This is a genomic window from Sulfuritalea sp. (assembly GCF_017302275.1).
Taxonomy (GTDB): Bacteria; Pseudomonadota; Gammaproteobacteria; order Burkholderiales; family Rhodocyclaceae; genus Sulfuritalea.
This window is the reverse complement of the sequence record NZ_JAFLDR010000014.1, coordinates 1-55,218: the sequence shown is the minus strand read 5'-3', so window position 1 is coordinate 55,218 and position 55,218 is coordinate 1. Positions and strand designations below refer to the sequence as shown.

53 protein-coding genes, 1 other RNA gene and 2 pseudogenes (1 of these 56 only partly in view) are annotated in these 55,218 nt (G+C 65.3%); 36 read left to right on the top strand and 20 right to left on the bottom strand.

Annotated features, from left to right (window positions below; all coding sequences use genetic code 11):
- The 6 genes from hyi (J0M27_RS09740) to J0M27_RS09715 all read left to right on the top strand — a co-directional run.
- On the top strand, positions 1–157 hold the final stretch of the coding sequence (gene hyi, locus J0M27_RS09740) for a hydroxypyruvate isomerase (RefSeq protein ID WP_294990546.1). The gene continues 620 nt to the left of window position 1, outside the view; only the last 157 of its 777 coding nucleotides appear in the window; the start codon falls outside the window, past its left edge; the stop codon is at positions 155–157.
- A gap of 22 nt (positions 158–179) precedes the next feature.
- Positions 180–1,472 (top strand): glycerate kinase, encoded by a 1,293-nt coding sequence (locus tag J0M27_RS09735; RefSeq protein ID WP_294990543.1) that lies wholly within the window; start codon positions 180–182, stop codon positions 1,470–1,472.
- Complete coding sequence (locus tag J0M27_RS09730) at positions 1,469–2,971, top strand: FAD-linked oxidase C-terminal domain-containing protein (protein ID WP_294990540.1); 1,503 nt, start codon at positions 1,469–1,471, stop codon at positions 2,969–2,971. Before J0M27_RS09735 ends, J0M27_RS09730 begins: the two co-directional genes overlap by 4 nt.
- Positions 2,971–4,023, top strand: a complete 1,053-nt coding sequence (glcE, locus tag J0M27_RS09725; protein ID WP_294990537.1) for a glycolate oxidase subunit GlcE — start codon at positions 2,971–2,973, stop codon at positions 4,021–4,023. Before J0M27_RS09730 ends, glcE begins: the two co-directional genes overlap by 1 nt.
- 82 nt (positions 4,024–4,105) lie before the next feature.
- A complete protein-coding gene (gene glcF, locus J0M27_RS09720) occupies positions 4,106–5,347 on the top strand; it encodes a glycolate oxidase subunit GlcF (RefSeq protein WP_294990534.1) in 1,242 nt (413 codons plus the stop codon).
- The gene (locus tag J0M27_RS09715) at positions 5,344–7,014 is read left to right on the top strand and encodes an AMP-binding protein (RefSeq protein ID WP_294990531.1); all 1,671 of its coding nucleotides are present in this window, start codon (positions 5,344–5,346) and stop codon (positions 7,012–7,014) included. The genes glcF and J0M27_RS09715 overlap by 4 nt, the downstream gene beginning before the upstream one ends.
- 378 nt (positions 7,015–7,392) lie before the next feature.
- Here J0M27_RS09715 and corA read toward each other — a convergent pair whose 3' ends face one another.
- Positions 7,393–8,493: a magnesium/cobalt transporter CorA gene (gene corA / locus J0M27_RS09710; protein ID WP_294990529.1), complete on the bottom strand. Its 1,101-nt coding sequence runs from the start codon at positions 8,491–8,493 to the stop codon at positions 7,393–7,395.
- 209 nt (positions 8,494–8,702) lie between these two features.
- Here corA and J0M27_RS09705 point away from each other — a divergent pair, with 209 nt between their 5' ends.
- The 3 genes from J0M27_RS09705 (at position 8,703) to J0M27_RS09695 (ending at position 12,651) form a co-directional block, all read left to right on the top strand.
- The gene (locus J0M27_RS09705; protein WP_294990527.1) at positions 8,703–10,295 is read left to right on the top strand and encodes a Re/Si-specific NAD(P)(+) transhydrogenase subunit alpha; all 1,593 of its coding nucleotides are present in this window, start codon (positions 8,703–8,705) and stop codon (positions 10,293–10,295) included.
- 13 nt (positions 10,296–10,308) lie between these two features.
- Positions 10,309–11,721, top strand: coding sequence for a Re/Si-specific NAD(P)(+) transhydrogenase subunit beta (pntB, locus tag J0M27_RS09700; RefSeq protein WP_294990524.1), 1,413 nt, complete (start codon positions 10,309–10,311; stop codon positions 11,719–11,721).
- Positions 11,722–12,240: 519 nt separating this feature from the next.
- Positions 12,241–12,651 carry a type II toxin-antitoxin system VapC family toxin gene (locus tag J0M27_RS09695; RefSeq protein WP_294990520.1) on the top strand — a complete coding sequence of 137 codons (411 nt, stop codon included), beginning with the start codon at positions 12,241–12,243 and terminating at the stop codon, positions 12,649–12,651.
- Between the two features lie 300 nt (positions 12,652–12,951).
- On the opposite strand, the gene J0M27_RS09690 is transcribed toward J0M27_RS09695, so the two are convergent.
- Positions 12,952–13,224, bottom strand: a complete 273-nt coding sequence (locus J0M27_RS09690) for a hypothetical protein (protein WP_294990517.1) — start codon at positions 13,222–13,224, stop codon at positions 12,952–12,954.
- A 161-nt stretch (positions 13,225–13,385) separates the two neighbouring features.
- Here J0M27_RS09690 and J0M27_RS09685 point away from each other — a divergent pair, with 161 nt between their 5' ends.
- Both J0M27_RS09685 and J0M27_RS09680 read left to right on the top strand, forming a co-directional pair.
- Positions 13,386–14,021 carry a class I SAM-dependent methyltransferase gene (locus J0M27_RS09685; protein ID WP_294990514.1) on the top strand — a complete coding sequence of 212 codons (636 nt, stop codon included), beginning with the start codon at positions 13,386–13,388 and terminating at the stop codon, positions 14,019–14,021.
- Positions 14,018–14,671 carry an NAD(P)H-binding protein gene (locus J0M27_RS09680; protein ID WP_294990512.1) on the top strand — a complete coding sequence of 218 codons (654 nt, stop codon included), beginning with the start codon at positions 14,018–14,020 and terminating at the stop codon, positions 14,669–14,671. The genes J0M27_RS09685 and J0M27_RS09680 overlap by 4 nt, the downstream gene beginning before the upstream one ends.
- Before the next feature lie 114 nt (positions 14,672–14,785).
- Here the strand turns inward: J0M27_RS09680 and J0M27_RS09675 are convergent, their stop codons facing one another.
- Positions 14,786–15,070, bottom strand: a complete 285-nt coding sequence (locus J0M27_RS09675) for a hypothetical protein (protein WP_294990509.1) — start codon at positions 15,068–15,070, stop codon at positions 14,786–14,788.
- Between the two features lie 186 nt (positions 15,071–15,256).
- Here J0M27_RS09675 and J0M27_RS09670 point away from each other — a divergent pair, with 186 nt between their 5' ends.
- Both J0M27_RS09670 and J0M27_RS09665 read left to right on the top strand, forming a co-directional pair.
- Positions 15,257–16,336, top strand: a complete 1,080-nt coding sequence (locus tag J0M27_RS09670) for a hypothetical protein (RefSeq protein ID WP_294990505.1) — start codon at positions 15,257–15,259, stop codon at positions 16,334–16,336.
- Positions 16,333–17,457: a HupE/UreJ family protein gene (locus tag J0M27_RS09665; RefSeq protein WP_294990502.1), complete on the top strand. Its 1,125-nt coding sequence runs from the start codon at positions 16,333–16,335 to the stop codon at positions 17,455–17,457. The genes J0M27_RS09670 and J0M27_RS09665 overlap by 4 nt, the downstream gene beginning before the upstream one ends.
- A 6-nt stretch (positions 17,458–17,463) precedes the next feature.
- On the opposite strand, the gene J0M27_RS09660 is transcribed toward J0M27_RS09665, so the two are convergent.
- The 3 genes from J0M27_RS09660 to J0M27_RS09650 all read right to left on the bottom strand — a co-directional run bounded on the left by J0M27_RS09660 (position 17,464) and on the right by J0M27_RS09650 (position 21,155).
- Positions 17,464–17,796, bottom strand: a complete 333-nt coding sequence (locus tag J0M27_RS09660; protein ID WP_294990499.1) for a hypothetical protein — start codon at positions 17,794–17,796, stop codon at positions 17,464–17,466.
- On the bottom strand, positions 17,793–20,669 hold the full coding sequence (gene uvrA, locus J0M27_RS09655; RefSeq protein WP_294990497.1) for an excinuclease ABC subunit UvrA: 2,877 nt from the start codon (positions 20,667–20,669) through the stop codon (positions 17,793–17,795). The genes J0M27_RS09660 and uvrA overlap by 4 nt, the downstream gene beginning before the upstream one ends.
- 144 nt (positions 20,670–20,813) lie before the next feature.
- A complete protein-coding gene (locus J0M27_RS09650) occupies positions 20,814–21,155 on the bottom strand; it encodes a hypothetical protein (protein WP_294990494.1) in 342 nt (113 codons plus the stop codon).
- Here J0M27_RS09650 and J0M27_RS09645 point away from each other — a divergent pair.
- The 4 genes from J0M27_RS09645 (at position 21,115) to J0M27_RS09630 (ending at position 24,691) form a co-directional block, all read left to right on the top strand.
- The gene (locus J0M27_RS09645; protein ID WP_294990491.1) at positions 21,115–21,378 is read left to right on the top strand and encodes a hypothetical protein; all 264 of its coding nucleotides are present in this window, start codon (positions 21,115–21,117) and stop codon (positions 21,376–21,378) included. The genes J0M27_RS09650 and J0M27_RS09645 overlap by 41 nt on opposite strands.
- A gap of 220 nt (positions 21,379–21,598) precedes the next feature.
- The gene (locus J0M27_RS09640; RefSeq protein WP_294990488.1) at positions 21,599–22,810 is read left to right on the top strand and encodes an MFS transporter; all 1,212 of its coding nucleotides are present in this window, start codon (positions 21,599–21,601) and stop codon (positions 22,808–22,810) included.
- Positions 22,811–22,822: 12 nt separating this feature from the next.
- Entirely contained in the window at positions 22,823–23,281 is a 459-nt protein-coding gene (gene ssb, locus J0M27_RS09635; RefSeq protein ID WP_294990485.1) for a single-stranded DNA-binding protein, read from the top strand.
- Between the two features lie 96 nt (positions 23,282–23,377).
- Positions 23,378–24,691: a TAXI family TRAP transporter solute-binding subunit gene (locus J0M27_RS09630; RefSeq protein WP_294990482.1), complete on the top strand. Its 1,314-nt coding sequence runs from the start codon at positions 23,378–23,380 to the stop codon at positions 24,689–24,691.
- 68 nt (positions 24,692–24,759) lie between these two features.
- Here the strand turns inward: J0M27_RS09630 and rfaE2 are convergent, their stop codons facing one another.
- The 5 genes from rfaE2 to J0M27_RS09605 all read right to left on the bottom strand — a co-directional run bounded on the left by rfaE2 (position 24,760) and on the right by J0M27_RS09605 (position 27,449).
- Complete coding sequence (gene rfaE2 / locus J0M27_RS09625) at positions 24,760–25,269, bottom strand: D-glycero-beta-D-manno-heptose 1-phosphate adenylyltransferase (RefSeq protein WP_294990478.1); 510 nt, start codon at positions 25,267–25,269, stop codon at positions 24,760–24,762.
- A 140-nt stretch (positions 25,270–25,409) separates the two neighbouring features.
- Positions 25,410–26,066, bottom strand: a complete 657-nt coding sequence (locus tag J0M27_RS09620; RefSeq protein WP_294990475.1) for a BON domain-containing protein — start codon at positions 26,064–26,066, stop codon at positions 25,410–25,412.
- The gene (locus J0M27_RS09615; RefSeq protein ID WP_294990472.1) at positions 26,063–26,656 is read right to left on the bottom strand and encodes a phosphoheptose isomerase; all 594 of its coding nucleotides are present in this window, start codon (positions 26,654–26,656) and stop codon (positions 26,063–26,065) included. The genes J0M27_RS09620 and J0M27_RS09615 overlap by 4 nt, the downstream gene beginning before the upstream one ends.
- A 72-nt stretch (positions 26,657–26,728) precedes the next feature.
- A complete protein-coding gene (locus J0M27_RS09610) occupies positions 26,729–27,106 on the bottom strand; it encodes an HIRAN domain-containing protein (protein WP_294990469.1) in 378 nt (125 codons plus the stop codon).
- Positions 27,087–27,449 carry a YraN family protein gene (locus J0M27_RS09605; protein WP_294990467.1) on the bottom strand — a complete coding sequence of 121 codons (363 nt, stop codon included), beginning with the start codon at positions 27,447–27,449 and terminating at the stop codon, positions 27,087–27,089. The genes J0M27_RS09610 and J0M27_RS09605 overlap by 20 nt, the downstream gene beginning before the upstream one ends.
- Between J0M27_RS09605 and rsmI the strand changes: the two genes are divergently transcribed.
- The 4 genes and pseudogenes from rsmI to rnpB all read left to right on the top strand — a co-directional run bounded on the left by rsmI (position 27,448) and on the right by rnpB (position 30,614).
- Complete coding sequence (gene rsmI / locus J0M27_RS09600; protein ID WP_294990464.1) at positions 27,448–28,281, top strand: 16S rRNA (cytidine(1402)-2'-O)-methyltransferase; 834 nt, start codon at positions 27,448–27,450, stop codon at positions 28,279–28,281. The genes J0M27_RS09605 and rsmI overlap by 2 nt on opposite strands.
- A gap of 44 nt (positions 28,282–28,325) precedes the next feature.
- Complete coding sequence (gene pyrC / locus J0M27_RS09595) at positions 28,326–29,360, top strand: dihydroorotase (RefSeq protein ID WP_294990461.1); 1,035 nt, start codon at positions 28,326–28,328, stop codon at positions 29,358–29,360.
- Between the two features lie 10 nt (positions 29,361–29,370).
- Positions 29,371–30,075 (top strand): annotated as a pseudogene (locus J0M27_RS21370) (DUF3025 domain-containing protein); the annotation flags it as partial.
- 73 nt (positions 30,076–30,148) lie between these two features.
- Positions 30,149–30,614, top strand: an RNA gene (gene rnpB / locus J0M27_RS09585) — RNase P RNA component class A.
- Positions 30,615–30,789: 175 nt separating this feature from the next.
- Here the strand turns inward: rnpB and J0M27_RS09580 are convergent.
- Genes J0M27_RS09580 through J0M27_RS09570 form a run of 3 tightly spaced genes read right to left on the bottom strand, consistent with a single transcriptional unit; the run spans position 30,790 to position 32,768 of the window.
- A complete protein-coding gene (locus J0M27_RS09580) occupies positions 30,790–31,218 on the bottom strand; it encodes a universal stress protein (RefSeq protein WP_294990455.1) in 429 nt (142 codons plus the stop codon).
- A 2-nt stretch (positions 31,219–31,220) separates the two neighbouring features.
- Positions 31,221–31,934, bottom strand: a complete 714-nt coding sequence (locus tag J0M27_RS09575; RefSeq protein ID WP_294990451.1) for a TerC family protein — start codon at positions 31,932–31,934, stop codon at positions 31,221–31,223.
- A 30-nt stretch (positions 31,935–31,964) separates the two neighbouring features.
- On the bottom strand, positions 31,965–32,768 hold the full coding sequence (locus J0M27_RS09570; protein WP_294990448.1) for a FadR/GntR family transcriptional regulator: 804 nt from the start codon (positions 32,766–32,768) through the stop codon (positions 31,965–31,967).
- A gap of 159 nt (positions 32,769–32,927) precedes the next feature.
- Between J0M27_RS09570 and J0M27_RS09565 the strand changes: the two genes are divergently transcribed.
- The 9 genes from J0M27_RS09565 to J0M27_RS09525 all read left to right on the top strand — a co-directional run bounded on the left by J0M27_RS09565 (position 32,928) and on the right by J0M27_RS09525 (position 41,679).
- Positions 32,928–34,100 carry a ubiquinol-cytochrome c reductase iron-sulfur subunit N-terminal domain-containing protein gene (locus J0M27_RS09565; protein WP_294990447.1) on the top strand — a complete coding sequence of 391 codons (1,173 nt, stop codon included), beginning with the start codon at positions 32,928–32,930 and terminating at the stop codon, positions 34,098–34,100.
- Between the two features lie 76 nt (positions 34,101–34,176).
- Entirely contained in the window at positions 34,177–34,830 is a 654-nt protein-coding gene (locus tag J0M27_RS09560) for a TRAP transporter small permease subunit (RefSeq protein ID WP_294990445.1), read from the top strand.
- On the top strand, positions 34,827–36,842 hold the full coding sequence (locus J0M27_RS09555) for a TRAP transporter large permease subunit (RefSeq protein ID WP_294990442.1): 2,016 nt from the start codon (positions 34,827–34,829) through the stop codon (positions 36,840–36,842). The genes J0M27_RS09560 and J0M27_RS09555 overlap by 4 nt, the downstream gene beginning before the upstream one ends.
- 161 nt (positions 36,843–37,003) lie before the next feature.
- Positions 37,004–37,798: a hydroxypyruvate isomerase gene (hyi, locus tag J0M27_RS09550; protein ID WP_294990440.1), complete on the top strand. Its 795-nt coding sequence runs from the start codon at positions 37,004–37,006 to the stop codon at positions 37,796–37,798.
- A gap of 12 nt (positions 37,799–37,810) precedes the next feature.
- A complete protein-coding gene (gene glxR / locus J0M27_RS09545; protein ID WP_294990436.1) occupies positions 37,811–38,707 on the top strand; it encodes a 2-hydroxy-3-oxopropionate reductase in 897 nt (298 codons plus the stop codon).
- Positions 38,701–39,093, top strand: a complete 393-nt coding sequence (locus J0M27_RS09540; RefSeq protein ID WP_294990433.1) for a heme-binding protein — start codon at positions 38,701–38,703, stop codon at positions 39,091–39,093. The genes glxR and J0M27_RS09540 overlap by 7 nt, the downstream gene beginning before the upstream one ends.
- A complete protein-coding gene (locus J0M27_RS09535) occupies positions 39,090–40,064 on the top strand; it encodes a D-glycerate dehydrogenase (protein WP_294990431.1) in 975 nt (324 codons plus the stop codon). The genes J0M27_RS09540 and J0M27_RS09535 overlap by 4 nt, the downstream gene beginning before the upstream one ends.
- Positions 40,061–41,311 (top strand): MFS transporter, encoded by a 1,251-nt coding sequence (locus J0M27_RS09530; protein WP_294990429.1) that lies wholly within the window; start codon positions 40,061–40,063, stop codon positions 41,309–41,311. Before J0M27_RS09535 ends, J0M27_RS09530 begins: the two co-directional genes overlap by 4 nt.
- Positions 41,308–41,679: a CbiX/SirB N-terminal domain-containing protein gene (locus J0M27_RS09525; RefSeq protein WP_294990425.1), complete on the top strand. Its 372-nt coding sequence runs from the start codon at positions 41,308–41,310 to the stop codon at positions 41,677–41,679. Before J0M27_RS09530 ends, J0M27_RS09525 begins: the two co-directional genes overlap by 4 nt.
- A 15-nt stretch (positions 41,680–41,694) precedes the next feature.
- Here the strand turns inward: J0M27_RS09525 and J0M27_RS09520 are convergent, their stop codons facing one another.
- Both J0M27_RS09520 and J0M27_RS09515 read right to left on the bottom strand, forming a co-directional pair.
- Entirely contained in the window at positions 41,695–43,251 is a 1,557-nt protein-coding gene (locus J0M27_RS09520) for a type IV pili methyl-accepting chemotaxis transducer N-terminal domain-containing protein (protein ID WP_294990422.1), read from the bottom strand.
- Positions 43,252–43,326: 75 nt separating this feature from the next.
- Positions 43,327–45,066 carry a nitrite reductase gene (locus J0M27_RS09515; protein WP_294990420.1) on the bottom strand — a complete coding sequence of 580 codons (1,740 nt, stop codon included), beginning with the start codon at positions 45,064–45,066 and terminating at the stop codon, positions 43,327–43,329.
- 208 nt (positions 45,067–45,274) lie between these two features.
- Between J0M27_RS09515 and J0M27_RS09510 the strand changes: the two genes are divergently transcribed.
- The 5 genes from J0M27_RS09510 to J0M27_RS09490 all read left to right on the top strand — a co-directional run bounded on the left by J0M27_RS09510 (position 45,275) and on the right by J0M27_RS09490 (position 50,456).
- Complete coding sequence (locus J0M27_RS09510) at positions 45,275–46,324, top strand: efflux RND transporter periplasmic adaptor subunit (protein ID WP_294990417.1); 1,050 nt, start codon at positions 45,275–45,277, stop codon at positions 46,322–46,324.
- Positions 46,325–46,337: 13 nt separating this feature from the next.
- Positions 46,338–49,541, top strand: coding sequence for an efflux RND transporter permease subunit (locus J0M27_RS09505; protein ID WP_294990414.1), 3,204 nt, complete (start codon positions 46,338–46,340; stop codon positions 49,539–49,541).
- An 11-nt stretch (positions 49,542–49,552) separates the two neighbouring features.
- A complete protein-coding gene (locus tag J0M27_RS09500) occupies positions 49,553–49,780 on the top strand; it encodes a DUF2892 domain-containing protein (RefSeq protein WP_294990412.1) in 228 nt (75 codons plus the stop codon).
- 95 nt (positions 49,781–49,875) lie between these two features.
- Entirely contained in the window at positions 49,876–50,106 is a 231-nt protein-coding gene (locus J0M27_RS09495) for a DUF433 domain-containing protein (protein ID WP_294990410.1), read from the top strand.
- On the top strand, positions 50,103–50,456 hold the full coding sequence (locus tag J0M27_RS09490; protein ID WP_294990407.1) for a DUF5615 family PIN-like protein: 354 nt from the start codon (positions 50,103–50,105) through the stop codon (positions 50,454–50,456). The genes J0M27_RS09495 and J0M27_RS09490 overlap by 4 nt, the downstream gene beginning before the upstream one ends.
- Positions 50,457–50,500: 44 nt before the next feature.
- Here J0M27_RS09490 and trpC read toward each other — a convergent pair whose 3' ends face one another.
- The 4 genes and pseudogenes from trpC to J0M27_RS09470 all read right to left on the bottom strand — a co-directional run.
- Complete coding sequence (gene trpC, locus J0M27_RS09485; protein ID WP_294990404.1) at positions 50,501–51,304, bottom strand: indole-3-glycerol phosphate synthase TrpC; 804 nt, start codon at positions 51,302–51,304, stop codon at positions 50,501–50,503.
- Positions 51,304–52,329 carry an anthranilate phosphoribosyltransferase gene (gene trpD / locus J0M27_RS09480; RefSeq protein WP_294990401.1) on the bottom strand — a complete coding sequence of 342 codons (1,026 nt, stop codon included), beginning with the start codon at positions 52,327–52,329 and terminating at the stop codon, positions 51,304–51,306. The genes trpC and trpD overlap by 1 nt, the downstream gene beginning before the upstream one ends.
- A complete protein-coding gene (locus J0M27_RS09475) occupies positions 52,326–52,898 on the bottom strand; it encodes an aminodeoxychorismate/anthranilate synthase component II (protein WP_294990398.1) in 573 nt (190 codons plus the stop codon). The genes trpD and J0M27_RS09475 overlap by 4 nt, the downstream gene beginning before the upstream one ends.
- A gap of 10 nt (positions 52,899–52,908) precedes the next feature.
- A pseudogene (locus tag J0M27_RS09470) lies at positions 52,909–53,736 on the bottom strand (chorismate-binding protein); the annotation flags it as partial.
- Here J0M27_RS09470 and J0M27_RS09465 point away from each other — a divergent pair.
- Positions 53,660–54,913, top strand: coding sequence for a vanadium-dependent haloperoxidase (locus tag J0M27_RS09465; protein WP_365962494.1), 1,254 nt, complete (start codon positions 53,660–53,662; stop codon positions 54,911–54,913). The pseudogene J0M27_RS09470 and the gene J0M27_RS09465 sit on opposite strands and share 77 nt — an antisense overlap.
- The last annotated feature ends 305 nt before the right edge of the window (positions 54,914–55,218 follow it).

Genomic DNA, 55,218 nt, shown 5'->3' with positions numbered 1-55,218 from the left:
CAATCCCGGGCGCCACGAACCGGGTACCGGCGAGATCAATTTTCCCTTCCTGCTCGACCATCTCGATCGCATCGGCTATGCCGGATGGGTCGGCTGCGAATACAGGCCCAGCGCCGCGACCGAAGGCAGCTTTGGCTGGATGGAGGCGCGGCGATGAGCGCCGTCCGCAGGGACTTCCGATGAGCTACCTGCACCAGCGCGCCCTGCTGCGCGACCTGTTCGATGCGGCCGTCGCCGCGGCCGATCCTGCACATTGCCTGCCGGCGTGGCTGCCGGAGCCGCCGCGCGGGCGCACCGTGGTGGTCGGCGCCGGCAAGGCGGCGGCGGCCATGGCGCGCGCTGTCGAAACCCATTGGCGCGGCGATGTCGAACAGCTCTCCGGCATCGTCGTCACGCGCTACGGACACGGCTTGCCGACGCAGCGCGTCGAGGTGGTCGAGGCCGCGCATCCCACGCCCGACGCGGCGGGGCAACAGGCGGCGCAGCGCCTGCTGCGCGCCGTGCAGGGCCTCGGCGCCAATGACCTGGTGCTGGTGCTGCTGTCCGGCGGCGGTTCGGCCCTGCTGGCGGCGCCGATGGACGGCATCATGCTCGACGACAAACGTGCGGTGACCAGAGCCTTGCTCGCCTGCGGCGCCAACATCGCCGAAATCAACTGCGTGCGCAAGCACCTCTCGGCAATCAAGGGCGGCCGCCTGGCGCTCGCCGCTGCGCCGGCGCGCGTCTTGACCCTGGCGATCTCGGACGTGCCCGGCGACGACATGTCCACCATCGCATCCGGGCCGACGGTGCCCGACCCGACCAGCTGCGCCGATGCACTGGAAATCGTCGATCGCTACCGCATCGAACTGCCCGCCGTGGCGCGCGCGGCGCTCGCCGCCGGACGTGCCGAGACACCCAAGCCGGGCGATCCCGGCTTCACGCGTTGTGACGCCCACATCGTCGCCACGGCGCAGGGTTCGCTCGCCGCGGCGGCCGAGCTGGCGCGACGCCAGGGCATCACGCCGCTGGTGCTGGGCGACGCCATCGAGGGTGAAGCGCGCGAAGTTGCGCGCGTTCTGGGTGGCATCGCGCGCTCCTGCGCGGAACACGGCCAGCCGCTGCGAGGCCCCTGTGTGCTGCTCTCCGGCGGCGAGACCACCGTCACCATGCGCGGCACGGGGCGTGGCGGGCGCAATGCGGAATTCCTGCTTGGGCTGGCGCTGGCACTCGACGGCCATGCCGGCATCCACGCCATCGCCGCCGACACCGACGGCATCGACGGCTCCGAGGAAAATGCCGGTGCCCTGCTGTTGCCCGACACGCCGGCGCGCGCCGCCGCGGCGGGAATTGATTTGCGGGCGCGCCTGGTCGACAATGACGCGTTCGGTGCATTCGCCGCGCTTGGCGACCTGGTCGTCACCGGACCGACGCGCACCAACGTGAATGACTTCAGGGCGATCCTGATCCAACCTGAACAAGGCCAGCCATGACCCAGCGAGAACACTCTGCCGATGTCGCCCAGGATTTTTCCGGAATCGATCGCGCCTCACTGCTCGCGGAACTCGCGCGCTGCCTGCCGGCCAGCGGACTGCTGTCCGCCGAGGAAGACCTGAAGCCCTATGAATGCGATGGCCTCTCGGCCTATCGACAGGTGCCGATCGCCGTCGCCCTGCCCGAAACCGAGGACCAGGTGGTTGCGGCGATCAAGGCCTGCCGCGCCGCCGGCGCCCCCATCGTCGCGCGCGGCGCCGGGACCGGTCTTTCGGCGGGCGCCTTGCCGCATCCGCAGGGCGTCGTGCTGTCGCTGGCCAAGATGCGGAAGATCCTCCACGTGGACCCGGTCGCCCGCGTCGCCGTGGTGCAGCCCGGCGTGCGCAACCTGGCCATCTCCGAAGCCGCCGCGCCGCTCGGCCTCTACTACGCGCCCGATCCGAGCTCGCAGATCGCCTGTTCCATTGGCGGCAACGTGGCCGAAAATTCCGGCGGCGTGCATTGCCTCAAGTACGGCCTGACGGTGCACAACGTGCTGCGGGTGCGCGCGGTGACGGTCGTCGGCGACATCGTCGAGTTCGGCAACCATGCGCTGGATGCTCCCGGCTATGACCTGCTGGCGCTGGCCATCGGTTCCGAAGGCATGCTCGCCGTGGTGACCGAAGTCACCGTCAAGCTGGTGCCCAAACCGGAACTCGCGCAGGTCATCATGGCCAGTTTCGACGACATCATGAAGGCCGGCGACGCAGTGGCCGCCGTGATCGCCGCCGGCATCATCCCGGCCGGCCTGGAAATGATGGACAAGCCGGCGACCGCCGCCGTCGAACCCTATGTCAAGGCCGGTTACGACCTCAACGCCGAGGCTATCCTGCTCTGCGAGTCCGATGGCACGGCGGAGGAGGTGGCGGAGGAAATCGGCCGCATGAAAGCCGTGCTGGAAACCAGCGGCGCGACAGAGCTTCGCGTATCCCAGTCGGAAGCCGAACGCCTGCGCTTCTGGGCCGGGCGCAAGGCGGCGTTTCCCGCCGCCGGGCGTATTTCGCCGGATTACTACTGCATGGATGGCACCATCCCGCGCAAGCGTCTGGGCGAAATGCTGACCGCGATCCATGCCATGGAAAAGAAGTATCGCCTGCGCTGCATCAACGTCTTCCATGCCGGCGACGGCAACCTGCATCCGTTGATCCTCTACGACGCCAACGTGCCCGGCGAACTGGAACGCACCGAAGCCTTCGGCGCCGAAATCCTCAAGCTTTCGGTCGACCTCGGCGGCACCATCACCGGCGAGCACGGCGTCGGCTACGAAAAGATCAACTCGATGTGCGACCAGTTCGGTTCCGACGAATTGCGCATGTTCCACGCGATCAAGCGCGCCTTCGATCCGGATGGGCTGTTGAACCCGGAGAAGGGCATTCCCACGCTGCACCGTTGCGCCGAGTTTGGCCGCATGCACGTGCATGGGGGCAACCTGAAGTTTCCGGAACTGGAGCGCCTGTGATGGGTGAAGTCATGCTCGAGGCCTTTCGCGCCCGCATCCTGGAGCGCAAACCATTGCGCCTGCGCGGTGGCGGCAGCAAGGATTTCTACGGTGGCCTGGTCAGCGGCGACTTGCTCGATACCGCGGGCCATGCCGGCATCGTCAGCTACGAGCCGACCGAGCTGGTGATCACCGCGCGTTGCGGTACGCCGCTGGCGGAACTGGAGTCGGCGCTGGCGACACGGCAACAATGCCTTGCCTGCGAGCCGCCACACTTCGGTGCCGCGACTGTCGGCGGCGCGGTGGCCGCCGGACTGGCCGGGCCGCGCCGGGCAGCGGTCGGCGGCATGCGTGACTTCGTCCTCGGCGTCAAGCTGATGGATGGCGAAGGGCGGGTGCACCGCTTTGGCGGCGAGGTGATGAAGAATGTCGCCGGTTTCGATGTCTCGCGCCTGATCGCGGGCAGCCTGGGTACGCTCGGCCTGGTCCTGGAGGTTTCACTCAAGGTGCTGCCGGTGCCGCCGGGTGACGCCAGCCTGCGTTTCGAGATGCCGCAGGACAAGGCACTGGAGGCGCTCAACCGCTGGGCCGGACAGCCTCTGCCGCTGGTGGCGAACTGCTGGCAGGATGGCGTGCTGACGCTGCGGCTCAGCGGGGCGCAGGCGGCGGTGTCGGCGGCTTGCGCCAGGCTCGGCGGCGAGGCGATTGATGGCGTTGAAGCGGTTGCCTTCTGGCAGGGGCTGCGCGAGCAGGACGCGGAGTATTTCGCCGGCGATGTCCCGCTGTGGCGGCTCTCGGTGCCGTCGGTGGCGCCTCCGCTCGACCTGCCCGGCACTACGCTGATCGAATGGGGCGGGGCGCAACGCTGGCTGCGCGGCGATGTCGATCCGTTGCGCATTCGCGAGCTTGCAACACGCGTGGGCGGGCATGCCACGCTGTTTCGCGGCGGTGACAAGGCGGCTGGCGTATTCGCGCCGCTCCAGCCCGCGCTGATGGAAGTGCACCGCCGCCTCAAGCAGAGCTTCGACCCTTACCGGGTGTTCAATCCCGGCCGCATGTACCCGGAACTATGATGCCCCCCACGCTCACATTCGTTCGCTGCCCCCCCAGGGGGGGCTCATGCCCTCTTGGGGCGGCCCGGCGAGGACATGGCTGATGGAAACCCACCTCGCCGATTTCATCCGACATACCACGGCCGGCCGCGAAGCCGAGGAAATCCTGCGCCGCTGCGTGCATTGCGGCTTCTGCACCGCGACATGCCCGACCTACCAACTGCTCGGCGACGAACTCGACGGACCGCGTGGCCGCATCTACCTGATCAAGCAGGTGCTGGAAGGCACCGCGCCGACGGAAAAGACCCGGCTGCACCTCGACCGCTGCCTGACCTGCCGTTCCTGCGAGAGCACCTGCCCCTCGGGCGTGCATTACTCGCGCCTGCTCGACATCGGCCGTGAAGTGGTCGAGCGCAAGGTGCCGCGCAGTGGCGGCGACGCCATGATGCGGGGGGCGTTGAAGACCCTGCTGCCGCGCCCGACCCTGTTCGGCGCAGCGATGAAGCTGGGCCAATCGGTGCGCCTGATGCTGCCCGGCGCGTTGCGCGCCAAGGTGCCGCCGCTGTCTTCGGCCGGACCGGCGCCGCACCGCGCGCACGCGCGGAAAATGATCGCGCTCGCCGGCTGCGTGCAGCCTTCCATGTACCCCAACATCAATGGCGCGACGCGGCGCGTGCTCGACAGGCTGGGCATCGAGATGATCGAGGCACGCGGCGCCGGCTGCTGCGGGGCGGTGCGCCTGCACCTCAACGAAGCCGAAGGCGCCCGCGACGACGCGCGGCGCAACATCGATGCCTGGTGGCCCCTGCTCGAAGCCGGTGCCGAGCACGTGGTGACCACGGCCTCGGGCTGCGGTACCCAAGTGGTCGAGTATGCCCACCTGCTGCAGGAAGACCCGGACTACGCGACGAAGTCGGCGCGCGTGGTGCTGGCGACAAGAGACGTCAGCGAAGTCATCCTCGCCGAGGCCGATGCCTTGAAAGCCCTGCTGGCGGCCTGTCCGCCGCTGGCGGAAGCCCAACGCCCGCTGGCATTCCACAGCCCCTGCAGCCTGCAGCACGGCCTCAAGATCCGCGGCACCATCGAGGCCCTGCTGGTCGCGGCCGGCTACACGCTGACACCAGTGGCCGATTCGCACCTCTGCTGCGGCTCGGCCGGCACCTACTCGGTGCTGCAGCCGGAAATCTCGCAACGGCTGCAGGCCAACAAGCTGCATGCCCTTAGCGCCGGACGGCCGGCGGCGATCGCCAGCGCCAACGTCGGCTGCATCGCTCACCTCGGCAGCGGCACCGAGTTGCCGGTGCGGCACTGGATAGAACTGCTCGACGCGCGATTTTCGGCATGAGCGGCATGTTTCTCGACGCGACGGCGCGCGACTGGGCGACCCTGCATTCGAGCTTCCGCTGGAACGTTCCGCCGCGCTTCAACATCGCCCAGGCCTGCTGCGGACGCTGGGCGGAAGATCGCTCCCGATTTGCCCTGTATTACGAGGACGAGGCCGGTCAAGCGGAAGCCTGGAGTTTCTGGGACATCCAGCAGGCGGCCAACCGCCTGTCGAACGTGCTGGGCGCCATGGGCGTCATGGCCGGCGACCGCGTCGCCATCATCCTGCCGCAGCGCCCGGAAACCGGCATCGCGCACATGGCCTGCTACCAGATGGGCGCCATCGCGGTTCCTGTCTCCCACCTGTTCGGCGCCGATGCGCTGGAATTCCGCCTGTCGCACGCCGAGGTGCGCGTCGCGATCATCGACGAGGGCGGATTGGAGAAGCTCGGCGCGGTGCGCGACAAGCTTCCCGACCTCAAGCACGTGATCGGCGTCGGCGGCGCGCGCGAATCCTGGGTGCGCGAATGGGCGACGCTGCTGCCGCTGGCCTCGCCGCGCTATGCGCCGCGCGACACGGGCGCCGACGATCCGGCCATGATCATCTACACCAGCGGCACCACCGGCAACCCGAAGGGGGCGCTGATCGCGCAGCGCAGCCTGATCGGCAACCTCTCGGGATTCGTCTGCTCACACGACTTCTATCCCCGGCGCGGCGACATGTTCTGGTCGCCGGCCGACTGGGCGTGGACCGGTGGCCTGTTCGATGCCCTGCTGCCGAGCTGGAATTTCGGCCAACCGATACTCGGCTATCGCGGCCGCTTCGATCCGGACAAGGCCTTCTGGCTGATGGAAAAGTACGGCGTCAGGAACAGCTTCCTCTTTCCCACGGCGTTGAAGATGATGATGAAGGCCGTGCCGCGGCCACGGGAGAAGTACGACCTGGTCCTGCGCAGCATCATGAGCGCCGGCGAGACCGTCGGCGAGACCGTCTGCCACTGGGCGCAGGAAGCCATGGGTGTGACCGTGAACGAGATGTACGGCCAGACCGAGATCAACTACATCGTCGGCAACTGCGCAGCGGTGACGCCACCCAAGGCAGGCGCGATGGGCCGCGGCTATCCGGGCCACCAGCTCGGCGTGCTCGACGATGAAGGCAACCCGGTGGCGCCCGGCGAAATGGGCGAAGTCTGCGTGCAACGCAGCTGCAACGGCGAAATGGATCCGGTGTTCATGCTCGGCTACTGGAAGAATCCAGGCGCCACGGCCGAGAAATTCTTTGGCGGCGGAATCGACGACCCCCATGCCTGGGGCCGCACCGGCGACCTGGCGAAGCTCGACGAGGACGGCGTGCTCTGGTACCAGGGGCGAAGCGACGACATGTTCAAGAGCGCCGGCTACCGTATCGGGCCGGGAGAGATCGAAAACTGCCTGGTCAAGCATGCGGCGGTGGCAAACGCCGCGGTGATCGGCGCGCCGGACGAAACGCGCGGCACCGTGGTCAAGGCCTTCATCGTGCTTACCGCCGGCGAAAAGCCCTCGGCCGAACTGGAAGCCTCCTTGCAGCAGCATGTACGGCAGTATCTGGCGCCCTACGAATATCCCAAGATCATCGAATTCATCGACGCCCTGCCGATGACCACCACCGGCAAGGTGCAACGCCGGCTGTTGCGCGGGCGGGGCGGCTAGGGTCGCCGCAGCCGGCGCCGCCCAGGACGGCTGCATCGGCCGGCGATGGTGGCCGACGAATTTCCCCCAGCTGGGGAAGCGGTTCTTGCCCTTGTCGTGCTTCCCGAAGTTGTTGGCGTAGAAGCCGGAGACCTTCGCCACCTATTCCTTGCTCAGCCGGGCATCCTTATTCGTATCCGCCGTGTCGAACTTGGCCGCGGATTTTTCCTTCATATTCCTGGCGATGTCGCCCTTGGTGCCCGGTTCGTCCTGGCGCGCCACGAAGGTCTTCGCGCCGGCATTGCCGATGCCAGGGCCGTGGTCGGGAGTATGGCGAACGCGCGCATGACTCCTCGGTGTTGATCGGGTCGAAACCGAATCGGCAAGATGGCGAGCGGATCATTCCAGCCAGCGCCTGCGCCAGAAGATGACCGACAGCGTGGTTGCCAGCGTGGCCATCATGCCCAGGGCGATGAAGAAGCCGGTGGGCAGGTCGAGCAGCGGCATGACCCTGAAATTCATGCCGAAGATTCCCGAGATCAGTGTCGCCGGCATGAAGATGATGGCGACCACGGTCAGTGCCCGTACCTCCTGGTTGACCCGGTTGCTGACGGCGGACAGGTAGATATCGAGCATGCCGGCGATCACGTCGCGATTGGCCTCCAGCGATTCGATGGCATGCACCGTGTGGTCGTAGATGTCGCGCAGGTAGGGTCGGGTGTCGGGGTGGAAAAAGCGGTCGTCGGCACGGGTCAGGCTGTTGATCACTTCGCGCAGCGGCCAGATCGAGCGGCGCAGGTTGAGCGTCTCGCGCTTGAGTTGATGCAGGGTCTGCAGCGAGCCGGGTTTTGGCCGTTCCAGCATGATGTCTTCGAGTTCCTCGGTGCGCTCGCCGATGTCCTCGAGGATCGTGAAGTATCGGTCGACGATGGCGTCGAGCAGCGAATAGGCGAGGTAGTCGGCGCCGAGCCTGCGGATCTGGCCGCGATTCTGGCGCAAGCGTTCGCGCAATGGATCGAAGCGGCCGCTGGGCCGTTCCTGGAAGCTCAGGACGAAGTTCGGGCCGAGGATCAGGCTGACCTGGTCCGAGCCGATCTGCCGGTCTTCGCCATTGATCTCGAAGAAGCGCGCGACGATGAACAGGTAGTCGCCATAGTCGTCGATCTTGGGTCGCTGGTTGGTATTGAGGATATCTTCCAGCACCAGCGGATGCAGGTTGAAACGGCGGCCGATCTCGGCCATGACGTCGGGTTCGTGCAGTCCGTGCACATTGAGCCACAGCACCGGCAGGCTCGGCTGGTAGGTTTTCGACGCTTCCAGCGAGGTGAACTGGTGTTCGACCAGTTGCGCCTCGCCGTACTCGATCAGCGAGATCGCCGCCTGCTCTGTTTTGCGCTCGCCGAGGTGGATCAGCGCGCCGGGCGCGAGGCCGACCTTTGCAGCCAGCGAGAGGCGTTTCGCGGCGCGATTGCGGCTTCGATTCGGCTTTGAACTCGTCATGGCGGGCGGCTCATACGGGGACGAAAGGCGTATCATACGGCGGCGCAACATCTGCGTGGACAGGGCGTGCGTCGGTTGCGAGTGACACGGCGAAGTTTCGGTGCGGGCCTATCCCGCTTGCATTGACATGGAATGCGGCGACCGGAATCAACGACAAGAGTGCGCGTTCGAATTAGGCGAGCATCGACGAAAAACAGAATGGGAGAATCATGGCGCTGACAATTGGAGTTCCCCGGGAAACCCTGGCCGGCGAGAAACGCGTCGCCACCGTACCGGAAGTCGTTGAAAAACTCATCAAGCTGGGTTTCAAGGTCGCCGTTGAATCCGGCGCCGGGGACGCGGCGAATTGCAATGACGACAGCTATCGCGCCGTCGGCGCCGAAGTGATCGTCGGTGCGCCGGCGCTATGGGCGGCCTCCGACATCGTGTTCAAGATGGGCGTGCCGACGACGGGGGAGGTCGGCCTGCTGCGCGAAGGCGGCACCCTGATCGGCTTCATCTGGCCGGCGCAGAATCCCGAACTGATGCAGCAGCTGGCCGCGAAAAAGGCGACCGTGCTGGCCATCGACTCGCTGCCGCGCACGCTTTCCCGCGCCCAGAAGATGGACGCGCTGACCTCCCAGGCCGGTGTCGCCGGCTACCGCGCCGTGATCGAGGCCGCCAACGCCTTCGGCCGCTTCTTCAACGGCCAGATCACCGCCGCCGGCAAGGTGCCGCCGGCCAAGGTCTTCATCGCCGGCGCCGGCGTCGCCGGTCTCGCGGCGATCGGCACGGCCGCCAGCCTGGGCGCCATCGTGCGCGCCAACGACACCCGCGCCGAAGTGGCCGATCAGGTCGTGTCGCTCGGCGGCGAATTCGTCAAGGTCGATTACGAGGAGGAGGGCTCCGGCGGCGGCGGTTACGCCAAGGTCATGAGCGAGGGCTTCCAGCAGGCCCAGCGCGAGATGTACGCCAAGCAGGCGCGGGAGGTGGACATCATCATCACCACCGCGTTGATCCCCGGCAAGCCGGCGCCGCGGCTGATCACTGCCGAGATGGTGCAGTCGATGCGCCCGGGCAGCGTGATCGTCGACATGGCGGCCGAGCGCGGCGGCAACTGCGAGCTGACCGAGCCCGGCAAGTCCGTGGTCAAGCATGGCGTCACCATCGTCGGCTACACCGACCTGGCCTCGCGCCTGGCCAAGCAGTCCTCGACCTTGTACGCCACCAACCTGTTCCGCCTCACCGAGGAGCTGTGCAAAACCAAGGACGGCAACATCGACGTCAACATGGATGACGAAGCCATCCGCGGCCTGACGGTAGTCAAGGAAGGCAACATTACCTGGCCGCCCCCGCCGCCCAAGCCTTCCGCTGCGCCGCCCGCCAAGCCTGTGGCGGCAGCGGCCACGCCCGCCGCGAAGAAAGGCGGCCACGGCCACGGCGCCGCCAGCGAACCCATGGCGGCCGGCAAGCTGGCGATCATGTTCGCCATTGCCGCCGTTCTGTTCTGGTTCGTCGGCGCCAACGCCCCCCAGGCTTTCCTTGCACATTTCACGGTCTTCGTGCTGGCCTGCTTCGTCGGCTACATGGTGGTGTGGAACGTGACGCCGGCCCTGCACACGCCGCTGATGAGCGTGACCAACGCGATCTCCAGCATCATCTGCATCGGCGCCCTGGTACAGATTGCTCCGCCTCTGGCCGGCGGCGTACCGCCGGAGCCGTGGATACGGTGGCTGGCCGTGGGCGGCATTGCGCTGACCGCGGTCAACATGTTCGGCGGCTTCGCGGTGACCCAGCGCATGCTGGACATGTTCCGCAAATAGGAGACACATAGAAATGTCTGGAAATCTGGCAACCGTCTCCTACATCGGAGCAACCATTCTTTTTATCCTCAGCCTCGGCGGGCTGTCCAACCCGGAGACCTCGCGGCGCGGCAACCTCTACGGCATGATCGGCATGACCATCGCCGTGCTGGCCACGGTGTTCGGTCCGCGCGTCACAGCGGCAGGCTACCCCTGGATCATCGGTGCCATGGTGGTCGGCGGCGCCGTCGGCCTGTATGCGGCGAAAGTCGTCAAGATGACGCAGATGCCCGAACTGGTCGCGCTGATGCACAGCCTGGTCGGCTTGGCTGCCTGCCTGGTCGGCTTCGCCAGCTACATCGACACTTCGCATCCGCTCACTGGCGCCGAGAAGACCATCCACGAGCTGGAAATCTACGTCGGCATCCTGATCGGCGCGGTGACCTTCTCCGGCTCGCTGATCGCCTTCGGCAAGCTCAACGGCAAGATCGGCGGCTCGCCGCTGCTGCTACCGGCACGCCACTGGCTCAACCTGATCGGACTGCTGGTGGTGATCTGGTTCGGCGGCGAGTTCATCAAGGCGCCCAGCATCGAAGCAGGGATGACGCCGCTGATCATAATGACCGTGATCGCGCTGCTGTTCGGCATCCACATGGTGATGGCGATCGGCGGCGCCGACATGCCGGTGGTGGTTTCGATGCTCAACAGCTATTCCGGCTGGGCGGCGGCGGCGACGGGCTTCATGTTGTCGAACGACCTGCTGATCGTGGTCGGCGCGCTGGTGGGTTCCTCCGGCGCGATCCTGTCCTACATCATGTGCCGGGCGATGAACCGCAACTTCATCAGCGTCATCGCCGGCGGCTTCGGCACCGGCGGCGGCACGCCGGCGCCCAAGGGCGACGCGGCGCAACCGGCCGGCGAAGTGGTGCCGGTCAGCGCCACCGAGACGGCCGAACTGCTGAAGGATGCCAAGAGCGTGATCATCGTTCCCGGCTACGGCATGGCGGTGGCGCAGGCGCAGCACACCGTGTATGAAATCACCAGGCACCTGCGCGAGAAGGGCGTCAACATCCGCTTCGGCATCCACCCGGTGGCGGGGCGCATGCCTGGCCACATGAACGTGCTGCTGGCCGAAGCCAAGGTGCCTTACGACATCGTGATGGAAATGGACGAGCTCAACGACGACTTCCCGACCACCGATGTCGCCATGGTGATCGGCGCCAACGACATCGTGAACCCGGCGGCGCAGGACGATCCCACCAGCCCGATCGCCGGCATGCCGGTGCTCGAAGTCTGGAAGGCCAAGACCTCGATCGTGATGAAGCGTTCGATGGCCTCGGGCTATGCCGGCGTGGATAATCCGCTCTTCTACAAGGAGAACAACCGGATGCTGTTCGGCGATGCGAAGAAGATGCTGGATGAAGTGCTGGTGGCGCTGAAGAGCTGATTGACGGAGCTTGCGTTCAAGAAAACGCCACGGCATGCCGTGGCGTTTTAATTTGGCATACGGAATATGGTGGTGGATTGGTCAAGTCGGGTACCGGCCAAATCTGGCCACTCGATGTTGAATAGTCGATGCGTGCTCCGGCCCGCCTGAACGTCCGGTTTTCGGCGAGCAACTTGTTACCTGCGCTGCCTTGACTCGGGCATGTCCGGCCGGCCGCGCTTGCGGCCACGATATGATTGCGGTGCAATCGCTCCTGCGCTAAAGTGCTAGCATTGATTGCAGTTAGGGAGATGATGCTATGGCTACCAATCTAGTGGTTCGGAACGTTGACGAGGATGTTGCCTTGGCACTGAAACAACTGGCAGCAGCTCATGGTCGAAGCGCGGAAGCCGAGCATCGCGAAATACTGAGATCAGTTTTGCAGCGCCCGAAGCGACGGTCTGTTGCCGAGATTCTCTCGAATATGCCAAATGTTGGCGAAGACTCAGATTTTGATTGCCGCAATGGGTAGGTACCCACATGTACCTGGTCGACACCAATGTCATAAGCGAGGCCCGGAAGGGGAAAAAGGCAAACCCGGGTGTTCAACGGTTCTTCCAGGCAATCGAAGCTGAAGACCTCTATTTGTCCGTGCAAACCATCGGTGAGCTTCGACGAGGCCTGGAGAATATCCGGCATCGTGGCGATCTTCCGCAAGCCAGAAAGCTAGAAACTTGGCTCGACCTGGTTGTCACGAGCTACGCTGATCGGATATTGAGTTTCGATGACGAATGCGCTCAGGTATGGGGCCGCCTGATGTCGCCCCGTCATGAACATCCAATAGACAAGCAGATCGCAGCCATAGCGTTGATACATGATCTGACGGTCGTAACCCGAAATGTCGATGATTTCCACGGAACCGGTACGATAACCAGCAACCCCTTCGTTTAACAATTTCAAGTCCCAATTCAAAGGCAGCTTTCAGGCAACGCGTGCGTCGCCCATGGGCGCTTATGCGGTCGTAGCAGAAACACGATCCCAAGCCGCCATCCCGGCCGCGTTCAGGGAACGCGAAAGTCATACTGACCGGAACCGTGCTGACTTTGTTGCGCCCCCCACATTCACTTACAAACTGCCTCCCCGCCTTGCAGTTTCGTGGGCGGCTCCAGGCACGGCGCTGCGTTAACTTGCTCATCAGCATGTCGCTCATTCAGGGCGCGCGATTGACAAGGGGAAGCACATGAAAACTGCCTAACATGTTTCGTCCGTTGCCGTCGTGCTGGTTGTGCTGTTTTCGACGTCATTCTTCGCCGACAGCGGTCGCGTTCGCTTCCGGATCGGCGATGTCTCGATCGGCGTCGGCATCGGTCCGCCGCCGGCGCCAGGAGTCGGGTACGTTCCGGTCGCCGTGCCGGGCACTGGGAGCAGCGCGGCGATCGCTGGTACCTGGAGCCGCCGCGCCGGGTCGTGCGTGCGTACCGGCACCACGACTACGAAAGCCGCTCGCGACATGGCGATGACCATGATCGCGGCTCCACGGATCGTCGCGTTGGGTGGCACGAGTGATCCGGAGGTATGGCCAGGTAACGCCACGATGGCGGCCGTTATCGGTCTGCCTTCAAAAAGTCGGCGCTGCCGGCACGGCGAGCGGGTAAGCTTCGCCCATTCCAGCGGAGAGCCAGACGATGACACTCGATCCGGAAGCCGTTCAGCAGATTGTCGAGCGCACGCTTGGGCATTACCAGAGCCGCGCCGAGGCATTCTGGGAGGGCACGCGCAACCACGACGTGGCGCAGAATATCGACGCCCTGCTGCGCCACATTCGCGGCGCGCCGCCGTTCACGCTGCTCGATTTCGGCTGCGGCCCGGGACGCGACCTGCGCGCATTCGTGGAGCTTGGGCACCGGGCTATCGGCCTGGAAGGGGCGCAGGCGCTGGCGGAGATGGCCCGTAGCCACAGTGGATGCGAGGTCTGGCAGCAGGATTTCCTGCACCTGCTGCTGCCGGTGGCCCACTTCGACGGCATCTTTGCCAACGCCTCGCTGTTCCATGTGCCGCGCCAGGAGTTGCCGCGCGTGCTGCGCGCCTTGCGCTCGACGCTGAAACCGGGCGGCGTGCTGTTCAGTTCCAATCCGCGTGGCGAAAATCAGGAGAGCATCAACGGCGACCGCTACGGCGCCTACTATGACCTTTCGACCTGGCGCGGCTATCTGGTAGATGCCGGCTTCGCCGAACTGGAACATTACTACCGGCCCGCCGGCCTGCCGTGCGAGCAGCAACCCTGGCTTGCGAGCGTCTGGCGCCGCGCGGAGCCGGCATGACCCGGGCTCTGCGGCTGATGCTGGTCGGCGCCAGCGGCGAAGTGGGACGGGAGGTGCTGGCGCAGGCGCTGGCGGACCGGCGTGTGGCCGAAGTCGTGGCCCTTACGCGGCGTCCGCTGCCAGCTGCGAAGAAGCTGAAAAATATCGTGGTCGATTTCGACCGCTTGCCCGAGGACGCCAAATGGTGGGCGGTTGATGCGGTGGTGTGCACGCTGGGCACCACCCTGCGCGCGGCCGGGTCGCGGGCGGCCTTCGCCGCGGTTGACCGTGACTTGCCGTTGCGCATCGCACGCCTGGCGCGGGCGGCGGGCGCGACGCGTTTCGGATTCAACTCGTCGCTTGGCGCCGACGCCCGGTCAGGCAACTTCTACCTGCGCACCAAGGGTGAAGCCGAGGAGGCGATCCGCCAGCTTGGCTATCCCGGCTACGTCATCCTGCGTCCGTCGCTTATCGATGCGGATCGGGCGGAAGGCCGTTCCGGCGAGCGCCTGGCCCTGACTTTCGCGCGCGCCTTGGCGCCACTGATTCCGCGCCGCTGGCGGGCCGTGACGCCGGCAGCGATTGCGCGCGCCTTGCTCGATGGTGTGCTGTGCGCGGCGCCGGCGTCTCGGGTGGTCGAATCCGAGGCGCTGCACGCAGATGGGGGGTGAAACTCCTGGCTTGCCGGGTTTCCCCGGGGTTAGTCGTTGCCGAGCGCGCGATCCGGATGAAATGGAATGAAAAAAGCGGGCCGGAGCCCGCTTTTTTCATTCAGAACGCTGGAATTACTTCTTTTCAGCCTTCTTGCCTTCCATGCCGGACATGCCGGACATGCCCTTCATGTCCTTCTTGCCTTCCATGCCGGACATGCCGCTCATGCCGGACATGCCCTTCTGGTCCTTCTTGCCTTCCATGCCGGACATGCCGGACATGCCCTTCATGTCCTTCTTCTCTTCCTTCTTCTCCATCTTCTTGTCGTCCTTGGCGGCGGCGGCGTGCGAGGCAGCGAACGAACCAGCGGAAACGGCGGCAAAGGCGGCAGCGATCAGGATCGAAAGTAGCTTGCTCATGTGTAAACTCCTAAGGATTATTGGAAAGCGTGACGCCCGTTTGGCGAGCACGGACATTTAACGCCTATGCCTTTCGCCAAGTTGACCCGTGTTATCGACATTTGCGCGCTTGTTTTGATTGCGGCAGTGTCGTTGCTTGCTCCGGCCGTCGATGCTGCACCGCGTAAACCGACGACCGATGCCGAGGTGATCGAACGATTGCCGGTCCGCGCCAATGACGGCACGACCCGGGAATTGGCCGGATTGCGCCGTGCGCAAGCTGCGGCGGGACACAATCCGCAGCTCGCGGCGCAGCTGGCCGAGCGCTACTTCGACCTCGCCATGGCGCGCGGCGACCCGCGCTACGTGGGCTATGTCGAGGCAGTAGTCGCTCGCTTTGGCGAACCGCTACCGCCCTCGCTGAGGGTAATCCGGGGCCTCGCGCGCCAGTATCGGCATGATTTCGTCGGTGCGCTCGACGATTTTGCCGCTGCCCTGGCGCAGGATCCGGATCTCGCCACGGCCCACGCCTGGCGTGGGGCGATCTTCCTGGTTCAGGCCGATTATGTTGCGGCGCAACGGGAATGCGAGGCACTGCAACGCCTGGATCGTGCCGTCTTGTTTGGCGCTTGCACTGGTTTGGTGCAAGCCTACGGCGGCAAGCTCGAATCCGCGTATCAGACCCTGCAGGCGGCGCTGGCGAAAGCGGGCGATCCTGGCAATCGGCTCTGGTTGCTGACCCATCTGGGCGAAGTCGCCGACTGGCGCGGCAAACCGGAATTGGCCGAAAAGCATTATCGCGACGCCCTCGCCCTGGGTCGCGAAGACGTCTATCTGCTCGCCGCCTGGGGCGATTTCCTGCTCGATGCTGGCCGGCCACAAGACGTGCTCAAGCAACTGGCAGGCTGGGAGCCGTCCGACAACCTGCTGTTGCGGCTGGCGGAGGCCGAAGCGGCGGTGAAGGGCCCCAACGCGGCACGCCTGGCGCAGATGCTGGACGATCGCTTCGCCGCCGCCAGGCTGCGCGGCGATACGACACACCAGGCCGAGGAGGCCCGCTACCAGTTGCGCCTGCGCGGCAACGCGAAAGAAGCCTTGCGTCTTGCCGCCGAAAATTACCGCGTACAACGCGAACCGCGCGACGCCCGCATCCTGCTCGAAGCCGCGATTGCGGCCGGAGACGGCGCAGCCGCGCAGGCCGTGCGCGACTGGCTGGCCAGCAGCGGCTTCGAGGACGCGCGATTGCGACGCCTTGCGCAAGAGTCGGCGCTGGTGACACGGCGATGATGCGGCGCTGGTGGCTGCTGGCCCTGTTCCTGCTGTTCTCGGCTCCAGTCCTGGCGCACAAGGCCAGCGACAGCTACCTGATGCTCGACTTCAAGGGCAGGGAGGTGTCGGGGCAGTGGGACATCGCGTTGCGCGACATCGATTTCGCGCTCGGGCTGGATGCCGACGGCAATGGCGAGATCACCTGGGGCGAACTGCGAGCGCGCCATGCCGACATCGCGGCCTGGGCGCTGGCCCGCCTCGCGCTGCAGCGTGGCGGTGAATGCAGACTGGAGGTCGCCGACCATCTGGTCGATGAGCACACCGACGGCGCCTACGCGGTGCTGAGCCTTTCCGGCACCTGCCCGGCTGGCGGCGGCGACCTGCAGATCGACTATCGCCTGCTGTTCGATCTCGATGCACTGCATCGCGGGCTGTTGCGGCTGGGGCTGGACGGCACCTCCCAGACGGCGGTGTTGGCGCCGCAACGCGCGCAGCAGCAGTTCGCCGCGGCCGAAATCTCACGCCTGGCCCAGTTCGGGCAGTACCTGGTCGAGGGCATCTGGCATATCTGGATCGGCTTCGACCACATCCTGTTCCTGCTTTCGCTGCTGCTGCCGGCCGTATTGGTGCACGAGGCCGGGCGCTGGCGCGGCGTCGGTCGCTTCCGTGAGTCGCTGGTCGAGGTACTGTGGGTGGTGACCGCCTTCACGCTGGCGCATTCGATCACGCTTTCGCTGGCCGCGCTCGGCCTGATCGAACTTCCTTCGCGGCTAGTCGAATCGGCCATCGCCGCCTCAGTGGTACTGGCCGCCGCCAACAATCTCAAGCCGCTGGTCGAGCATCGGCGCTGGATGGTCGCCTTCGGCTTCGGCCTGATCCACGGCTTCGGTTTCGCCAGCGTGCTGGCCGAACTGGGCTTGCCGCAGGAGACGCTGGTGCTGTCGCTGCTAGGCTTCAACGTCGGCGTGGAAATCGGCCAGCTGGCGATCGTCGCGGTGTTCCTGCCCTCCGCCTGGTTCCTGCGCCAGACGCCTTTCTACCGGCGCGGCATCTACCTCGGCGGGTCGGTGCTGACGCTGGTGATCGCGCTGGTATGGTTCATCGAGCGCGCGTTTGACCTCAAGCTGATCAGCGCCTGACGCGACTCAGGGATTGCCCTGGCGCAGGTCGTGCTCCGCCCAGAGTGCCTGGGCCAGCGCCTTCCAAGCCGCGCCGCCGTGGGTATGGATGCCGTTGTCGGCGCTTTCCTTCATCACCGTCAGCATGAGTTGGGCGAGGCCGAACAGTTCGAGGCGGGCGCGATCGGTCGGATCGTCCGGTTCGCAGTCGACCGCACCGATCCTGCAATCAAAGGCCTGGCGCGCAAGTTCGCGTACCCGTACGGCATCATTCCAGTCGATGCCGAGGATCACGCCCTTGGTCTCGATTTCGTGTTCGATCTGCTGCGCCTCGCGCGAGAAGTTCTCGAAGCCGCTCATGGCTTGGCCTTCCTGGCGCGACTGGCGGCCTTCGGCTTGGCTGCAAGCGCCGCGCGCGCGGCGAGGAAGCGCGTGAGGTAGCGTCCGGTGTAGCTGCCCTTGACCTTCGCCACGTCTTCCGGCGTGCCGCTGGCGATGATGCGGCCGCCGCCGTCGCCACCCTCGGGGCCGAGGTCGACGATCCAGTCCGCGGTCTTGATCACGTCGAGGTTGTGCTCGATCACCACCACGGTATTGCCATGATCGCGCAGGCGGTGCAGTACCGAAAGCAGCATCTCGATGTCCTGAAAATGCAGGCCGGTCGTCGGTTCGTCGAGGATGTAGAGGGTGCGCCCGGTGTCGCGCTTTGACAGTTCCAATGCCAGTTTGACGCGCTGTGCCTCGCCACCCGACAACGTGGTGGCCGATTGCCCGAGCTGGATGTAGGAAAGCCCGACATCGACCAAGGTCTGCAGCTTGCGCGCCACGACCGGCACGGCGTCGAAGAATTCGCGCGCCTGCTCGACCGTCATCTGCAGCACTTCGTGGATGGTCTTGCCCTTGTAGCGGACTTCCAGCGTTTCGCGGTTGTAGCGCTTGCCGTGGCAGACGTCGCAGGGGACGAAGATGTCCGGGAGGAAGTGCATCTCGACCTTGATCATGCCATCGCCCTGGCAGGCTTCGCAGCGCCCGCCCTTGACGTTGAAGGAAAAGCGCCCCGGGCTGTAGCCGCGCTCGCGCGATTGCGGCACGCCGGCAAACAGCTCTCTGATGGGTGTCAGCAGGCCCGTGTATGTCGCCGGGTTGGAGCGCGGCGTGCGCCCGATCGGCGACTGGTCGACATTGATCACCTTGTCGAAGAACTCCAGGCCTTCGATCTCGCGGTGCGGCGCCGGCTCGACCGCCGAGCCATAGAGGTGGCGCGCGGCGGCGGCATACAGCGTGTCGTTGATCAGCGTGCTTTTCCCCGATCCGGAAACGCCCGTGATGCAGGTCAGCAGGCCGACCGGGATCTGCAGGTCGACCTGCTTCAGGTTGTTGCCGCTGGCATTGCGTATCTGCAACTCGCGCAGCTTGTTGGGCGGCGTGCGTTTGGCCGGTATCGCGATCTCGCGCCGGCCGGCGAGGAAGGCGCCGGTCATCGATGCGCTGCTGGCCGCGACCTGCGCCGGCGTGCCTTCCGCCACCACGCGGCCGCCGTGCTCGCCGGCCCCCGGCCCCATGTCGACGACATAATCCGCCGATTCGATGGCTTCCAGGTCGTGCTCGACCACGATCACGGTGTTGCCCAGGTCGCGCAGGCGCGTCAGGGTTTCCAGCAGGCGCGAGTTGTCGCGCTGGTGCAGGCCGATCGACGGCTCGTCCAATACGTACATCACGCCCGTCAACCCCGAGCCGATCTGCGAGGCCAGCCGGATGCGCTGCGCCTCGCCGCCGGAGAGTGTTTCCGCGGAGCGGTCGAGCGACAGGTAATCGAGGCCGACGTTGATCAGGAAGGACAGGCGCGCGGTGATTTCCTTGAGGATCTTTTCGCCGACCTGCGCCTTCTGCCCGGTGAGTTGCAGCAGGTTGAAGAAGTCGCGGCAGCTGATCAGCGACAGGCGGCTCAGGTCGGAGATATTCTTGCCGCCGACGAAGACATGGCGCGCCTCGCGCCGCAGGCGCATGCCGCCGCATTCGGGGCAGGGCTTGTTGTTGAGGTACTTCGAGAGTTCCTCGCGCACCGCCATCGAGTCGGTCTCGCGGTAGCGGCGTTCGAGGTTGGGGATGATGCCTTCGAAGCTGTGCGTGCGGTCGAAACGCGTGCCCTTCTCGTTCAGGTACCTGAACTTGATCTGCTCCTTGCCCGAGCCGTAGAGCACGATGTTGGCGTTCGCCGCCGGCAGCTTTTCAAAAGGGATGTTGGTGTCGATGTGAAAATGCGCGGCGAGCGATTCCAGCATCTGGAAATAGAACTGGTTGCGCCGGTCCCAGCCCTTGATGGCGCCGGCGGCGAGGCTCAGGTGCGGATAGGCGACCACCCGCGCCGGATCGAAAAACTGGATCTGGCCGAGGCCGTCGCACTTCTGGCAGGCGCCCATCGGGTTGTTGAAGGAGAACAGGCGCGGTTCGAGTTCCTGCAGCGCGTAGTTGCAGACCGGGCAGGCGAACTTCGACGAGAACAGGTACTCCTTGCCAGTATCCATTTCCACGGCGAGCGCGCGGCCTTCGGCATGCATCAACGCGGTTTCGAAACTCTCCGCGAGGCGCTGGCGCACGTCCGACCGGACCTTGAGGCGGTCGACCACGATGTCGATGGTGTGCTTGTGCGTCTTCGCCAGCTTGGGCAGGCTGTCGATGTCATGCACCGCGCCGTCGACCCGCAGGCGCACGAAGCCTTGTGCGCGCAATTCGGCGAACAGGTCGAGCTGTTCGCCCTTGCGGTCGGCCACCACCGGGGCGAGGATCATGAGTTTCGTGTCCTCGGGCAGGGCCAGCACGTGATCGACCATCTGCGAGACGCTGTTGGCCTCCAGCGGCAGGTCGTGGTCGGGGCAGTGCGGCGTGCCGGCCCGCGCATAGAGCAGGCGCAGGTAGTCGTGGATCTCCGTGACGGTGCCGACGGTGGAGCGCGGGTTGTGGCTGGTGGCCTTCTGCTCGATCGAAATCGCTGGACTGAGGCCTTCGATCAGGTCCACGTCGGGCTTTTCCATCAACTGCAGGAACTGCCGGGCGTAGGCCGAGAGCGATTCGACATAGCGGCGCTGGCCCTCGGCATAGAGCGTGTCGAAGGCCAGCGAAGACTTGCCGGAGCCGGACAGACCGGTGATTACCGTCAGTCGGTTGCGCGGCAGGTCGAGGTTGATGTTCTTGAGGTTATGCGTTCGCGCGCCGCGAATCTTGATGTATTCCATGGTGCATGTTCGGGTTGGGGAACCGGTAAATATACGCCGCTGCGCCCGGCAGAGCGAAGCTGCTGTTCGCTCGGTATAAATTCGCTCTCTCGCCTGAGTCTTGCGCAGGGGGTACCGTCTCCGGCTTTGCCGGAGACGTGACTTTCAGAGCGCGTGAACGCCGTGGTAGAGGATGCTCGCGCCGCCGAGCGCGATCAGGGCCTCGATCACCGCGATGTGCGTCTTGTGCCCCATGCGCTTCACCAGCAGCGAGGCGACCCAGGAACCGGGCAGGGAGGCCAGCCCGATCATGCTACCCAGCACTACTCCGGACATGTCGAGCAGGTCGAGCTTGCCGAAAATCAGGGAACGCGTGATGTCGATGGCGATGGAGACCAGGGCGTCGATGCCTTGGCCGGCGGATATGGGCTTGCCGGCCTGCGACAGTTCGCTGCCGATGATCCGCGTGATCTGGCCGCTGGTCGGCTTTGCCGAGTACGGCGCCATCGCCCCGATCCGCCAGTACCAGATGGTGCAGACCGCGGTCGATGCGCTGGAGCTGCGCTTGGTGGTCGAACGCCCCCTGAGCGCCGCCGAGGAAGCAGCGTTTATCCCCGTCGTGCAGCGAGCGCTGGGCCATCCCTTCGCGCTGCGTTTCGACTACCGCGACCGCCTGCTGCCTGCCGCCAGCGGCAAGTTCGAGGAATTCCTCTCGCTGGTGGCGGATTGATCGCCAAAAGTCGGTGCTGGCGGCACGGGATGCGGATCGCGGGCAGGGCCCGTTCGCCAGAACCGGGCCGGCCCATGCATGGCGGCACCCGTCCATTCGTGATCTAATGCACGGCTTCCCGCCGCCTTCGTCCGCTCGCCGCCGGAACCGAACGCCTCCACCGGATTCAGAAACCTCGCACTACCGACCAAGCCCCATGCTTTCCCCCACCCCAGACGCCATGAGCCGCGATGAAAAGCGCGCGGGCGGCGCGCTTGCCGCGATATTTGCGCTGCGCATGCTCGGCCTGTTCCTGATCCTGCCGGTGTTCGCGATCCATGCCGAGGCCATCCCGGGCGGCAACGACCTGACCCTGGTCGGCATTGCTCTGGGTGCCTACGGCCTGACCCAGGCCATGTTCCAGATCCCCTTCGGCATGGCCTCGGATGCCTTCGGCCGCAAAAAGGTGATCGTCGTCGGCCTGCTGCTGTTCGCCTTCGGTTCCGCGGTGGCGGCGCTGTCGACCGACATCTGGTGGACCATCGTCGGCCGCGTGCTGCAGGGCGCCGGGGCGATCTCGGCGGCGGTCACCGCGCTGGCGGCCGACCTCACGCGCGAACAGCACCGGACCAAGGTCATGGCCATGATCGGCTCCTCGATCGGCCTCGTCTTCGCTTTCTCGCTGGTGGCCGCGCCGGCGCTGTATGCGGCGATCGGCATGGATGGCCTGTTCTGGATGACGGCAATCCTCGCCCTCGCGGCGATCGGCCTGGTGACCCATGTCGTGCCGCCGGCGCCGCCGCCGCCGGAAGGGCCGCGCCCGCCGTTTCGCGACGTGCTGCTGGACACCCGCCTGCTGCGGCTGAATTTCGGCATCTTCACGCTGCACATGGTGCAGATGGCGATGTTCGTCGTGGTTCCCGGCCTGCTGGTGCGCTATGGCGACCTGCCGCTGGCATCGCACTGGAAGGTGTATCTGCCCGCGGTGCTGGCGTCCTTCGTGCTGATGGTGCCGGCGATCATCCTGGCCGAGAAGTGCAACCAGGTGAAGCCGGTTTTCGTTGCCGCGATCGTCCTGTTGTTTTTTACCCTGCTGGTGCTGTGGCGCGGCAGCACGAGTTACACGGTGGTGGTCGGCGGCCTGCTGAGCTTCTTCGTCGCCTTCAACATCCTCGAAGCCATGCTGCCCTCGCTGATCTCGCGCATCGCGCATCCGAACGCCAAGGGTGCGGCGCTCGGCGTCTACAACACGACGCAGGCCTTCGGCCTGTTCCTTGGCGGCGCACTGGGCGGCTGGCTGGTGAAGCACTACGAGGCGGGCGCGGTGTTCCTTTGCGGCACCGCCATGGCGGCGCTGTGGCTGGTCGCGGCGGTCACCATGCCGGGGGTTCCGCTGCGCAGGCAGGCGGCGACAGCGCCGGCGCCGCATGGCATACTTGAACCAAAATCCTGAGGAGGAGTTCGCATGGCATCCGTCAACAAGGTCATCATCGTCGGCAACCTGGGCCGCGATCCGGAAGTGCGCTACACGCCCAACGGCGATTCGATCACCAACGTCACCATCGCCACCACGGACACCTGGAAGGACAAGGCCACCGGCGAGAAGAAGGAGGCCACCGAATGGCATCGCGTGGTGTTCTTCGGCAAGCTGGCCGAGATCGCCGGGCAATACCTGAAGAAGGGGCGGCAGGTGTACGTCGAGGGCGCCCTGCGCACCCGCAAATGGACCGACAAGGAAGGCCAGGAGCGCTACACTACCGAAATCGTCGCCAATGAAATGAAAATGCTCGGTTCGCGCGAAGGCATGAGCGACGCTCCGCCGCGCGAGAGCGGCGGCGGAGCGGCTGGCGGCAGTCGTCCGGCGGCCGCGCCGCAGCCGGCAGGCGGCAACTTCAACGATTTCGAGGACGACATTCCGTTCTGATCGGCGTCAGGCGGGTCGGCGTGGGCTCGGCGTCGCCGGGCGCCGTGCCACGGCTGATCCGACGGCCCGCACTCCGCTCCCGGTCTCCCGCATCGCATGCCTGAAAAGCTCAAGCTGGTTTCCTGGCGCGACATCATCTTCATCGCGCTGCCGTCCCTGCTGCTCGCCGCGGCGGCGTTCTGGCTGGCGGCGCAATTCATCAAGCCGGCGCCGCCCGACCGCCTGATCATCAGCACCGGTGGCGAGGCCGGCGCCTACCAGCGCTTTGCGGCACGCTACAAGGACGTCCTGGCGCGCTACGGCATCGAACTGGTGGTCCTGCCTTCCGCTGGTTCGACCGAGAACCTGCAACGCCTGCGCGACCCGGATTTCGAAGTCGATGCCGCCTTCGTCCAGGGTGGCACGGCGCGTCCGGGGGAGGACGAGGAACTGGTTTCATTGGGCGACTTCTACCATGAGCCGCTGTGGGTCTTCTATCGTGAGGCGGCCTTGCGCGGTGGCGACAAGTTGCTCGACCTCAAGGGCAAACGCATCGCAGTGGGGGGGGCGGGCAGCGGCACCCAACAACTGGCCCTGGAATTGCTGGCGGCGAACGGCATCGACACCCGCAACTCGAAGCTGGTCGAGGCCGGCGGACTGGGTGTGGTGGACAGCCTGCGAGAGAGCGAAATCGACGCGGTGTTCGTCGTTGGGCCGACGCAGTCCGCGCTGATCTGGACCTTGCTCTACACGCCCGGCGTGCGCCTGATGAACTTCACCCATGCCGAGGCCTATGCGCGGCGCTTTCCCCACCTGTCCCGGCTGGTGCTGCCGCGCGGGGCGATCGACCTGGTGCAGGACATCCCGCCGCGGGACATGCAACTGGTGTCGCCGATGGCGACCGTGCTGTTGCGCGAGGACACGCATCCGGCACTGATCGACCTGCTGATGCAGGCGGCCAGCGAGGTGCACGGCGAGCATGGGGTGTTCCAGGTTCCCGGCGAGTTTCCGCGCGCCGGACATAGTCCGTTTCCCTTGTCGAAAGAGGCCGCGCGCTATTACAAGTCGGGCAAGCCTTTCCTGCAGCGCTACCTGCCGTTCTGGGCGGCGACGCTGGTCGACCGCATGGTGGTGATGATCGTGCCGCTGCTGGCGGTGCTGATCCCGCTGTTCAAGTTCGCGCCGCAGATCTACGGCTGGCGCGTGCGTTCACGCATCTACCGGCGCTATGGCGAGCTCAAGTTCCTCGAAAACGAGATCAACGAGAACCCGGCCGCACACAGCCGCGCCGAATGGCTGGAAAAGCTCGACCGCATCGAGGTCGATGCCAGCCACATCCGCACCCCTCTGACCTTTTCCGACATGCTCTACACCCTGCGCGGGCACATCGACCTGGTGCGCGACATGATCCTGCGGCGGACACCGGGGTAGATCCCCAGATCCCCGTAGCGCCCGCGACCGAAGGAGGTCCCTGTTGGGCGCCGACTTTCGAACCGGCCCTAGAGGCGGCGGATCTTGTCCATCAGCGCCGTGGTCGAGCGCTCGTGGATGAAGGGGATGGAATGCACGCTGCCGCCCCAGGCGATGACCTCGCGGTAGCCGACGATCCTTTCCACCGGCCAGTCGCCGCCCTTGACCAGCACGTCCGGCCGGCAATCGAGGATGCGCTGGAGTGGGGTGTCCTCGTCGAACCAGGTGACCAGCGACACGGCTTCGAGCGAAGCCAGCAGGGCCATACGATCGGCCAGCGGATTGACCGGGCGGTCGTCGCCCTTGCCCAGGCGCCTGACGGAATCGTCGGAGTTGGCGGCCACGATCAGCGAGGCGCCGAGGCTGCGCGCCTGCGCCAGGTAGGTCACATGCCCGCGATGCAGGATGTCGAAGCAGCCGTTGGTGAACACCAGCGGCCGCGGCAGTTCCGCAATGCTTTGCGCCAGGTCGGCGGGCGCGACGACTTTGGCTTCGAAGGCCGGCGCCGGGTAGTTCACCGTCGCGTCCCTAACGCTCATGGCAGCAAGAGCCACCCGCTGATGATGAAACACGCGAAAGGTGAATTGAAGGCCCGCCCCCCTTCCCCCCTCGCGGGGGGTTACCAATCGGCGCGCTTCGCGCGTAAGTCACAGGTGGCTCCGGGCAAAGGTGTTTCACGTTACTTCTTCGGTTCCGCCCTGGCGTCGCGCGGCTCGGGCTTGTTATCCAGCGCCTTGGCCTGTTCCGGGCTGATGGTCTCGAACACTCGCACTACTTTTTGCACGCCGCCCGTGGTGCGGGCGATTTCCACCGCATCGTTGGCTTCGACCTGGGTGACGAGGCCGAGCAGGAAGACGACGCTGCCCTCGGTCACCACCTTGACGTGGTTGGGCGAGAACTTGCCGGCATCGACGAAGCGTGCCTTTACCTTGGAGGTGATGTAGGTGTCGTTGCTACGGGCACCGAAGCTTGACGGGCCGGCGATGGCGAGTTCGTTGGTGATCGCCCTGACGTTGGGCACGCCGGCGGCGAGCTTTTCGATGTCGGCCTTGACCTGTGCGTTGGGCGCCTCGCCGGTGAGCAGCAGCATGCGGTTGTAGCTTGTGACATTGACGTGCACCTTGTCGCCGTGCCTTTCGCTGATGCGGGTGCCGGCGCGCAGTTCCAGGCCCTGGTCGGTAACGTAGGTTTCCGAGTTGCGGCGGTCGGTGATCAGCAGCGCGCCGGTGCCGACCCCGACCGCGGCGGCGCCGAAACATCCGGCGAGCGCGGGCAGGCAAAGGGCGAGCAGGGCGGCGTTGCGCAGGCGGGTGCCGATGTCGGTATGGATCTTCATTGAGTTTCTCCCAGTATCAAGGCGTCGATGCCGTCGCACAGGCAGTGGATGGTGAGCAGATGGACTTCCTGGATGCGCGCGGTGCGATCGGCCGGCACGCAGAGGTGGATGTCGTCGGGTGACAGCAGGGCCGCGATCTTGCCGCCCTGCTTGCCGGTGAGGGCGACCACGCAGATACCCTTGGCATGCGCGGTGCGGATTGCCTCGATCACGTTGGGCGAATTGCCCGAGGTGGAAATCGCCAGCAGCACGTCGCCGGGCTTGCCGAAGGCCAGGATCTGCTTGGAGAAGACATCCTCGTAGCGATAGTCGTTGGCGATCGAGGTGAGCGTCGAGGTGTCGGTGGTCAAGGCGATAGCGGCCAGCGGCGGACGCTCTTTTTCGAAACGGTTGAGCAGTTCGGCGGCGAAGTGCTGCGAGTCGGCCGCGGAACCGCCATTGCCGCAGGCCATGACCTTGCCGCCGGCCTTGAGGCTGGCGACCATGGCGCGCACGGCGGCCTCGATCGGGCCGGCCATGGCGGCCAGCGCCTGCTGTTTGGCCTGGGCGCTGTCGGTGAATTGTTGCTGGATACGTGAGGCGAGAGTCATGAATCGTCCAGAAAAGGATTGCGGAAAAGAGGATAGCCCTGCGGACCAGCCGGGGAGCGGCGAATAAGCGGCCTAGAGCACGACAAATACTTCGATCAGCATTCTCTGCCAAGGGTTCTTGTGCTGGCGCAATTTCGCGATCCGGGCGTCAACTTTGTCACCATTATCCATCGCCGCCGCCACGGCCCGGTTCTCGGCGCGCGGCAGGTAGCCCAGTTTCTGTCCGCGCCATTCGACGCGGATGGCCTTGGTGTCGTGCTCGTTGTCGGTCTCGCGCACCAGGCTCAGGCGGTCGCCTTCGCGCATTTCGTGCCACAGTGACTCGCCGGCATGGTATTTGAAGCCCGCCAGCGGCGAGCTTTGCACCAGGATGCGGACTTCGCCGGCCTGGGCGGCGCCGAGCAACAGCGCGCCGGCCAGCAGCAGCGCCTCAGTCAGCCGGGAACGCATCGCGCAGCCATTCGATTCTTTCGGCCCCTTCCGCGCCCTCGATCAGCACGCAATCGAAGCGGCAGGGGCGCTCGCCGTGGCGCTGCAGCCAGTGCCGTGCGGCGAGGATCAGGCGCGCCTGCTTGGCGCCGGTGATGCTGGCCGCGGCGCCACCAAAATCCGAACGGCTGCGCCGGCGCACCTCGACGAAGACCGTGCTGACGCCGTCGCGGCAGATCAGGTCGATCTCGCCGCCGCGCACGCGGAAGTTGCGCTCGATCAACTGCAAGCCCTGACGCTGCAGGTAATCGGCGGCGAGCTGCTCGCCGGCGGCGCCGCGGGACTGTGCAAGAATGTCGGACATGGAAAGCGCATTGTATGTCGTCGGCACACCGATCGGAAACCTCGGCGACATCACGCTGCGCGCCCTGGAAACCCTGCGCGGCGTCGATCTGGTGGCCTGCGAGGACACGCGCCACGCGCGCCAGTTGCTCGACCACCATGGCATCAAGGCGCAGACCCTGGCGCTGCACCAGCACAACGAGAACGAGGCCGCGGCGAAGCTGATTTCCCAGCTGGCTGCCGGAAAAAGCATTGCCTTGATCAGCGATGCCGGCACGCCGGGCGTTTCCGATCCCGGCGCGCGCGCGGTGGCGGCGGTGCGCGCCGCCGGTTTCAAGGTGATCCCCATCCCCGGCCCGAATGCCGCGATCGCGGCGCTTTCGGCGGCGGGCCTCAGCGATCCGCGCTTCCTCTTCGTCGGCTTCCTGCCGGCAAAAGTCGGCGCCCGCAGGACGGCGATTGCGGACCTGGCGACGGTGGCGGCCACGCTGGTGTTCTACGAAGCGCCGCACCGCGTGCGCGAAACCGTCGCCGACCTGGTCGAACTGCTCGACGGCGCGCGCCACATCGTCTTCGCCCGCGAGCTGACCAAGCTCTTCGAGCAGGTCGCGTCCATGCCGCTGGCCGAGGCTCCGGCGTGGCTGGCGGCCGACGCCAACCACGAGCGCGGCGAATTCGTGCTGCTGGTCTCGGCACCGCCGCCGCGCGAGGGGATGGATGCCGAGTCCGAGCGCGTGCTGGCGGCGCTGCTGGCCGAACTGCCGGTGAAGCAGGCGGCGAAACTCGCCGCCGAGATCACCGGACAGCCGAAGAACGCACTGTATGCCAGGGCGCTGGAACTCAAAGGCAAATGAAGGGCGGCTGAAGGGCAAAGCGGGGCGCCTCGTATAATCCGCCCATGAACTCGATTACCCTCACCCGGCCCGACGACTGGCACCTGCACCTGCGCGACGGCGCCGCCATGGCCGCCGTCCTGCCCGACACGGCGCGGCGCTTCGCCCGTGCCATCGTCATGCCCAACCTGAAGCCGCCCGTCACCACCGTGGGGCTGGCCGCCGCCTATCGCGAACGGATTCTTGCTGCGCTGCCCGCCGGCATGGATTTCTCACCGCTGATGACGCTTTATCTCACCGACAACATGGCGCCCAGCGAAATCGACGCCGCGCGGGCCAGCGGTTTCGTGCACGCGGTGAAGTTGTATCCCGCCGGCGCCACCACCAATTCCGATGCCGGCGTCACCGATTTGAAGAAGTGCGCGGCGACGCTGGCGCGCATGGAAACGCTCGGCCTGCCGCTGCTGGTGCATGGCGAAGTCACCGATCCGGCGGTCGATGTCTTCGACCGCGAGGCGGTGTTCATCGACCGCGTGCTGGTGCCGCTGCTGCGCGACTTCCCCGGCCTGAAGCTGGTGCTCGAGCACATCACCACCAGCACCGGCATAGCCTTCGTCAATGCCGGTGGCGCCAATGTTGCCGGCACGCTGACCGCGCATCACCTGCTGCTCAACCGCAACGCGATCTTCGCCGGCGGCATCCGCCCGCACCACTACTGCCTGCCGGTGCTGAAGCGCGAGACCCATCGGCGGGCGCTGGTGGCGGCGGCGATCTCGGGCAGTCCGAAGTTCTTCCTCGGCACCGATTCGGCGCCCCACGCGCAAAGCACCAAGGAGGCGGCCTGCGGCTGCGCCGGCTGCTACACGGCCAACGCCGGCATCGAACTCTATGCCGAGGTCTTCGACGCCGAGAACGCGCTGGATAAACTCGAAGCCTTCGCCAGCTTCCACGGGGCGGATTTCTACGGCCTGCCGCGCAATGCCGGCACCATCACGCTGAAGCGCGAGGCGCAGGCGGTGCCGGCCAGCCTCGACTACCTGCCCGGCGACCGGCTGGTGCCGCTGCGCGCGGGGGAGAGCATCGCCTGGCGGCTGGTTTGATCGCCGTGGCGTGAGCGCCGACTCCCGAGCCTTGCATCGACTGTCGGCCTTCCTCGCACCCTGGCTGAAGGACGGCATTCCCGATCTCGCGGCGCTGAATCACGCCGCCGCCGCGCGCGGCATACGCACCGGAAATGGCGCGCCGCTGCGCTTCATTCCGCCGCGCGACGATGGGGAAGGCTATGAAGAGCGCGCCTGGCGCAGCGGTGAAGTCGCCACGCGTGCCGACAACCGCCACGACCTGTTCAACGCCCTGATCTGGCTGGCCTTCCCGCTCAGCAAGGCGATGATGAATCGACGGCATTGCGAAGCGCTCCTGGCGGCCGGTGCGGCGGGCGATGCGGCGCGGGGTGCCCTGCGCGACGCCCTGACGCAGTTCGACGAATGCGGCGTAATCGTCGCCGGCACGGCACCCGACCTGTGGCAGGGCCTGTGCGCCCACCGCTGGCGCGAAGTTTTCGTCGAGCGTCGTGCCGAACTGCTGTGCAGCACGCGCTTCATCGTCTTCGGCCACGCCAGCCACGATGCACTGGGCGCGCCCTTCGTCGGCCTCTGCGGCAAGGCGCTGTTCATCGAGGTCGATGCGGCATGGCTGGAGTTGCCGCCGGCCCATTCGCTGGACCAACTCGATGCCCGACTGGCGGCGGCTTTCGAGACGGCCCGCTTCGCGCCGCGCGACTGGCAGCCGCTGCCGCTGCTCGGCATTCCCGGCGCCACGACGGAAAACGAGGACGCCGCCTACTACGACGACGAGCGGCAGTTCCGCCCGCCGCGTAGAATGCGCGCGGGAAGTTCGCCAGGCAACCGCTGATCACGAAAGTGGTTGGAGGAAAGTCCGGGCTCCACAGGGCAGGATGCCGGCTAACGGCCGGGCGCTATAAGTCGGAAGACGCAAGTCGGACGACGAAGGCGACGGAAAGTGCAACAGAAAGATACCGCCGATGGCTCGACCTGACTTCGCCGCCGCAAGGCGGCAAAGTCTCCCTTGAATGGGGAGGGGCGGGATCAGGTAAGGGTGAAATGGTGGCACGGCGTCAGCCGTGTCGGTGCGGCGCAAGCCGTGCCGAGGTAAGAGCTCACCGCGGACGTGGTAACACGGACGGCACGGCAAACCCCATCCGGAGCAAGGCCAAATAGGGGAGCATAGGCGCGGCCCGCGTCGCTCCCGGGTAGGCTGCTAGAGGCCGTCGGTAACGGCGGTCCCAGAGGAATGGTTGCCCACGACAGAACCCGGCTTATCGGCGGACTTCCCACCAATCGCTTTGCGATTGATGGGAAGCCCTTTTGATGGACTATCCCCCCGGCCCCCTTTCCAAGAAAAGGGGGTGACGAAGTCAGGCTGCCTGCGGCGGCAAAAAATTAATTGGAGAGTCGGCGCTTGCCGGCCCGCGAAGCGGATTCCCCGGCAGACAGAGTTCGCTACGGCGATTCAGCGCACCAGCAGCACCGGGACTTTGGCGTGATGCACCAGCTTCATCGCCACCGAACCCAGCAAGGTGCCGGTGAGGCCGCTGTGGCCGCGGGTGCCGATCACGATCTGGTGGCAGCCGTGGCTGGCGGCGAAATCGGCGATGGCGCTGGCCGGGTCGCCGATCAGCACGTGCAGGGTCGGGGCGAGCCCGGCGGCGGCGAGTTCATCGCGCGCGGTGGCAAGCGCGGTCATGCCGTTCTCAAGATGGAATTCCCTGATCGTATCGCTATTGATGAAGCGGCCGATGTCGTTGGGCAGCACGGCCTGGACATTGATCAGGTGGACTTCGGGAGCTTCGCGCAGGGATTTTGCATTGCCGGTGACCCAGCGCACGGCGTTGAGCGAAGGGTCCGAGCCGTCAATCGGCAGCAGCCATTTTTGCGTCATGTTCAGCCTTTCGATGAATCCGTGAGTTCAATGGCGGCCGGCGGCGTCGCGCGCGCGGCGAGCCATTTGCCGATGGCCACGACCAGGAAGGCGCCGAGCACGGCGGCCAGGGTCTTGGCGTAGGCGATGCCGGCCAGCAGGTCGGGGGGAAGGGCCGGGTCGGTGACGATCATGCCGCCGCCGATCCAGCCGAGCAGGGCGCCGCCGGCGGTGATCACGATCGGATAGCGGTCCATCAGCTTGAGCACCAACTGGCTGCCCCAGACCACGATGGGGATCGAGACCAGGATGCCGAACACCACCAGCAGCATGCTGCCGTTGGCGGCGCCGGCCACGGCGATGACGTTGTCCAGGCTCATCACGGCGTCGGCGACGATGATGGTCTTGATCGCGCCGGCCAGCGAGGTCGAGGCCGCGACATCGCCGTGGGCATCGTCCTCGGGCAGCAGCAGCTTGACGCCGATCCAGAACAGCAGCAGCGCACCGACGATCTTGAGCCAGGGAATCGCCAGCAGTTGCAGGGCGAAGAAGATCAGCACGATGCGCAGGCCGATGGCGCCGACCACGCCCCAGAAGATGCCCTTGTTGCGTTGTTCGTCGGGCAGCTTGCGACAGGCCAGGGCAATGACCACGGCATTGTCGCCGCCGAGCAGGATGTCGATCAGGATGATCTGGGCAACGGCGATCCAGAAGGCGGCGGTGGAGATGTCGAGCATGGCGGCGCGGAGAGTTTCGGGCGGCGCAGTTTAACGCTTGCGCGGGACTCGGGTGGCAAGCCCATTACCGTCGAGGTCGAGCGCCAGTGGAATGCCCAGGCGCCCGGCGGCGCCGCGCAGGTGCTCAAGCGCGCGGCGGCGGGCTGCGGCCGCATCGCCCCGTGCGATTGCATCGAGCAGGGCGCGGTGTTCGCGTTGCGATGCCTGCGGCAGCCGGAACTGGAGATTGTTGTCGAGCCATGCCAGCTTGCGCGAATCGGAAAAGTGCTGGCCGAGGAATTCGACCAGGCGGCCGATGTAAGCGTTGTGCGTGGCGTGCGCCAGGGCGATGTGGAAACTGTCGTCCGCCACGGTGCCGTCGACTCCGCTCTCCAGTGCCTCGTCCATGGCCTCCAGGTGTTCCCTCATGGCGCGCAGGTCATTTTCGTCACGACGCTGGGCGGCGAGTTCGGCGACGGCGCCCTCGACCACCGCGCGCAGTTCGAAAATATCGCGCAGTTCGACGAGGCCGGGGCCGGCACCCTTCCAGAAACGCAAGTTGATCGCCTTGGGCGCTGCGACGGCAAAGGCTCCGGACCCCTGCCGGGTTTCGATCAGGCCATCCGCCTTGAGCCGCGCGATGGCTTCGCGCACCACGGCACGACTGACGCCGAACGCTTCGCCCAAGGCTTTTTCGGTGGGCAGCCGATCACCGGGCTTGATCTCGCCGCGGGAAATGCGCCGCTTCAATTCGCCGGACACTTCCTCGGACAGGCGCAAGGGCCGCGCGATACGACTCAGTTCGGCGGCGGGTTCCGCGGCGATCGCGGTAGCGTGGGGGCGGCGTGCTGGCATGGGAAGTTTTATTGCGGGTTGTCCTATTGTCAGACAAATTCTCTTTCTGGTAAAGTGGTTCGGTCAGTGTCAGTAACAAGTAGTCAGATCCAAGACCGCGAGTCGTGACGGTACGGCCGCACGCGATCGCCAAACCAAATGATCTCTCAGGAGGAGACAATGTCCGACACCAAGCAGCCCGAACAGAAACCGTCCCGCCGCAAGTTCCTCGCCGCCGCCGTCACCGGCAGCGTCGGTGCCGCCGCCGCGGGGTTCCCGATGATCGCCAAGGCGCAGGCCGGCCCGATCAACATGCGCTGGCAGAGTACTTGGCCGGCCAAGGACATCTTCCACGAATACGCGCTGGACTTCGCCAAGAAGGTCAACGACATGACCGGTGGCGACCTCAAGATCGAAGTGCTGCCTGCCGGTTCGGTGGTGCCCGCCTTCGGCCTGCTGGAAGCCGTGTCGAAGGGCACGCTCGACGGCGGCCACGGTGTGCTGGGCTACCACTACGGCAAGCAGAATGCACTGGCGCTTTGGAATTCCGGCCCGGCCTTCGGCATGGACGCCAACATGCTGCTGTCGTGGCACAAGTACGGTGGCGGCGCCGAACTGCTGGCCAAGCTGTATGCCTCGATCGGCATCACCACGGTGCAGTCCTTTCTCTACGGCCCGATGGCGACGCAGCCGCTGGGCTGGTTCAAGAAGCCGGTCACCAAGCCGGAGGATTTCAAGGGCCTCAAGTTCCGCACCAATGGCCTGGCCATCGACTTGTTCACGGCCATGGGCGCGGCGGTGAATGCGCTGCCCGGCGGCGAAATCGTGCCGGCCATGGATCGCGGCCTGCTCGATGCGGCCGAGTTCAACAACGCTACTTCCGACCGCCTGCTGGGTTTCCCCGACGTTTCGAAGATCTGCATGCTGCAGAGCTACCATCAGAGCGCAGAGACCTTCGAGATCATGTTCAACAAGCCGAAGTACGATGCCCTGCCGGCGAAGATGCGGGCGATCATTGCCGGCGCCGTCGAGGCCGCATCGGCCGACATGTCGTGGAAGGCCATCGACCGCTACTCGAAGGACTACATCGAGCTGCAGACCAAGGACAAGGTCAAGTTCTACAAGACCCCGGATGCGGTGCTGCAAAAGCAGCTCACGCTGTGGTCCGAGATCATGGAGAAAAAGTCGGCCGAGAACCCGCTGTTCAAGGAAATCGCCGCCTCGCAGCGCGCATTCGCCGAGCGCGCGGTGAAGTGGGACCAGGACGTCTATGTCAGCCGGCGCATGGCAGTCAGCCACTTCTTCGGCGCCAAGCAGGGCGCACCGGCCAAGGCGGCTCCCAAGAAGGGTTGAGGGGCTTCGCTTCTTGAGCAACGATCAACCACCCGGGTAGGTTCCGGGTGGTTGATTCTTTTCCGCGGGACGCGCCATGCAAATGCAGAAACTGCTGCTGACCATCGACCGGATCAGCACCTTCGTCGGCCATGCCTTCTCATGGCTGATCGTCTCGCTCACCTTCATGATCACCTGGGAGGTGGTTTCGCGCTATGCCTTCGACAATCCCCACCCCTGGGCATTTGATGTCATGAGCATGATGTACGGCAGCCTGTTCATGATGGCTGGCGCGTACACCCTGTCCAAGAACGGCCACGTGCGCGGCGACGTACTTTACGGATTCTTTTCACCGCGGGCCCAGGCCAGCATCGACCTGACGCTGTATTTCCTGTTTTTCATCCCCGGGGTTTTTGCGCTGGCGTGGGCCGGCTACAACTTCGCTGCTGACTCCTGGGCCATCAACGAACATTCGAACGTCACGGCCAATGGCCCGCCGGTCTATCCGTTCAAGACCGTCCTGCCCCTGGCCGGCGCCTTCCTGCTGCTGCAGGGCGCGGTCGAGATCATCCGTTGCATCCTCTGCATCCGGCTGGGCGAATGGCCGTCGCGCGAACATGATGTCGAGGAAGTCGATGTCGAGAAACTCAAGGAAATGGTGCACGTGAAGGACGAAGACATTGCCGCCCTCGACAAATTCGTGGTCGCCCAGGAACAGGAGCATCAGGCGCACGCGGGAGCGACCAAGTGACGATCAGGAAGGAACTCTGGTTCGGCTTCTCGCTGATGGCGGTGATCCTGACCGTCACGGTGATATTCATGCCCTGGAGCAACATGCAGAACGGCCACATCGGCCTGCTGATGCTGTCCCTTGTGGTAGTCGCCATCATGCTCGGCTTCCCGACCGCCTTCACCCTGATGGGCATGGGCGTATTTTTCGCCTGGCTCGCCTACCGCAGCGGCAACCCGGATCTCGCCCAGCGCCAGACGCTGGACCTGATGGTGCAGCGGGCATATTCGGTGATGTCCAACGACGTGCTGATCTCGATCCCGCTGTTCGTCTTCATGGGTTACCTGGTCGAGCGTGCCAACCTGATCGCCAAGCTGTTCCGCGCGCTGGAGCTCTCGCTGGCGCGGGTGCCCGGCGCGCTGGCGGTGGCGACCCTGGTCACCTGCGCCATCTTCGCCACTGCCACCGGCATCGTCGGCGCGGTGGTGACGCTGATGGGCCTGCTGGCGCTACCGGCCATGCTCAAGTCGGGTTATGACGTCCGCCTGTCGGCCGGAGTGATAACCGCCGGCGGCTGCCTGGGCATCCTGATCCCGCCCTCGGTGCTCCTGATCGTCTATGGCGCCACGGCCGGCGTTTCCGTGGTGCAGTTGTATGCCGGCGCCTTCTTCCCCGGCATCATGCTCGCCAGCCTCTACATTATGTACGTGATCATCGTCGCCAAGCTGAATCCACACCTGGCGCCGCCGCTGCCGATGGAAGAGCGCCATATCGACCTGCCGCCGGACAATGAAAAGATTCGCGAAGCCATCAGCCACCGGGTGCTGCCGGGACTGATCGGCGCGCTGAAGGGCTCGCGCAACCTGGGCATCAGCAGTGGCACGATTGCCAGGCAGGGCTTCATCGCGCTGCTGCCGGCGTTTACGCTGGTCCTGTTTCTCGGCTTCACCTGGCACCTGGCGACCAAACCGGCGCCAAAGGCCGAAGCCGAGGGCCTGACGCAAATGGGCGGAGGCGTGATTGCCGAGGAGGCAGCCGGGGGCGACGCCGGCGGTCTGGAGGAACCCAGGGAGGAAGACGAGGAAGGGCTCAAGGAGCCTCCGGCCGAAGGACTCAAGGAACCGCCTGCCGAAGGACTCAAGGAACCTCCGGCAGAGGGACTCAAGGAGCCGCCGGCAGAGGGTGTCAAGCAGCCGCCGGCCGCAAAGGTCGGCACGGCGCCTGCGCCGGCGATTGCCGCCGCACCGGTGCCGGAAGCCGAAGCTACCGAGCGCCTGCCGGTGCCGACCTGGTACTGGATCATGGCGGGCGTCAGCCTGGTTACGGCGGTGGCCTTCTATGCCGTGTTCACCTTCGTCCGCCTTGAAGTGTTCAAGATGCTGCTGGGTTCCTTCTTCCCGCTGGCGCTGATGATTCTCGCCGTACTGGGCAGCATCGTCTTCGGTTTCGCCACGCCGACCGAGGCTGCGGCGCTGGGCTCGGCCGGCGGCTTCATCCTCGCTGCGGCCTACAAGCAGCTCAACTTCGGGGTGGTCAAGGAGTCGGTATTCCTCACCGCGAAAACCTCGGCCATGGTCTGCTGGCTGTTCGTCGGCTCATCAATCTTTTCGGCGGCCTTCGCGCTGCTGGGCGGGCAGAATCTGGTCGAGCAATGGGTGCTCTCGCTCAACATGACGCCGCTGCAATTCATGCTGCTCAGCCAGTTCATCATCTTCATCCTCGGCTGGCCGCTGGAATGGACCGAGATCATTGTCATCTTCATGCCGATCTTCATTCCACTGTTGCCGCACTTCGGGGTCGATCCGCTGTTCTTCGGCCTGCTGGTGGCGCTTAACCTGCAGACCGCCTTCCTCTCGCCGCCGGTGGCGATGGCGGCGTTTTACCTCAAGGGAGTTTCGCCGCCGCATGTGACGCTGAACCAGATCTTCGCCGGCATGATGCCCTTCATGGGGATCCAGGTCGTCGCCCTGGCAATGCTTTACATCTTTCCTGAAATCGGCATGTGGCTGCCGAAAGTGCTTTACGGAAATTGAGCGGCGGGATGTAGCCGAAGATCCTTTTAGAGCGCGAAGTCCCTCCGGGTTCCTGACCGGGAGATGGGTGGTGGCGGCGATTGCCACCGGCCTCGAAATCCCTGCCGTGCGGGGGATGCCGCCCGCGGCAGCGTGACCTGAACAAACCGGAGAATGCCCTAATGCCCAGATTCGCTGCCAACCTGACCATGCTGTTCAACGAAACGCCCTTCCTCGGGCGCTTCGAAAAGGCGGCGCAAGCCGGCTTCAAGGCCGTCGAGTTCCTGTTCCCCTACGACTATCCGGCTGCCCAGCTGCAGGGTCTGCTCAAGCAGCACGGCCTGCAACTGGTGCTGCACAACCTGCCCGCCGGTAACTGGGCGGCCGGCGAGCGCGGCATCGGCTGCCATCCCGACCGCGTCGATGAGTTCCGCGCCGGCGTCGACCAAGCCATCGCCTATGCAACGGCACTGGGCGTGAAGCAGGTGAACTGCCTCGCCGGCATCCAGCCCGCCGGCGTCGCCGATGCCGACGCGCGCCGCACCCTGGTCGACAACCTCGGATTCGCGGCGCCGAAACTCGAGGCCGCCGGCATCCGCCTGCTGATCGAGCCGATCAACACCTGCGACATCCCCGGCTTCTTCCTCAACCGCACCCGGCGGGCGCTCGACATCATCGCCGACGTGGAAAAGGAAGGTGGCTCGGACAATCTCTTCATCCAGTATGACATCTACCACATGCAGCGCATGGAGGGCGAACTGGCGAAGACCATCGAGAAGAACCTCGGCAGGATCGCCCACCTGCAGCTTGCCGACAACCCGGGCCGCAACGAGCCGGGCACGGGCGAGATCAATTACGGCTTCCTCTTCGCCTTCCTCGACAAGATCGGCTACCCGGGCTGGATCGGCTGCGAATACAAGCCGGCGACCACCACCGAAGCGAGCCTGGGCTGGGCCGCTCCCTACCTGAAATCCTGACGGAGACATGATGTGAACATCGGATTCATCGGCCTCGGCATCATGGGCAAGCCCATGGCCGGCCACCTGATCGCCGGCGGCCACAGTGCCTATCTCTTCAGCCGCTCGGGCGTGGCCCAGGAACTGCTCGACGCCGGCGGCAAGAGTTGTGCTTCCCCCGCCGAAGTGGCGAAGAGCGCCGACATCATCTTCATGATGGTGCCGGACACGCCGGACGTCGAGAAGGTGCTTTTCGGCAAGGACGGCGTGGCCGAAGGCCTCGCGCCGGGCAAGGTCGTGGTCGACATGAGTTCGATCGCGCCGCTGGAAACGAAGAAGTTCGCCGCGCGGATCAACGAGCAGAAGTGCGATTACATCGACGCGCCGGTTTCCGGTGGCGAAGTCGGCGCCCGGAATGCGGCGCTGACCATCATGTGCGGCGGAACCGAGGCGGCATTCAGCCGCGCCAAGCCGCTGTTCGAGCTGATGGGCAAGAACATCACCCTGGTCGGAGGCAACGGCGACGGGCAAACCTGCAAGGTCGCCAACCAGATCATCGTCGCGCTGACCATCGAGGCGGTCGGCGAGGCGCTGCTGTTCGCCTCCAAGGCCGGCGCCGATCCAGCCAGGGTGCGCCAGGCGCTGATGGGCGGCTTCGCCAACTCGCGCATCCTCGAGGTGCATGGCGAGCGCATGGTCAAGCGCAGCTTCAACCCGGGCTTTCGCATCGAGCTGCACCAGAAGGACCTCAATCTGGCGCTCTCCGGTGCGCGCGCGCTCGGCGTTTCGCTGCCCAACACCGCCACGGCGCAGGAGCTTTTCAATTCCTGCATCGCCCACGGCGGTGCCACCTGGGACCATTCGGCGATGGTGCGTGCGCTGGAGATGATGGCGAACCACGAAGTCACCAAGGCGGTCCTGACATGCTGACCCTTGATGACGCGCTTCGCATCACCGAGGCGGCACGCCGCACGGCGACCGAAAACAACTGGAACGTGGTGATCGCCGTGGTCGATGACGGCGGCCACCTGATTTCCCTGCAGCGCATGGACGGCACGCAGAAAGGCTCCGTGCGCGTAGCCGAACAGAAAGCCCGAACCGCCATCATGTTCAAGCGTCCGACCAGGGCCTTCGAGGACATGGTTCTGCAGGGGCGCCCGGTTATGATGACCATGCCCGACGTGATCTGCCTCGAGGGTGGCCTGCCCCTGATCCGCGATGGCGTCTACGTTGGCGCTATCGGCGTTTCAGGGGTCAGGTCGTCCGAGGATGGTATCGTCGCGGCGCAAGGCGCATCCGTGGTGGCCAAAACATGAAACCCAAGATCCTTGTTGCCCGTGAAGTTTTCCCCGAGGTGCTCGAGCACCTGCGGCGGCATTTCGAGGTGGACGACAACCAGGCCGATGTCGTCCTCGGCGTCGAGGGGCTGAAGCAGCGCCTGGCGGACAAGGCCGGCGCGATGACGGCGGTGAGCGACCCGGTGAACGCCGAGGTGATTGCCGCCGCGCCGCAGCTCAAGGCGGTGTGCAACTTCGCCGTCGGCTACAACAACATCGACCTCGCCGCCTGCACCCGTGCCGGCATCGTCGCCACCAATACCCCGGGCGTTCTCGACGACACCACGGCGGATCTCGCCTGGGCCCTGCTGATGGCCACCGCGCGCCATATCCAGACCTCGGAGCACTGGCTGCGCGCCGGCCACTGGCAGGGCTTTCGCATGCTGGACTGGCTCGGCAGCGACGTGCATCACGCCACGCTGGGCATCCTCGGCATGGGCCGCATTGGCCAGGCCTTGGCGCGGCGCGCGTTGGGCTTCGACATGAAGGTGATCTACCATAATCGCAGCCGGCTGCCGGAGGACAAGGAAGCCGCCTGCCGCGCCACCTGGGTCGCCAAGGAGGCGCTGCTGCGCGAAGCTGATTTCCTGGTTCTGCTGCTGCCATATTCGGCGGAAAGCCACCACATCATCGGCGCCGCCGAACTGGCGCTGATGAAGTCGACCGCACACCTGATCAACGTCGCCCGCGGCGGCATCGTCGATGATGTGGCGCTGATTTCGGCGTTGCGCCAGCGCCGACTGTCCGGCGCCGCGCTCGACGTGTTCGAGGGCGAGCCGAAGCTCAATCCGGGCTTCCTCGAACTCGACAATGTGACGCTGACGCCGCACATCGGGTCGAGCTCGCGCCCGACGCGCATGGCCATGGCAATGACCGCGGCCAACAACCTGATCGCCGCACTCTCGGGCCAGCGTCCGCCCAACCTCGTCAATACCGACGTCTGGAAATGACGGCCACTCGCCCGGGCGTTCTGCTCGGCCTCGGCGTGGCTGTCGCGGCCTATTTGTTGTCCTTCTTCCACCGCGTCGCGCCGGCGGCGATCTCGGGCGACCTGCAATCCACCTTTGCCATCGGCGGCGCCCAACTCGGTACCCTGACAGCGACCTACTTCTACGTCTACACGCTGATGCAGATTCCCACCGGGGTGCTGGCGGATACGCTGGGACCACGCCGGATTCTCTGGTGGGGTGGCTTGGTGGCCGGTGGAGGCGCGGTTCTGTTCGGGCTGGCGCCGAGCTTCGAACTGGCCTTCGCCGGGCGTACCCTGGTGGGTTTGGGCGTGTCGGTGACCTTTATCGCCATGCTCAAGCTCATCGCGCTCGGGTTCGAGGAGCGGCGCTTTGCCTCGATCACCGGACTGTGCATGCTGATCGGCAACCTCGGTTCAATACTGGCCGGTGCGCCGCTGGCCTGGGCCACGCAGGCGGCGGGTTGGCGCCCGGTGTTCGTCGTGGTCGGGATACTCTCCGTGCTGATGGCCTTCGCGGCCCGTACCTGGGTGCTCGACACGCCGGCTGCCAAGGTCGATCGTACCGCCTGGCTTACGGGCCTGCTGACGGTGATGAGAAATCGGGCCACCTGGCCCGGCTTCTTCGCCAACACCGGGCTGGCCGGCGCATTTTTCGCTTTTGCCGGGCTATGGGCCGTGCCTTACCTGACCCAGATCCATGGCATGAGCCGTGCCGAAGCGTCGAATCATGTGAGCATTTACTTCATCGGCTTTGCCATCGGCTCGATGCTCTGGGGCAATGTCTCGGACCGCATCGGACGCCGCAAGCCGGTGATGCTGGCGGTGTCCGGCGTCCACGCATTGGGTTGGGGCCTGTGGCTGTCCGGTGCAATGCAAGGTGGTTGGATGACCTATTCGCTGTGCACGGTGATGGGGCTGACGACGGCCGGACTGACTCTGTCCTGGGCGGCAGCCAAGGAAGTCAATCCACCCTTGCTCTCGGGCATGGCTACCAGCGTGGTGAACGTCGGCGTGTTCTTCGGCCCGGCTATCCTGCAGCCTGCGGTCGGCTGGCTCATGGAACGCACATGGAACGGCCGCGTCGAGGTCGGCGTACGCATCTATTCGGCAGCGGACTGGCACAATGGCCTGTTGTTGATGACGGTCTCCGCCGTCGCCGGCTGGATCGCGGTGCTGTTCGTGCGCGAAACCGGCTGCCGCAACATCTGGAACGAGGTCAAGAAATGAAAGGGATCCTGCTCTACGGCCACGGCGCGCGCAATCCGGAATGGGCGCAACCCTTCCATCGCATCCGTGATGCCATCAAGGCGCGCGCCCCCGGGGCCCTGGTCGAACCGGGCTTCCTCGAACTGATGCGACCGACCTTCGACGAGGGGGTGGCCTGCCTGGTCGACCAGGGCGCAACGTCCATAACGGTGGTGCCGATCTTCATGGCCGCCGGCAGCCACGTGAAGAAAGACCTGCCGCGCCTCGCGGCGGATGCCATGGACCGCCATGAAGGCTTGCTCATCGAACTGGTGGCACCGGTAGGTGAAGCGGATTCGGTGCTGGCGGCGATGGCGGAGTACGCCATGGGCGCGAAGCCGGCGGACTGAGACGCCCCTGATTGCCTACGCCGGAAGAGCTTCCGGCACCGGCTTGTAGTCCTTATCGTCGGGAAGTCCGACGCAGAGTTCGACCATGGCATCGGTGCGGTTCAGCAGGTCTTCGCTGATGCGGAAGACCTTGCGCGCCACCTGCGGGAAATCCCCCGGATCGTGCATGTCCATTGCCGAGCGGAACAGCTTCCATAGATTGAAGATCGATTCCAGCCGGGCGGCGAAGCCGGGGTCGTTGAGGGCTGATGCCCTGAGCTCGGTCAGTGTCGCGGCAAATTCGGCATTGGCATCCTCGAGCCGCGAACGGCAGTCAGTCACATGGATTCCCATCTGGCGGAACATGAAATGTTTCGCGGCACGCTGGGAAAGCATCCGGGCACGGCCGGCCAGATTCACCAGTTGCGCCTTTCGCGTGCCTACTGCTTTGGCGAAGCCGCGCGCCAGTTGGTCGGCCGCTTCCAGGACGTCCTCGTTGATGGCAAAAAGCTCTTGTGCGTCCGCGGGATTGGGGGGAACTTCGAGCAATTCCCGGTAGCGCGGCCACAAACCTGAAAGCTCGGCCCATGCGACCTGGTTTTCCGTGCCGGAAGTTTGTACCTTGAGTTCTTTCAGGCGACTGTCGAAATGCCCTATCGACTGCCTCAGGATCAACCTTGACGGGCGGGCCAGCAGCCCCTGTTCCAGCATCAGCCATGACTTTGCCATGCGCTGGGATAGTGCTCTCTGGCGGCCCGCTCCGTTGATCCAGCTGCACTCCGACCGAGACTCTCCTTTGTGCCCGTGCCCCCCGGTCCCGTCCGCATCTTCCGGTGCAGCGCAAATACGGTGAGCGCCCCCGAAGTCGATCAGGCGCGGATCCGGATTTGTCAGCAGGTGACGTTCAATTTCGGCATTGCGCAGCACCACCCGGTTCCTATTGACGACGATAAGGCCGGCTTCGCTGAGGTCGCGCAGATTGCGAGACAAGGTCTCGGGTTGCATGTCGAAGCGGGAGGCCAGTACTTTCTTGCTGCTTTCCAGGGTTACCGTGGTTTCACCCGCTCCATTCCGTTGCGGCCCGGCCAGTTCGAGCAGATAGCCCAGCAGGCGCTGTCCCGGCGACCAGGAGTTTTGTGCGATGAGGTCGGCCTCGGTTTCGAGCTGGCGACGAGCCAGCCCCTCAATCACGCGCCGCGCGATGCCGGGCTCGTCGGCCATGACGCGAAACAGCGTGTCACGGCGGACGGCCAGCACATGCGAGGCCTTCACGGCAAACGCGGAGATCAGGTAGGGGCCGGGCACGAAGAGTTCGGCCTGGCCGAAGGCATGCCCGGGCCCTGCCAGTTCCAGTACGCGTTCATTGCCGCGCCGACAGGACAGGGACAGCTTCACCTGCCCTGAAACCAGGACGTAAAGCTGGCTGACGGAATCGCCGGCACGAAAAATCGCCTGGCCTTTCTGGTAGATGACGTTGCAGGTTCCTTGCGCAAGCTCATTCAGGGACTTTGGTGCGATGTCGGCGAAAAGCGACAGCTCGCCGAGCGTCTTCCTGAAATTGCGCGAGATCTGCGATGAAAGGTCGTCTTTCATGTTCCTTGTGATGATCCGGCGCGACGGCACCGATATCCCGCCATGGGGTATCGGTACCGCCGGCACTCTAAACCATCAATATACGTCGTGTTGCGTATTGTGCACGTTGAACTTGCCGGTGGGGGTAATCAATTTCGGATCCTTGATCACCGCCTTGAGCTTGCGCGTCTTGTCATCGACCACCACCAGGGCCGAGGTCTTGTCCTTGGCGCTCCACACCGAGAACCACACTTCGTCGCCGGCCTTGTTGTACTCCGGCTGGACGATGCGCCTGGCGCCGTCGTCCTTGATGCCGGCCCAGTCGCCGATCGGCAGGGCCTCGAAACCCTTTTCCAGGTTGTTGATGTCGAACACCGCGATCGACTGGCTGACGGCGGCTTCGGGGTTCAGCGGCGTGTCGACCCAGAGGTTCTTCGACTTCGGGTGGGTCTTGATGAACAGCGAGCCGCCGCCCTGGGCCTTGATCGTCTGCACCACCTTCCAGGCGTTGTCCTTGTGCTTCTTCGGATCGGTGCCGATCAGGCTCACCGTCTCGTCGCCGAGGTGGCTGGTGGCCCAGACCGGACCGAACTTCGGATGCACGAAGTTGGCGCCGCGACCGGGGTGCGGGATCTTGCCGACATCGATCAGGGCCGCCAGCTTGTCTTCCTTGGTGTCGACCACGCCGATCTTGTTCGAGGCGTTGGCGGCGACCATGAAGTAGCGTCCGGTGGAATCGAAGCCGCCGTCATGCAGGAAGCGCGCCGCGTTGATGGAGGTGATCTTGAGGTTGTTCAAGTCCTTGTAATTGACCACCAGGATCTTGCCGGTCTCCTTGGCATTGACGATGAACTCCGGGTTGTAGTGCGAGCCGACGATGGCGGCCACGCGCGGTTCCGGATGGTATTCCTGCGTATCCACCGTCATGCCGCGGGTCGACTCGATCTTCAGCGGCTTCAGCGTGTCGCCTTCCATGATCACGAACTGCGGTGGCCAGTAGGTGCCGGCGATCGCATACTTGTCCTCGTAACCCTTGTACTTGGAGGTCTCCACCGAGCGCGCTTCGAGGCCGACCTTGATTTCGGCGACGTTGGTCGGCTCCGCCATCCACAGGTCGATCAGGTTGATGCGGGCATCGCGGCCGATCACGTAAAGGTAGCGGCCGGATTTCGACATGCGCGAGATATGCACCGCGTAGCCGGTCTTGAGGATCTTGACGATCTTCTTGGTGGCGCCGTCGATCAGCGCGATCTCGCCCGCGTCGCGCAGCGTGACCGAGAACAGGTTGTCGAGGTCGAGCTTGTTCATCTTCTTGGTTGGGCGCTGGCTGGGCGGCACGGTGACCTTGAGCGAGGCCATCATTTCCTTCATGCCCCATTCCGGCGGCGTCGGCGGTTCCTGCTGGACGTAGCGCGCCATCAGGTCGACCTGGGCGTCGGTCAGTTCACCCGAGGTGCCCCAGTTCGGCATACCGGCGGGGGAGCCGTACTTGATGAAGACCTTCAGGTATTCGGTGCCCGATTCCAAGGTCTTGTCCGTGGTCAGCGGCTTGCCGGTGGCGCCCTTGCGCAATACGCCATGGCAGCCGGCACAGCGCTGGAAGTAGATTTCCTTGGCCTGGTCGAACTCGGCCTTGGTCATCGGCGGCGCCTTGGGATTGACGTTCTGGTGCATCTCGACCTTGCCCAGGGGCGAATCGCCCGCCTGGTACTGCATTTCGGTCGCGGTCACGCCCGGCTTGGCACGATCCTGTGCCACGGCAATGCCCAGGCTCAGCGGCAAGGCCAAGGCCAAGGCAAAGCCTGCGCGACGAAACGGTATAAGCTTGCTATTCATCATCTCCCCTATATATGGTTGATATTTAAACGAAACACGATTATTTCCGAGGGCGCAAGATGCCGTGTCGCAGACGGGTGAGTCGTTGACTCCGGTCAATTGGCAATAATCGGATTGTGGAATTGGCGCCGGGTTGCCGGCTCTTGAAAGAGGCAGCGTAACCGAAATTAAACTTGAAATTCTCATATATAAGCATATACTGATATTCATGAACGAAGCCATCCGCCTTCCCCGCAAGGGCACTCTCCTCCTCTCCGCCCTTGCCTTTCTCGCCGGCGCATTGCCGGCGAGTTTTTCTTATGCTGCCGAGCCAAATCAGGCCGGTGCGCCGGCGAGCGTCGTGGTGCAGGCGCGCGAGGTCGATCTTGCCTTTCCCGTCGAAGCCACGGTCGAGGCCGTGCGCCAGGCCACGGTGGCCGCGCAGGTGGCGGGCCGCGTGCTGGAAGTGCGCGCCGATGCCGGCCAGCGCGTCAAGCAGGGCGAACTCCTGATGCGCATCGATGCGCGCGAGGCTGCCGGCTCGGACGCCGCGGCAAAGGCGACGCTGGCCCAGGCCCGCGCCGCGTATGAGCGGACCAGAAACCTGCACGCGCAAAAATTCGTCAGCCAGGCCGCATTGGACCAGGCGGCGGCGGCGCACAAGGCGGCCGAGGGTGCCGCGTCGAGTTCGGGTGCCGGGCTGTCCCACGGCACGGTCACTGCGCCCATCGCCGGCATCGTCGCCCAGCGCCACACCGAAGCCGGTGAGCTGGCGACGCCGGGCAAGCCGCTGATCACGATTTATGACCCCAAGGGGCTGCGCGTGATCGCCAGCCTGCCGCAATACAAGCTGGCCGAACTCAGGAAGTCGGCAAGGGCGCGCATCGAACTGCCCGAGAGCGGCCGCTGGATCGACGTGCTGCGCGTCGAAATCCTGCCCACCGTCGACCCGCGCAGCCACACGGCAACCGCACGCCTTTACCTGGCGGACAACGTCGAGGGCGTGGTGCCCGGCGCCTATGCCCGGGCGCACTTCACCGTCGGCCAGGCGCAGAAGCTGACCGTGCCGCCGGCCGCCGTGCTGCGCCGCGGCGAAGTCACCGCCGTCTATGTGATCGACGACAAGGGCGCGGCCAAACTGCGCCAGGTGCGCCTGGGCGAAGCCGTGACCGGCGGCGAACTGGAGGTGTTGGCCGGCCTCAATTCCGGCGAACGCGTCAGCTTGTCGCCGGTCAAGGCCGGTATCGAAGCCAAGGCGGCGCCCGCCGCTGCCCGCTGAGCGGGGGCCGCCCATGGGCACGGGTTTGGGTATCTCTGGCCGCATCGCCGGGTATTTCCTCAGGAACTCCCTGACGCCGCTGATCGCGCTGATCGCGCTGCTGCTGGGCATAGGCGCGACGCTGATCACGCCGCGCGAGGAAGAGCCGCAGATCAACGTCACCATGGCCAACGTTTTCGTGCCCTTCCCGGGTGCCGCGGCGCGCGATGTCGAGGCGCTGGTGGCGCGGCCGGCAGAGCAGGTGTTGTCACGCATCGCCGGCATCGAGCACGTGTATTCGGTGTCGCGCCCCGGCATGGCGGTAATCACCGTGCAGTATGAAGTCGGCGAGGATCCGATCCAGGCCCTGGTGCGGCTCTACGACACCATCAATTCGCACAAGGACTGGCTCTCGCCCAACCTCGGCGTGCTCGACCCGATCGTCAAGCCCAAGGGCATCGACGACGTGCCCATCGTCACCCTGACCTTCCACAGCGCCGATCCCATGAAGTCGGCCTTCGAAATGCAGCAGGTGGCGCGCGCCGCCGAGATCGACCTCAAGCGCATTCCCGGCACGCGCGACGTCGCCACCATCGGCGGCCCCGGCCACGTGATCCGCGTCGTCATGGACGCCGACCGCATGAACGCGCACGGCATCACGGCGCAGGACCTCAAGGCCGCCCTGCAGGTGTCGAACGCCTCGCAGCCGGCCGGCGCTCTGGTCGCCGGCAACAAGGAACTCCTGGTGCAGACCGGCACCTACATCGAATCCGCCGCCGACGTGAAGCGCCTGGTGGTCGGTGTCCATGAACGCAAGCCGGTGTACCTGGCCGACGTCGCGCAGGTGATCGACGGTCCCGACCAGCCCTCGCGCTATGTCTGGCACGGCACGAAACAGGGTGAATCGCCGGCGGTGACGCTCTCGGTGTCGAAGAAGCCGGGCGTCAATGCCGCCGATGTCGCCGAATCGGTGATCGCGCGCGCCGAAGCCCTGCGCGGCACGGTGATCCCCGACGGCGTCGAGTTCTCGGTGACGCGCAACTACGGCGCCACCGCCACCGACAAGGCGCAGAAGCTGATCGGCAAGCTGGTCTTTGCCACGATCTTCGTCGTGCTGCTGGTGCTGTTTGCCCTGGGCCGGCGCGAAGCGGTGATCGTCGGTGCGGCGGTGACCCTGACGCTGGCAGCGACGCTTTTCGCCTCCTGGGCCTGGGGCTTCACGCTCAACCGCGTGTCGCTGTTCGCGCTGATCTTCTCCATCGGCATCCTGGTCGACGACGCGATCGTGGTGGTGGAGAACATCCATCGCTGGACGCTGCTGCATCCTGAGAAGCCGCTGTGGGAAATCATTCCGCCCGCCGTGGATGAAGTCGGCGGCCCGACGATACTGGCCACCTTTACCGTGATCGCGGCGCTGCTACCGATGGCCTTCGTCAGCGGCCTGATGGGGCCCTACATGAGCCCGATCCCGATCAACGCCTCGATGGGCATGTTCATCTCGCTGGCCATCGCCTTTGTCATCACGCCCTGGCTGGCGCTGAAGCTGATGAAGCCGGCGGCGCAGGGCCACGGCGGTCATGGCGGCGATGTCACGACAGAAAAGCTCGACCGCCTGTTCCGCCGCATCATGTCGCCATTGCTCGATCCGCGCACCGGCCGCGCGGCGCGGCGCAAGCTGTGGATAGGCGTGCTGGTGGCCATCCTGGCTTCGGTCAGTCTCGGCTTCTTCAAGCTGGTGGTACTGAAGATGCTGCCCTTCGACAACAAGAGCGAATTCCAGATCGTGCTCGACATGCCGGTCGGCACGCCGCTCGAAGAAACCGCCAAGGTACTGCGCGAAATCTCCGCCGAGATCGCCCAGGTGCCCGAAGTCGCCGACTACCAGGCCTACGCCGGCGCGGCCGCGCCGATCAACTTCAATGGCCTGGTGCGCCAGTACTACCTGCGCAGCGCGCCGGAAATGGGCGATATCCAGGTGAACCTGGTGGACAAGAAGCATCGCGACCGGCAGAGCCACGAGATTGCCGTCTCGGTGCGCGAGCGCGTGGTCGCCGTGGCCAGGAAGCATGGCGGCAATGCCAAGATCGTCGAAGTGCCGCCCGGCCCGCCGGTGATGTCGCCCATCGTCGCGGAGGTTTATGGTCCCGATTACCCGGGCCAGATCGCGGTGGCGAAGCAAGTGCGCGAGGCCTTCGAAGGCACCACCGACATCATCGGCGTCGACGACACGGTGGACGAGGACGCGGAAAAGCTGGTGCTGCGCGTGAATCAGGCCAAGGCGGCGCTGCTCGGCGTGGCGCAGAAGGACGTGGTCGAGGTGGTGCGCATGGGTCTCTCCGGCGAGGACGTGACGCCGGTGCACGACGGCGACGCCAAGTACGAAATCCCGGTGCGCATCGTGCTGCCGGCCGAACGCCAGAACAACATCGACCAGTTGCTCAAGCTCAAGCTGCGCAGCCGGGAAGGCCAGCTGGTGCCGGTGTCGGAAGTGGTCGAAATCAAGCGCCTGCTGCGCGAGAAGGTGATCTACCACAAGGACCTGCTGCCGGTGGTCTTCGTCACCGGCGACATGGGTGGCAAGCTCGACAGTCCTTTGTATGGCATGTTCGACATCCGCAACAAGCTGGCCGGTATTTCGCTGCCGCAGGGCGGCACGCTGGGCGAGTATTTCTTCAAGCAGCCGCGAGACCCCTACGCGCAGTACTCGATCAAGTGGGACGGCGAATGGCAGGTGACCTACGAAACCTTCCGCGACATGGGTGCGGCCTATGCCGTCGGCCTGATCCTGATCTACCTGCTGGTGGTGGCGCAGTTCAAGAGCTACCTCGTGCCGCTGATCATCATGGCGCCGATCCCGCTCACCATCATCGGCGTGATGCCCGGCCACGCCCTGTTCGGCGCGCAATACACGGCCACGTCGATGATCGGCATGATCGCGCTGGCCGGCATCATCGTGCGCAATTCCATCCTGCTGGTGGACTTCATCAACGAGCAGGTCGCTGGCGGCATGGACTTTGCCGAGGCCGTGATCCAGGCCGCCGCGGTACGTGCCAAGCCCATCGTGCTCACGGGCCTCGCTGCCATGCTCGGTGCGCTGTTCATCGTCGATGACCCGATCTTCTCTGGCCTCGCGCTGTCGCTGATCTTCGGCATCCTCGTTTCCACCCTGCTGACGCTGGTGGTGATACCGGTTCTGTATTACGCGGTGATGCAAAGCCGCATCCTCAAACCTCAATAAAGGAGCTTCACATGACCGTCAATCAATTCGTTCGCATCATCGCCGGATTCTTCATCATGACCTCGCTGGTCCTCGCCCATGTCATGGGGCAGGCGGACATGAGCAAGCTGTCCTGGCTGTGGTTCACCGCCTTCGTCGGCGCCAACCTGTTCCAGAGCGGCTTCACCAAATTCTGCCCGCTGGATTCGATCCTGAAGAAGCTGGGCGTCAAGGAGTCCACCGGCAACAGCTGCGCCTGAACCGGGAATCACCGTGCTGCCGGCGCCGACTCTTTGGCGCGGCGATTCATGCGGGTTCGCATATATACTTTAGCCTCGCATCCTGGAGGCAAAAGATGAGCACCAGCGAACGCATCACCATCGACCCAGCCATTTGCCACGGCAAGCCGTGCATTCGCGGCCTGCGCTATCCGGTTGAAAACGTTCTGGAGTTGCTTGCAGCAGGCATGACCATCGATCAGATCCTCGCTGACTACGAGGATCTTGAACGCGAAGATATCCTTGCCGCCTTGTCCTACGCGGCGCGGCTGGCACACGTGAAACGCATTGATCGCATCGCGGCATGAAATTCCTGGTCGACGCGCAACTGCCGCGCCGACTCTGCGGCTTGTTGCGCGACGCCGGTCACGATGCCTTGCACACGCTGGATCTCCCGCTGGGTAACCGTACGCCAGACACAGAGATACTTGATCTGGCTGCGAATCAGGGCAGGGTGGTCGTCACCAAGGATGACGATTTCGTTCAATCCCATCTCATATCCGGTCGCCCGAAGCAGCTTTTGCTTGTGGCGACCGGCAACATCGGAAACGTCGAACTGGAAGGTCTGCTTCGCGGAAACCTGATGACTATCGTCGAGGCTTTCCGCACTGACGATTTCGTTGAACTCGGCCGGACCTCGCTGACTATCCACGGCTGAGTGTGGTTCGCCGTGTCACCAGCGCCGACTTTTCGGAGCAGACGTCAGGCGAGCAGCCGCGCCAGTTCTGCGCCCGGCGAGGGCGCGCGCATGAAGGCTTCGCCGACGAGGAAGGCATGCACGCCGCGCGAAGTCATCAGTGCGACGTCAGCCGGGGCGAGGATGCCCGACTCGGTGACCACGATGCGGTCTGCCGGGATGCGGCCCAACTGCGACAGCGTCGTATTCAGATCGACCTCGAAGGTCCGCAGGTTGCGGTTGTTGATGCCCACCAGCGGCGTCTTGAGCTGCAGTGCGATATCCAGTTCGGCGGCGTCGTGGCATTCCACCAGCACCGACATGCCCAGCGCAAAGGCGATGGCTTCCATCTCCTGCATCTGTGCCAGCGAGAGCGCATCGACGATCAGCAGGATGGCGTCGGCGCCCATGGCGCGGGCTTCATACACCTGCCAGGGATCGACCAGGAAATCCTTGCGCAGCGCCGGCAGCGCGCAGGCTGCGCGCGCCGCGCGCAGGTAGTCGGCCGAGCCCTGGAAGAAGGCCTGGTCGGTCAACACCGACAGGCAGGCCGCGCCGTGGCTCTCGTAGTCGGCGGCGATCTCCGCCGGGCGGAAATCCGCCCGAATCACGCCCTTGGAGGGGCTGGCCTTCTTGATCTCGGCGATGACCGCCGCGCATTTCGCCGTGTCACCAGCGCCGACTCTTGTGCGTATAGCATCTTCAAAGCCACGCGTCGGAGCCTGCGCCTCGGCCTCGGCCCGGATTGCCGCGAGCGACTTGATCGCCTTGCCCGCCGCGACTTCCTCGCGTTTGACGGCAAGGATTTTTTCGAGGATGTCCGCCGCCATCAGCCGAACTTCTTGGTGAAGGCGACGAATTCGTCGAGCTTCTTGCGCGCCGCGCCGCTGGCGATGGCCTCGCGGGCCCTGGCGATGCCGTCGCCTACCGAGTCGGCGAGGTTGGCCGTGTACAGCGCGGCGCCGGCATTGAGGGTGACGATCTCGCGCGGCGTGCCCGGCTTGTTTTCCAGCGCCTCGAACATCATGGCTTTCGATTCCGCCGCATCGGCGACGCGCAGGCCGCGGTTGGAAACCATGGCCAGACCGTAGTCCTCGGGATGGATTTCGTACTCGGTGATCTTGCCGTCCTTCAATTCGCCGACCAGGGTGGCGGCGCCCAGCGAGATCTCGTCCATGCCGTCCTTGCCCCAGACCACCATGACGTGGTCGGCGCCGAGCTGCTGCATGACGCGCACCTGGATGCCGACGAGGTCGGGGTGGAACACGCCCATCAGCGTGTTCGGCGCGCCGGCCGGGTTGGTCAGCGGGCCGAGGATGTTGAAGATGGTGCGCACGCCCATCTCGCGCCGCACCGGGGCGACGTTTTTCATCGCCGGGTGGTGGTTGGGCGCGAACATGAAGCCGCAGCCGATGGCCTCGATGCATTCGCCGACCTGAGCCGGCGTGAGCATGATGTTGGCGCCCAGCGCTTCCAGCACATCGGCAGCGCCGGACTTCGACGACACGCTGCGGTTGCCGTGCTTGGCCACCGTGGCGCCGGCCGCCGCGGCGACGAACATCGAGGCCGTGGAGATGTTGAAGGTATGCGCGCCGTCGCCGCCGGTGCCGACGATGTCCACGAAATGGGGGTTGTGCGGCGTGTCGACCTTGGTTGACAGCTCGCGCATCACCATCGCCGCGGCGGAAATTTCGCCGATGGTTTCCTTCTTCACGCGCAGGCCGGTGAGTATCGCCGCGACCATCAGCGGCGAGATCTCGCCCTGCATGATCTGCCGCATCAGGTGCAGCATCTCGTCGTGGAAGATTTCGCGATGTTCGATGGTGCGTTGTAGCGCTTCCTGCGGCGTAATCATGTCCGGTTTCCCTTCAAGAAGTTTTTCAGGAGTTCATGACCGCTCTCGGTGGCGATCGATTCGGGATGGAACTGCACGCCTTCCAGCGCGAATTCCCGGTGGCGCACGCCCATGATTTCGCCGTCATCGGTCCAGGCGGTGATTTCGAGGCAGTCGGGCAGCGTCTCGCGGCGGATCGCCAGCGAGTGGTAGCGCACCACGGTCAGCGGATTGGGCAGGCCGGCGAAGACGCCCTTGCCCTCGTGGTGCACGGGCGAAGTCTTGCCGTGCATCAGTTGTTTGGCATGGACGATGTCGCCGCCGAAGGCCGCGCCCATGCTCTGGTGGCCGAGGCAGACGCCGAGCAGCGGGACCTTGCCGGCGAATTCGCGGATCGTCGCCACCGAGATGCCGGCCTCGGCCGGCGAGCAGGGACCGGGCGAGATCACGATGCGCGCCGGCTGCATGGCGGCAATCTCCTTGAGCGTGATGGCGTCATTGCGAAAGACCTTGACGTCCTCGCCGAGCTCGCCGAAATACTGCACCAGGTTGTAGGTGAAGCTGTCGTAGTTGTCGATCATGAGAAGCATGTTGTTCTCCTCACTCAAAACGCGTATCGAGGCCGGACTCGGCCATCTCGGCGGCGCGCAACTGGGCGCGGGCCTTGTTCAGCGTTTCCTGCCATTCGCTGTCGGGGTCGGAGTCGGCGACGATGCCGGCGCCGGCCTGGACGAAGATGTGGCCGTCCTTGACGACGGCGGTGCGGATCGCGATGCACAGGTCCATGTCGCCGTTGAAGCCCAGATAACCCGCCGCGCCGGCGTAGATGCCGCGCTTGGAAGGTTCCAGTTCGTCGATGATTTCCATGGCCCTGACCTTGGGCGCGCCGGACACGGTGCCGGCGGGAAAGGTGGCCTTGAGCACGCTGGTGGCGCCTTCGTCGTCCTTCAGCGTGGCTTCGACGCTGGAGACGATGTGCATCACGTGCGAATAGCGCTCGATGGTGAATTGGTCGGTGACGCGCACCGTGCCGGTCTTGGCCACGCGCCCGGCGTCGTTGCGGCCGAGGTCGAGCAGCATCAGGTGTTCCGCGCGCTCCTTGGGGTCGGCCAGCAGGTCGGCGGCGAGCGCCTCGTCTTCTGCCGGCGTCGCGCCGCGCTTGCGCGTGCCGGCGATCGGGCGCACGGTGACGGTCTTTTCCTCGCCGGCATCTTCGAGGCGCACCAGGATTTCCGGCGAGGCGCCGACCACGTGGAAATCCTGGAAGTTGAAATAGAACATGTAGGGCGAGGGGTTCAGCGTGCGCAGCGCGCGGTAAAGCGCCATCGGGCTGGCGGCAAAGAGCTTCTTCATGCGCTGCGAAAGCACCACCTGCATGATGTCGCCATCGACGATGTACTGCTTAGCGCGCCGAACGGCGGCCTTGAACTCGGCCAACCGCTTCATCGCCGTGGACATGGCGGATTTGCGGGGATTCGACGCCACGCTCGCCGCGTCCCTCGCCGGGATCCCCGAGAGCCTCGAACGCAGCCGCGGCGTGGAACTCGGGCGATCGACGGCCACCCCCATCCTCGGCCTTCGGGCGAACGATGGCAGCAGCACGACGATACCCTATATCCCCAGCGCGGAACCCGGAGCCTGGCGCCGCACGCCCCCCTACTTCCGCCCTCCCGACCTGCCCCACTGGGGTTTCGTCCGGCCCCTTGCTCTTTCCAGCGGATCGCAGTTTCGGCCCCCGGGTCCACCTCCCCTCGACAGTGCTCGGTACGCGACCGAACTCGACCAAGTCAGAGCTCTGGGCGCCGTCGACAGCCCGATCCGCACACCCGAGCAGACCCTCGTCGCCAACTTCTGGGCCGACTTCACCTACACCGTCACGCCCCCGGGCCACTGGAACCAGATCGCCCGCCAGGTCGCCACCCGCCAAGGCCTGTCGCTGCCCCAAAAAGCGCGCCTGTTCGCACTCCTGAACCTCGCCCTCGCCGACGCCGCCATCGCCACCTGGGATGCCAAGTATGCCTTCAATTTCTGGCGCCCGGTGACCGCCATCCCCCAGGCCGAGCTCGACGGAAACCCCGCCACAACCGCGGATCCGAATTGGACGCCCCTCCTCACGACTCCTGCCTTTCCCGAATACGTCTCGGGTCATAGCGCCTTCAGCGCCGCCGCCGCCGTCGTGCTCGCCCGATTCCTGGGAACCGACCACGCGGAGTTCACCGTGATCTCGGACTCCGTGCCCGGCGTGGTCCGCGCCTATTCGAGCTTCGCCGGAGCGGCCGACGAGATCGGCATGAGTCGCATCTACGGCGGCATTCATTTCCTTTCGGGCGACCTCGACGGTTTGAGCCTGGGACGCGCCATCGGGGCCTTCGTGGACGACCATTTCCTCCTGCCCCAGGGGAACCCACCCCGGGTTCGCGCCCGACGTCCGACCCCCAATCACCTCGAGGTCGCCGTGGAGGGCACCCCGGAGTGCCCCGTCATCCTGGAATCCTCCCCCGACCTGGCCGGTTGGCACCCGGTGAGCACCAACACGCCTCCGTTCACCTGGGACCAACCGGCCTCCGGCCCCCACCGGTTCTATCGCGCCAGACTCGTCCGGTAGGAGGCGCGCCGGCGTAGGCAAACCGTCTTGGGAGGACCGAACCTCTCGCGGCGGGGACGGAGGTCCAAGCCCGGTGGTCGGTTGGGAGCCAGGGTCCCCAAGGTCGAAATACTTGTAAGGTTTCGACCGGCTGGCCCTATACCGCAGTTGCACGACGGATATGCACCCCTCGGAACCAAATCCTCCATCGGGCACCGACGACTGCCTGGTTGCCGCGGCGCAGGCCGGGAACGCCGAGGCTTTCGATCAGCTCGTCGACCGGCATCTGGATTCCATCCACGCCTTCGTGGCTTTCAAACTCCCCG

Coding starts and splice junctions, on each gene's coding strand:
- J0M27_RS09735 (WP_294990543.1), top strand. CDS start 180: ATGAGCTACCTGCACCAGCGCGCCCTGCTGCGCGACCTGTTCGATGCG.
- J0M27_RS09730 (WP_294990540.1), top strand. CDS start 1,469: ATGACCCAGCGAGAACACTCTGCCGATGTCGCCCAGGATTTTTCCGGA.
- glcE (WP_294990537.1), top strand. CDS start 2,971: ATGGGTGAAGTCATGCTCGAGGCCTTTCGCGCCCGCATCCTGGAGCGC.
- glcF (WP_294990534.1), top strand. CDS start 4,106: ATGGAAACCCACCTCGCCGATTTCATCCGACATACCACGGCCGGCCGC.
- J0M27_RS09715 (WP_294990531.1), top strand. CDS start 5,344: ATGAGCGGCATGTTTCTCGACGCGACGGCGCGCGACTGGGCGACCCTG.
- corA (WP_294990529.1), bottom strand. CDS start 8,493: ATGACGAGTTCAAAGCCGAATCGAAGCCGCAATCGCGCCGCGAAACGC.
- J0M27_RS09705 (WP_294990527.1), top strand. CDS start 8,703: ATGGCGCTGACAATTGGAGTTCCCCGGGAAACCCTGGCCGGCGAGAAA.
- pntB (WP_294990524.1), top strand. CDS start 10,309: ATGTCTGGAAATCTGGCAACCGTCTCCTACATCGGAGCAACCATTCTT.
- J0M27_RS09695 (WP_294990520.1), top strand. CDS start 12,241: ATGTACCTGGTCGACACCAATGTCATAAGCGAGGCCCGGAAGGGGAAA.
- J0M27_RS09690 (WP_294990517.1), bottom strand. CDS start 13,224: ATGGTCATCGCCATGTCGCGAGCGGCTTTCGTAGTCGTGGTGCCGGTA.
- J0M27_RS09685 (WP_294990514.1), top strand. CDS start 13,386: ATGACACTCGATCCGGAAGCCGTTCAGCAGATTGTCGAGCGCACGCTT.
- J0M27_RS09680 (WP_294990512.1), top strand. CDS start 14,018: ATGACCCGGGCTCTGCGGCTGATGCTGGTCGGCGCCAGCGGCGAAGTG.
- J0M27_RS09675 (WP_294990509.1), bottom strand. CDS start 15,070: ATGAGCAAGCTACTTTCGATCCTGATCGCTGCCGCCTTTGCCGCCGTT.
- J0M27_RS09665 (WP_294990502.1), top strand. CDS start 16,333: ATGATGCGGCGCTGGTGGCTGCTGGCCCTGTTCCTGCTGTTCTCGGCT.
- J0M27_RS09660 (WP_294990499.1), bottom strand. CDS start 17,796: ATGAGCGGCTTCGAGAACTTCTCGCGCGAGGCGCAGCAGATCGAACAC.
- uvrA (WP_294990497.1), bottom strand. CDS start 20,669: ATGGAATACATCAAGATTCGCGGCGCGCGAACGCATAACCTCAAGAAC.
- J0M27_RS09650 (WP_294990494.1), bottom strand. CDS start 21,155: ATGGCGCCGTACTCGGCAAAGCCGACCAGCGGCCAGATCACGCGGATC.
- J0M27_RS09640 (WP_294990488.1), top strand. CDS start 21,599: ATGAGCCGCGATGAAAAGCGCGCGGGCGGCGCGCTTGCCGCGATATTT.
- ssb (WP_294990485.1), top strand. CDS start 22,823: ATGGCATCCGTCAACAAGGTCATCATCGTCGGCAACCTGGGCCGCGAT.
- J0M27_RS09630 (WP_294990482.1), top strand. CDS start 23,378: ATGCCTGAAAAGCTCAAGCTGGTTTCCTGGCGCGACATCATCTTCATC.
- rfaE2 (WP_294990478.1), bottom strand. CDS start 25,269: ATGAGCGTTAGGGACGCGACGGTGAACTACCCGGCGCCGGCCTTCGAA.
- J0M27_RS09620 (WP_294990475.1), bottom strand. CDS start 26,066: ATGAAGATCCATACCGACATCGGCACCCGCCTGCGCAACGCCGCCCTG.
- J0M27_RS09615 (WP_294990472.1), bottom strand. CDS start 26,656: ATGACTCTCGCCTCACGTATCCAGCAACAATTCACCGACAGCGCCCAG.
- J0M27_RS09610 (WP_294990469.1), bottom strand. CDS start 27,106: ATGCGTTCCCGGCTGACTGAGGCGCTGCTGCTGGCCGGCGCGCTGTTG.
- rsmI (WP_294990464.1), top strand. CDS start 27,448: ATGGAAAGCGCATTGTATGTCGTCGGCACACCGATCGGAAACCTCGGC.
- J0M27_RS09605 (WP_294990467.1), bottom strand. CDS start 27,449: ATGTCCGACATTCTTGCACAGTCCCGCGGCGCCGCCGGCGAGCAGCTC.
- pyrC (WP_294990461.1), top strand. CDS start 28,326: ATGAACTCGATTACCCTCACCCGGCCCGACGACTGGCACCTGCACCTG.
- J0M27_RS09580 (WP_294990455.1), bottom strand. CDS start 31,218: ATGACGCAAAAATGGCTGCTGCCGATTGACGGCTCGGACCCTTCGCTC.
- J0M27_RS09575 (WP_294990451.1), bottom strand. CDS start 31,934: ATGCTCGACATCTCCACCGCCGCCTTCTGGATCGCCGTTGCCCAGATC.
- J0M27_RS09570 (WP_294990448.1), bottom strand. CDS start 32,768: ATGCCAGCACGCCGCCCCCACGCTACCGCGATCGCCGCGGAACCCGCC.
- J0M27_RS09565 (WP_294990447.1), top strand. CDS start 32,928: ATGTCCGACACCAAGCAGCCCGAACAGAAACCGTCCCGCCGCAAGTTC.
- J0M27_RS09560 (WP_294990445.1), top strand. CDS start 34,177: ATGCAAATGCAGAAACTGCTGCTGACCATCGACCGGATCAGCACCTTC.
- hyi (WP_294990440.1), top strand. CDS start 37,004: ATGCCCAGATTCGCTGCCAACCTGACCATGCTGTTCAACGAAACGCCC.
- J0M27_RS09540 (WP_294990433.1), top strand. CDS start 38,701: ATGCTGACCCTTGATGACGCGCTTCGCATCACCGAGGCGGCACGCCGC.
- J0M27_RS09535 (WP_294990431.1), top strand. CDS start 39,090: ATGAAACCCAAGATCCTTGTTGCCCGTGAAGTTTTCCCCGAGGTGCTC.
- J0M27_RS09530 (WP_294990429.1), top strand. CDS start 40,061: ATGACGGCCACTCGCCCGGGCGTTCTGCTCGGCCTCGGCGTGGCTGTC.
- J0M27_RS09525 (WP_294990425.1), top strand. CDS start 41,308: ATGAAAGGGATCCTGCTCTACGGCCACGGCGCGCGCAATCCGGAATGG.
- J0M27_RS09520 (WP_294990422.1), bottom strand. CDS start 43,251: ATGAAAGACGACCTTTCATCGCAGATCTCGCGCAATTTCAGGAAGACG.
- J0M27_RS09515 (WP_294990420.1), bottom strand. CDS start 45,066: ATGAATAGCAAGCTTATACCGTTTCGTCGCGCAGGCTTTGCCTTGGCC.
- J0M27_RS09510 (WP_294990417.1), top strand. CDS start 45,275: ATGAACGAAGCCATCCGCCTTCCCCGCAAGGGCACTCTCCTCCTCTCC.
- J0M27_RS09505 (WP_294990414.1), top strand. CDS start 46,338: ATGGGCACGGGTTTGGGTATCTCTGGCCGCATCGCCGGGTATTTCCTC.
- J0M27_RS09500 (WP_294990412.1), top strand. CDS start 49,553: ATGACCGTCAATCAATTCGTTCGCATCATCGCCGGATTCTTCATCATG.
- J0M27_RS09495 (WP_294990410.1), top strand. CDS start 49,876: ATGAGCACCAGCGAACGCATCACCATCGACCCAGCCATTTGCCACGGC.
- J0M27_RS09490 (WP_294990407.1), top strand. CDS start 50,103: ATGAAATTCCTGGTCGACGCGCAACTGCCGCGCCGACTCTGCGGCTTG.
- trpC (WP_294990404.1), bottom strand. CDS start 51,304: ATGGCGGCGGACATCCTCGAAAAAATCCTTGCCGTCAAACGCGAGGAA.
- trpD (WP_294990401.1), bottom strand. CDS start 52,329: ATGATTACGCCGCAGGAAGCGCTACAACGCACCATCGAACATCGCGAA.
- J0M27_RS09475 (WP_294990398.1), bottom strand. CDS start 52,898: ATGCTTCTCATGATCGACAACTACGACAGCTTCACCTACAACCTGGTG.
- J0M27_RS09465 (WP_365962494.1), top strand. CDS start 53,660: ATGCGCTGCGAAAGCACCACCTGCATGATGTCGCCATCGACGATGTAC.